Origin of the sequence: Streptomyces sp. CoH27, from assembly GCF_020181035.1 — a bacterium.
Lineage (GTDB): Bacteria > Actinomycetota > Actinomycetes > Streptomycetales > Streptomycetaceae > Streptomyces > Streptomyces camelliae.
On the sequence record NZ_JAIQYY010000011.1, the window covers coordinates 168,726 to 211,598 of the forward strand.

Below are 42,873 nucleotides of genomic sequence, written 5' to 3' on the forward strand. Positions count from 1 at the left end.
GCTCCTGCTTGTGTACGACACGAATCGCGGACAGTCTTTCATCTCCACAGGCGTCCCGCCCGCCTCGGGCACCGGGCGCTACATCGCCGCGAGGATGTCCACCGTGAACACGAGGGTGGAGCCCTTCTTGATGTCACCGCCGCTCGGCGGGGTGTTGCCGTAACCCAGCTCCGGCGGGACGACGATCAGCACCCGGCTGCCGATCTTCTTGCCGGTCAGACCCAGTGCCAGGCCCTTGACCGTCTGCTGCATCTGCTGCAGCGAGAACTGGGCGAGCCGGCCCGAGCCGTACGTCCGCTCGAAGGTCTTGCCGCTGTCCCAGACCAGGCCCTGGAACTGGCACAGGACCGCCTGGTCGGCCTTGAGCTCGGCTCCGTCGCCCTCCAGGACATACTCGGACACGAGCTTCTTCGGCGGGGCGGTCTTGGGAATGGTGACCTTCGGGACGTTGCCGTCGGTGTCGGTGGCCACCTTGGGCAGGGCCGCGTCGGTCTGCGCGACGGCCTTGCCGTGCGCGGAGCTCTTGGAGTTGAAGGACCCGATCAGGTCGATCACGAAGACCAGCGTGTCCGTGCCCTTGATGCCCGCCTGCGCGTTGCCCGACGTGCCGTAGCCCCAGGTGGGCGGCACGGCGATCTGGATGCGGCTGCCGGTCTTCTTGCCCGTGAGCGCGTACCGCCAGCCGTCGATGATGCTGCCCTGGGCCAGCTGCATCACCAGCGGGCTCTTGCGGTCGTAGGAGTTGTCGAAGACCTTGGCGGTGTCCCAGATCTGGCCCAGGTAGTTGGCCTGGATGAAGTCGTTCTCGGCGACCGTGCGGCCGCTGCCCGCGATCACGGTCTTGACCGCGAGGTTCTTCGACGGCTCCCCGGTGCCCTTCGCCACCGTCGGCTTCTCGCCGAACTTCGTGCCCGCCGTGATCGCCGGCAGCGGTCCCTCCACGATCTTCGGCGGGGGTGCCGTGGACACCGAGGGCGTCGGCGAGGCGCTCGCCTTGCTGGAGGCGGACTTGTTGTCACCGCACGCGGAGAGGGTGACCAGTCCCGCGGGTACGGCGGCGAGGAAGAGTGAGCGTCGGCGCACGGAAGGGCCTCGTAATCGGTCGATCTTGTGGATTGGCGTGCGCGCAACTCTACGACGCGAGAAGGGCGCCGTACGGGAAACGTACGACGCCCGTGTGGCGTTCCGGCAATTCGGTGCGGAAACGCTTGACTCGCTCGTCTTCGTCACATTCCGGCGATGAGCTTCTCCACCCGGTCGTCCACGGAACGGAACGGGTCCTTGCACAACACGGTGCGTTGTGCCTGGTCGTTGAGCTTGAGGTGGACCCAGTCGACCGTGAAGTCCCGGCGCTGTTCCTGGGCGCGGCGGATGAAGTCGCCGCGCAGCCTGGCCCGAGTGGTCTGCGGGGGAACCGACTTGCCCTCGAAGATCTTCAAGTCGTTGCAGACCCGCGCGGCTTGGCCCTTGCGCTCCAGCAGGTAGTACAGGCCGCGGCGGCGATGGATGTCGTGGTAGGCGAGGTCTATCTGCGCGACCCGCGGGTGCGACATGGTCATGTTGTGCTTGGCCCGGTACCGCTCGATGAGCTTGTACTTCATGACCCAGTCGATCTCGGTGGCGATGCGGTCCAGTTCCTCGGCCTCGATCGCGTCGAGGGTGCGGCCCCACAGCTCCAGGACCTGGGCGACGGTGCCGGTGCGGATGCCCCGGCGGTCGCAGAAGTCCACGGCCTTGTCGAAGTACTCGCGCTGCACCTCCAGCGCGGACGCCTCCCGGCCGCTGGCCAGGCGGACCTTGCGGCGGCCGGTGATGTCGTGGCTGACCTCGCGGATCGCCCGGATCGGGTTCTCCAGGGTCAGGTCGCGCATCACGGTGCCCGCCTCGATCATGCGCAGCACGAGGTCGGTCGCGCCGACCTTGAGCAGCATGGTCGTCTCGGACATGTTCGAGTCGCCCACGATGACGTGCAGCCGGCGGTAGCGCTCGGCGTCCGCGTGCGGTTCATCGCGCGTGTTGATGATGGGCCGCGAGCGGGTCGTGGCCGAGGAGACGCCCTCCCAGATGTGCTCGGCGCGCTGGCTGACGCAGTACACGGCGCCGCGCGGGGTCTGGAGCACCTTGCCGGCGCCGCACAGCAGCTGCCGGGTGACCAGGAAGGGGATGAGGATGTCCGCGAGCCGGGAGAACTCCCCGTGCCGGGCCACCAGATAGTTCTCGTGGCAGCCGTAGGAGTTGCCCGCCGAGTCGGTGTTGTTCTTGAACAGGTAGACGTCGCCTGCGATTCCCTCCTCGTGCAGGCGTCGTTCCGCGTCCACCAGGAGTCCTTCGAGAATGCGCTCGCCGGCCTTGTCGTGGGTGACCAGTTCGATCACGTTGTCACATTCGGGGGTCGCGTATTCCGGATGTGAGCCCACGTCGAGATAGAGCCGGGCGCCGTTTCGCAGAAAGACATTGCTGCTGCGGCCCCATGACACGACACGGCGGAAGAGGTACCGCGCCACCTCGTCAGGCGACAGGCGGCGCTGTCCCCTGAACGTGCACGTGACGCCGTACTCGTTCTCCAGCCCGAAAATGCGGCGGTCCATGACTGAACATTACGCCCGATCCCCTGAGCTGAAACGGGGTTCGACAGCACGATTTGGATCATTTTCCGATGAAGCCGCAACGACCTCGCCGCACGCGGGAGCTGCGAGGACCCGTGCGGTGGCGAGCAGGACCAGCAGGGACACGGCCCCCGCGACACCGGGCACGGCGAAGCCCCACACCGTGCCGCCGGCCTGGACGACGGGTCCCGCGAGGCCCGTGCCGACCGAGGCGCCCACGGTGAACGTCGTCACGAGCCAGGAGAACGCCTCGGTGACGGTCCCGCTGGGCGCATGCCGGTCGACGATGATGAACGCGCAGGCGATACAGGGTGCGAGGAACACTCCGGACAGGACCGTGAGCAGGACCATGGCCACCGCGCCCGGCACCAGCGTCAGCGGCAGGTAACACACCGCCAGAAGGGCCACCAGGAACCGCAGTCGCCGCTCGGGCGCACCGGCCCACCGGCGGGCGCCGTAGACCGTACCGCCGGCGAGCGCGCCGAGGCCGAGCCCGGCCATCATCCAGCCGTAGACCGCGTCGCCGCCGTGTCCGTCGGCGTACGACACCGACGCGACCGTGATGGAGCCCAGCGCGATGCCGATGAACAGGAAGGCGCCGAGCAGGGCGAGCAGGCCGGGCGAGCGCAGGGCGCCGAGCCAGTGCGCCTCGCGCGGGGCCGAGCGCCACGCGCGCGAGGGCGGCGAGACGACCACGGAGAGCGCGCCGAGGACGCCCAGGAGGTTCAGCACGAGCAGGGCGGCACGCTCGTCCCACAGGGACACGCACAGGGTCACCAGCAGCGGCCCCACGGTGAACATGACCTCCTGCGCGATCGCGTCCATGGCGTACGCGGTGTGCACCTGCTCCTCGCGGCGCAGCACCGACGGCCACAGGGCGCGCAGGCCGCCTTCCAGGGGCGGGGCGAACAGCCCGGCCACGGCGACGGACGCGTAGGCGAGCGGCAGCGGGTCGGTGCCGGACAGGGCGAAGACGGTCATGGAGAGGGCGGCGAGGAGGGCGGCGGGCAGCTGGACGCGCGGCTGGCCGTGCAGGTCCACGAGCCGGCCCAGCACCGGCTGGCCGACCGCGTTGGCGACGCCGTAGACGGCCGCGAGGGCGCCGGCGAGGCTGTACGTGCCGCCCTCGGCGCGGACGAACAGCACCAGGGCGATCGCGGCGGTGGCGTTGGGCAGCCGGCCCACCAGGGTGCCGGTGAGCAGCCGCAGCGCGTGCCGCGCCCGGAGTATCTCCAGGTATCCGGTGGCCATGTACCGCCTCCAACGGCTCCCCCCGGGACGCCTCGACGACCCGACGTGTTACGTATAACTTCCGTCTTCATACGTACCATGTGCGCTGTTCGGACGTCCAGACGACGGGAGTGAGCCGGAGGGCGCGCCGGTGTCGGGGGGCGCGAGCGCGCGGAGGCCCGAAGGGCTGAGCACGGTCGCGCTCTCGAACACCGGCTGAGAGCGCCCGGAGGCGAACGACCCAAAAAGAAGGGAGCGCACCCGCGGTGGCACGCAGCAGTACGCGCCCGACCAGCCGTGACGTCGCCCAGGCGGCCGGGGTCTCGCAGGCCGCCGTCTCCCTCGTGCTGGGCGACAAGTGGCGCGGCCGTGTCTCCGAGGCCACCGCCGAGCGGGTCCGCGAGGCCGCGCGCGACCTCGGCTACCGCCCCAACCTTGCCGCCCGCAACCTCCGGCTCGGCCGCACCCGCACGGTCCTGCTGGTCGTGCCCGCGCTGACGACGGAGTTCTTCGCGGGCGTCTACACGGGCGCCGCGCGCGTGGCGGCCGAGAACGGCTTCGGGGTCGTCCTGTACCCCTCCCCCGAGGGCGTCGGCCCGGCCCGCGACCCCTTCGCCTCCGCGCAGGCCGCGCTGGACGGTGTCATCGCCTCCTCCATGGCCGCCGACGCGCTCACCGCGATCCGCGGCGACCAGCTGCCGCTGGTCATGCTCGACAGCGACCCGGAGGGCAGCCTGGGCGCGGCCACCGTGAACCTGGACATCGCCGACGGCGTCCGCCAGGTCACCGACCATCTGCTGGGCCTCGGCCACCGCCGGGTGCTGCATCTCGCCGCGGACGTGCCCTCCTGGACCTTCGACATCCGCGCGCGCGAGCTCGCGGCACGCATGGCGGCCGTGCCGGGCACACAGGTCCGTACGGCCAGGGCCCCGATCTCCATCGAGGACGCCCTGGCCGCGACGGAGGCCGCGCTCCGGCTGCCCGGCCCCCGGCCGACGGCGGTGGTCTGCGACGACGACAAGCTCGCCGCCGGCGCCTACAAGGCCGCCCGCCGGCTCGGCCTGCGCATCCCGGACGACATCTCGGTCACCGGCCTCGACGACCTCGCCCTGGCCACCGCCATCGACCCCGAGCTGACGACGGTACGACTGGACGCCGAGCTCTTCGGCGAACGGGGCATGCGGGCCCTGCTGGCGGTCCTGGAGGGCGAGGAGCCCGACGGCGGGGACATCCCGGTCCAGCTGGTCGTCCGTGCCTCCACGGCCCCTCCACCGGGCGCCTAGGCCCGGCTTTCCAGCACCTCGGCGGACGGCTCGAAGCCGGAGCGGCGGCAGAGCGGGACGCTGCGTTCCGACGGCCGCACGATCAGGACCTCCAGACCCTGCTCGCGGGCGTGCGCGCGCAGGGCGGCCGGCAGACGGGCGCCCAGGCCGCGGCCGCGGTGGTCCGCGGTGACGTAGAGGTTCGTCACGTACCCGAAGGGTGTGTTGTCCTCGTACGGCTCGGGGACGCGCTCCACGAGGTGCAGGAAGACATGACCGTGCAGGGTGCCCGCGTGCTCCGCGACCCACGCCTGCCGGCGGCCGTCGGCCGGCCGCTCGGCGATCCACCGGTCGGCCTCGGCCACCGGACCCGGTTCCCACCGGACCCGGTTCCCGCCGCGGCCCCTCGTGGTCCTCCTGCTTGAAGGCCCAGCGCAGCCGGGCCGGTTCGGGTGCGCCCGAGGGGGACCGCACGGCGCGCCTGGAAGTCGGTCGTCATGCCGGGAGTCTCGCGGACGCGCCGGGCCGACGGCATCCGGGTCTTCCGTGCCCGGACACCGCTGTGCCCCGGCCGGGACTGCGGCCGGGGCACACCTGAGCGGCAGGGGGTGGCGGGCTACTCCTCCCCGGACTCCTCGGGCTCCTCGGCGGTCTCCGCCTCGGTGGCCCCGCCGTCCGCCTCCAGCAGACGGGCGAGCTGGCGGCCGACGATGCGCTTGAACTTGCGCTTCTGCGGACGTGTGCGGTCCAGCACCGCGACCTCCAGGCGATCGGCGGGGATCTCCCGCTGGGTGCCGTTGGGGTCGCGGGACAGGGCCTTCACAGCGAGCTGCAGCGCCTCGGCCAGGGTCATGCCGTCGCGGTGCTCGCGGTCCAGATAGGTGCTGATCTGCTCCGGGTTGCCACCGACCGCGACCGAGCCGTGCTCGTCCACGATGGAGCCGTCATGCGGCAGCCGGTAGATCTGGTCGCCCTCGGCGGTCTCCCCCACCTCGGCGACGATCAGCTCCACCTCGTACGGCTTCTCGGCGGCCGAGGAGAAGATCGTGCCCAGCGTCTGGGCGTAGACGTTGGCGAGGCCACGGGCGGTGACGTCGTCGCGGTCGTAGGTGTAGCCGCGCAGGTCGGCGTAGCGGACGCCGCCGATGCGCAGGTTCTCGTACTCGTTGTACTTGCCGGCGGCGGCGAAGCCGATCCGGTCGTAGATCTCGCTGAACTTGTGCAGCGCGCGGGACGGGTTCTCGCCGACGAACACGATGCCGTCGGCGTACTGCAGCACGACGAGGCTGCGGCCGCGGGCGATGCCCTTGCGGGCGTACTCGGCCCGGTCGGCCATGGCCTGCTGGGGTGAGACATAGAACGGCGTCGACACCGGTTATCCGTCCCTTTCTGTCATGGTCACTGGATCACCTTGATAAGAACCGGGGCCGCTGCCTCAGAGCAGGGCGGCCTTGGGGCCGTCGGGCTCCTCCAGGCGGCGCTGGAGCACCGCGCGGGAGAGCTCCGAGGACTCGTCCTCGGTGAGCCGGCGGAAGCCGTCCTCGGTGATCACGGTGATGATCGGGTAGATCCGGCGGGCGACATCGGGACCACCGGTCGCCGAGTCGTCGTCTGCCGCGTCGTAGAGGGCCTGGACCACCAGCGTGGTGGCCTGCTCCTCGGTCAGGTCGTCACGGAACAGCTTCTTCATCGCACCGCGCGCGAAGATCGAGCCGGAGCCCGTCGCCGCGAAGTTGTGCTCCTCGCTGCGGCCGCCCGTGACGTCGTAGGAGAAGATGCGCCCCTTCTCGCGGTCCAGGTCGTACCCCGCGAAGAGGGGGACCACGGCGAGGCCCTGCATGGCCATGCCGAGGTTGGAGCGGATCATCGTCGACAGCCGGTTCGCCTTGCCCTCCAGAGACAGCTGGGCGCCCTCGACCTTCTCGAAGTGCTCCAGCTCCAGCTGGAAGAGCTTGACCATCTCCACGGCGAGACCCGCGGTGCCGGCGATGCCGACCGCCGAGTACTCGTCCGCCGGGAACACCTTCTCGATGTCCCGCTGGGCGATGACGTTGCCCATCGTCGCCCGCCGGTCACCGGCGAGCACCACGCCTCCGGGGAACGTCACGCCCACGATGGTCGTGCCGTGCGGCGCCTCGATCACGCCCTGGGTGGGCGGCAGCTGCCGGTTGCCGGGCAGCAGCTCGGGCTGGTGCTCGGAGAGGAAGTCCATGAACGAAGAAGAGCCTGGCGTCAGGAAGGCAGCTGGTAGACGCCCGGTGCCACGAGTATTGGCTTCCACAAGTTTCCTTCCACGTAAGCGATATGCCACGGACCCTACCCGGGTCGGGGCGGTGATCCACATGCCCGGCGGACCCTGTGCCGGGAACGAAGACTGCTCGCGGACCGGACTCCTCCGGCCGCGAGCAGCGCTTCGTCGTCCGCTCATCGGCCACTCACGACTCCCCCACCCTCGAACCTTTGATTCGAAGGCAAGGACGGGCTACTGTCCGCCCTTTTGTACGAAGGAGCGCACGAAGTCCTCGGCGTTCTCCTCCAGGACGTCATCGATCTCGTCCAGGACGGAGTCCACGTCGTCGGACAGCTTCTCGTGGCGCTCCTTGAGGTCTCCCTGGGCCTGCGCGTCCTGCGCCTGCTCCTCGACCTCTTCGGTGGAGCGTGTGGCCTTCTGCTGGCCGCCGCCGGTGTCCTTGGTTGACATAACCCTCACCCCGCTCAGTTCGCCTGCCGATCGGTGATGATCAGACCCTACAAGCCGGGTCCGACATCGTCCCCGCAGTTTCCACAACGTGCGGGGACCACCTCGATGATTCCCGGGCGGTGGGATTTCCACCCTGTCCGCCCGGGCTGGAACGGGTACCCCGCCGGCCGCTCTCAGCCGCCCGACAGCACCCTGACCAGGTCTTCCGCCGTGCGGCAGCGGTCCAGCAGCTCCTTGACGTGATTTCGCGTTCCGCGTAGCGGTTCCAGGGTTGGGACGCGCTGGAGGGAGTCGCGGCCGGGGAGGTCGAAGATGACCGAGTCCCAGCTCGCGGCGGCCACGTCGTCCGCGTACTGCTCCAAGCAGCGGCCGCGGAAGTACGCGCGCGTGTCCTCCGGCGGCCTCGTACGGGCCCGGTCGACCTCGGACTCGTCCAGCAGCCGCTTCATGCGTCCGCGGGCCGCCAGACGGTTGTAGAGGCCCTTCTCGGCCCGTACGTCGGCGTACTGGAGGTCGAGGAGGTGGAGCTTGGCGGCGTCCCAGTCGAGGCCGTCGCGGCGCCGGTAGCCCTCCATCAGCTCCCGCTTGGCGACCCAGTCCAGCTCGCCGGCCAGACTCATCGGGTCGTTCTCCAGCCGGTTGAGCGTGTCCTCCCAGCGGCTCAGAACGTCCTTGGTCTGCTCGTCCGCGTCCGCGCCGTAGCGCTCCTCGACGTACTTGCGGGACAGCTCGAAGTACTCCATCTGCAACTGGACCGCGGTGAGTGTGCGGCCGCTGCGGAGCGTGACCAGGCGCTTGAGGCCGGGGTCGTGGGAGACCTGGTGGAGGGTGCGCACGGGCTGGTCGACCGCCAGGTCCACCGCGATGAAACCGTCCTCGATCATGGAGAGCACCAGGGCGGTCGTGCCCAGCTTCAGGTACGTCGAGATCTCGGACAGGTTCGCGTCGCCGATGATCACGTGCAGCCGGCGGTACTTCTCGGCGTCGGCGTGCGGCTCGTCGCGGGTGTTGATGATCGGGCGCTTCAGCGTCGTCTCCAGGCCGACCTCGACCTCGAAGTAGTCCGCGCGCTGGCTGAGCTGGAAGCCGTGCTCGTGCCCGTCCTGGCCGATGCCGACGCGGCCCGCTCCGGCGAAGACCTGACGGGAGACGAAGAACGGCGTCAGGTGGCGCACGATGTCCGAGAAGGGGGTCTCCCGCTTCATCAGGTAGTTCTCGTGCGTCCCGTAGGAGGCGCCCTTGTTGTCGGTGTTGTTCTTGTAAAGGTGGATCGGCTGGGCGCCGGGGAGCTGCGCAGCCCGCTCGGCGGCCTCGGCCATGATGCGCTCGCCGGCCTTGTCCCACAGCACGGCGTCGCGCGGGTTGGTCACCTCGGGGGCGCTGTACTCGGGGTGGGCGTGGTCGACGTACAGCCGCGCGCCGTTGGTGAGGATCACATTGGCGAGGCCGATGTCCTCGTCGGTGAGCTGGCTGGCGTCGGCGGCCTCCCTGGCGAGGTCGAAGCCCCGCGCGTCCCGGAGCGGATTCTCCTCCTCGAAGTCCCAGCGGGCCCGGCGGGCCCGGTGCATCGCCGCCGCGTAGGCGTTGACGATCTGGGACGAGGTGAGCATGGCATTGGCGTTGGGGTGGCCGGGGACGGAGATCCCGTACTCCGTCTCGATGCCCATTACTCGCCGTACGGTCATGCGGCCCTCCTTGCCCGGCGGCACCCTCGGTCGTGGGCGCCGCTCACGTACCGCTGGCGCTCCGGTGCGTGTGCGGTGCCCGTCCCCGCACTGCGCGACTCGGCGGTAGGAACGAGCCTAGAACGCCTTTGCGCTGGTGGGGAGATCATTTGCGTCATTGCCTGCTCCGGTCGTGGCCCGTGTCGGCCAGAAAAACAGAGGGCTGCGGGTACCCGGTGAGGGCACCCGCAGCCGCCCTGCTTCTACAGGTACTGACCGGTGTTCGCCACCGTGTCGATGGAGCGTCCGGTGTCCGCGCCCTGCTTTCCGGTGATGAGCGTACGGATGTACACGATCCGTTCGCCCTTCTTTCCGGAGATCCGGGCCCAGTCGTCCGGGTTGGTGGTGTTGGGCAGGTCCTCGTTCTCCTTGAACTCGTCCACGCAGGCCTGGAGCAGGTGGGAGACGCGGAGACCCTTCTGGCTCTTTTCGAGGAAGTCCTTGATCGCCATCTTCTTGGCGCGTCCGACGATGTTCTCGATCATGGCGCCGGAGTTGAAGTCCTTGAAGTAGAGGACTTCCTTGTCGCCGTTGGCGTAGGTGACCTCCAGGAAGCGGTTCTCCTCGGACTCGGCGTACATGTGCTCGACCGCCGTCTGGATCATGCTCTGGACGGTGGTGGCCTTGTCGCCGCCGTGCTCGCCGAGGTCATCGGAGTGCAGCGGGAGGCGCTCGGTGAGGTACTTGCCGAAGATGTCCTTGGCCGCCTCGGCGTCCGGCCGCTCGATCTTGATCTTCACGTCGAGCCGGCCGGGGCGCAGGATGGCCGGGTCGATCATGTCCTCGCGGTTGGAGGCGCCGATCACGACCACGTTCTGCAGGCCCTCGACACCGTCGATCTCGGCGAGCAGCTGCGGGACGATGGTGTTCTCCACGTCCGAGCTGACGCCGGAGCCACGGGTGCGGAAGAGGGACTCCATCTCGTCGAAGAAGACGATGACGGGGGTGCCCTCGCTGGCCTTCTCCCGTGCCCGCTGGAAGACGAGACGGATCTGCCGCTCGGTCTCGCCGACGTACTTGTTGAGCAGCTCGGGACCCTTGATGTTCAGGAAGAAGCTCTTGCCCGCGGCCTGGCCGGTGACCTCGGCGACCTTCTTGGCCAGCGAGTTCGCGACAGCCTTGGCGATGAGCGTCTTGCCGCAGCCGGGCGGCCCGTAGAGCAGCACGCCCTTGGGCGGCCGCAGCTCGTGCTCCTTGAACAGGTCGGGGTAGAGGTACGGCAGCTCGACCGCGTCGCGGATGGCCTCGATCTGGTTGCCGAGACCGCCGATCTGCTCGTAGCCGATGTCCGGGACCTCTTCGAGGACGAGCTCCTCGACCTCGCTCTTGGGCACGACCTCGTAGACGTAGCCGGAGCGGGGTTCGAGCAGCAGGGCGTCGCCGGCGCGGATGGTGGTGCCGAGCAGCGGCTCGGCGAGCCGCACCACCCGTTCCTCGTCGGTGTGCCCCAGCACGAGGGCGCGCTCGCCGTCCTCCAGGATCTCCTTGAGGGTGACGATGTCGCCGACGCTCTCGAACTCCATGGCCTCGACCACGTTGAGCGCCTCGTTGAGCATGACCTCCTGGCCGCGCCGCAGATCGTCCAGGTCGACACTCGGGCTGACGTTCACCCGGAGCTTGCGGCCGCCGGTGAAGATGTCGGCGGTGCCGTCCTCGTTCGCCTGCAGGAAGACTCCGAAGCCGGCCGGCGGCTGGGCGAGCCGGTCGACCTCCTCCTTGAGGGCCACGATCTGGTCGCGGGCCTCGCGGAGGGTGTTGGCCAGTCGTTCGTTCTGGGCGGACACGCCGGCCAGGTTGGTCTGCAGCTCGACGATCCGCTCTTCGAGAATCCTCGTGTGTCGCGGAGAGTCGGCGAGCTTGCGTCGCAGGACGGCGATCTCCTGCTCAAGGTAGGCGATCTGCCCGGCCGGGTCGTCGGACCCTCGTCCCGGGCGGATGCCGCGGTTCATGTCGTCGTCGTGGGCTGCCACGGTCCTCACCTCCTCCAAGGGGAGCTGGACGCTTCCAGACCCTACCTGGGTGGGTGTCGATTGAAACCCCTAGATCACCAAGACTGTCAAGGTGTGTCGTCGGTCACCCGGTGCGCTCTCCCTCGCACGGAGGGGATACCCACTCAACGTGATGTGGAAGCGGTTTGTTCCAGGCATCGCGTGGTCGAAACCCTTCAAGGATGGCCGGAGTTGACCGGTCCGGGCCGGTCGGCCCGCACGCGGGCAGCCCGCGGCACGCTCTTACGATCATCACGCAGAGCGACGGTCCGGGCGGACGGTGTCACCGCCGGTCCGGCCTGAAGTGGTCGTTCCTGTGGCCGGGACTCCCCCGTCCTGGCCGGGACTCCCCGATCCCGGTCGGGCGGTCGTACCCGAGCGGGATCGGGCGGAAACCCGGTCACCGGCGGAACAAGGCCCAAATGCGGCGGAGGTAGGGTCGAGGGACGTTCGACAGCCGCTGGAGCGGACCCGGCCGGCGCCAGGCCCCGGCCGCCCGGCGAACCGGAAGGGCAGGAGAAGTGACCGTGCAGCAGGAGGCCCCGGGCGGCGAGGCGCTGGAGGTCTGGATCGACCAGGACCTGTGTACCGGCGACGGGATCTGCGCCCAGTACGCCCCCGAGGTGTTCGAGCTGGACATCGACGGGCTGGCCTATGTGAAGGGCGCGGACGACGAGCTGCTCCAGTCCGCGGGGGCGACGACTCCCGTACCGCTGCCGCTGCTCACGGACGTGGTGGACTCGGCGAAGGAGTGTCCCGGCGAGTGCATCCATGTGCGCCGCGTTTCGGACAAGGTCGAGGTGTACGGGCCCGACGCGGAGTGAGTCCGGCCGGGCCCGGTGCCGGGCGTCCGGGTCAGACGCCGCGGGCCGCTCCGGGCGAGGAGCGTATGAACGCGCTGCCGTTCCACTGCCACTTGGCCGGGGTCTTCAGGTCCGGGCAGCAGTTGGGCACGGCGTCCGAGGAGTAGCCGAGCAGGGTCGCGCCGACCGCACGCGCGCGCAGCGAGAAGTCCGTGACGGTCAGCCGGTCCTGCGGCTTCACGAGCGTGGCGACCACGCGGGGCGTGCCGCCGTCGGACGGGCGGGTGATGACGTAGACCCCGTCCGGCGGGGTGCCCATGGAGGAGTCGCAGTGCACCACCGCGACCGTCTCCGGTCTGCCGTCGCCGTCCAGGTCCCCGCTGGCCTGCTTCGCCACCACCGCCTTCACCGGGCCGCAGTTCAGCGGGAACTCCACGCCGTTGGTGCCGGGCGGTGCGACGGCCACATGGACGGTCTTGGGCTGTGCGCCGGTGGCGGCCGTGGCCGAGCCGGGCTGCACGACGGAGGACAGGGCCACGACGCCGGCGACGGCCGTGGCGGTGGCGACCCAGTGGATGGGCCTGGTGTGGGTGTGGGCGAGCTCCGGAACGGCGGATTGCTGCACGAGGAGTGTCTCCTGTGAGGGCTGTGCCGGTGGGGGGGTGGCCAGCATGGTGCCACACGTCACAACCCGGGGGAACGGCGGGGTCCGAGGTTACGAACACGGGCCGCCGGGATTGCTCGGTTTGTGGCACCCCTGCCAACAGAAAGGCGCTGTGGCCGAGTTCCGGAGGCTTTCCGGGAACTCGGCCGCAGCGCCCGTACGTTGGCTGCGGTACGCGGCCGCGTCAGCGGCCGCCTCCGTCGGCGTTGGGACCGGCGTAGTCCTCGCCGTAGGCGCCCTTGGCGGGGCGGCGGCGGCGCATGGGCGGCTCGACGCCGTCCGCGAGGCGGCGGGCGGTGAGCAGGAAGCCGGTGTGGCCGATCATCCGGTGGTCCGGGCGGACGGCCAGGCCCTCGATGTGCCAGTTGCGGATCATGGTCTCCCAGGCGGTCGGCTCGTTGAAGCAGCCGATCTCCCGGATGGACTCCACGGTCCGGGCGAGCTGGGTGGTGGTGGCCACGTAGCAGCACAGGATGCCGCCGGGGACCAGCGCCTTGGAGACGGCCTCCAGGCACTCCCAGGGGGCGAGCATGTCGAGGATGACGCGGTCGACGTCGGTGTCGGACAGGTTGTCCTGGAGGTCGCCGACGGTGAGCTGCCAGGCGGGGTGCGGGCCGCCGAAGTAGCGCTCCACGTTCGCTTGCGCGATCTCCGCGAAGTCCTCGCGGCGCTCGTAGGAGTGCAGCATGCCCTGGTCGCCGATGGCGCGCAGCAGGAAACTGCTGAGCGAGCCGGAGCCGACGCCGGCCTCCACGACGCGCGCGCCGGGGAAGATGTCGGCGAAGGCGAGGATCTGCCCCGCGTCCTTCGGGTACACGACGGCTGCCCCGCGGGGCATGGACAGGACGTAGTCGGGGAGCAGGGGGCGCAGCGCGAGATAGGCCACGTTGCCGGTGGTGCGGACAACGCTGCCCTCGGGAGCACCGATCAGTTCGTCGTGCGGGAAGGAGCCCTTGTGGGTGTGGAAGTTCTTCCCGGCTTCGAGCGTGAACGTGTAGTGGCGGCCCTTGGGGTCGGTCAGCTGAACCTGGTCCCCGACCTTGAAGGGCCCGCGCCTGCGGGCGGCACCGGTCGGTTCGGACATGTGAACAGACTACCGGGGTTTGTGGGGGCCGCCGACCACTACGACGGCCTGGCCATGGCCTTCACGAAGGCGCGCTCCACGTCCGCCGCCGACAGCACGCCGTAGATCTCGCCGGTCTCCTCCACGACCAGGTACTCGGTCGCCGGGGTGGCCCGCAGGACGTCCAGGAGGTCCTCGCCGGCCAGCTCGGCGGAGACGCGCATGCCCTCGGTGAGGTCCTGGGCGAGGCCGCTGACCGCGACCCAGGGGCGGCGGTGTTCGGGTACGCCGACGATGGCGGCCTCGCGGACCAGGGAGATCGGGTTGCCGTGGGCGTCGACCACGACCAGGGCCCGGGCGCCGGCGGCGTTGGCCCGGCGCAGGGCCTCGGACAGCGGGGTGTCGGTCTGCACGGGTACGGCCCGCCGGGTGAGGGTGCGGGCGCGCAGCTCGGGGAGGTGCTCGCGGAGCCGGGCCATGCGCAGGCTGTTGCCGGCGCCGGTCCAGATGATCGCGGCGAGGATGGCGGCGAGCAGGGCGTCGGTGACGGTGTCCATGCCGCTGACCTGGGTGCCGTCGCCGCCGAGCGCGCCGGACCGGTTCATCAGCGGCAGGCCGATCAGGACCGCGACGGCGAGGGCGCGGCCGACCCAGGCGGCGGCGATGGTGCCGCTCATCGGCCTGCCGGTGATCTTCCAGACGACGGCGCGGAGCATACGGCCGCCGTCCAGAGGCAGGCCGGGCAGGAGGTTGAAGGCCGCCACGATCAGGTTGGAGATCATCAGCCCGGCGAGCAGGACACCGGGCACGGAGCGGGGCTCGACGGGCTTCAGGGCGAGGTAGAACAGGCCGGCGAGGACGAGGGAGAGCAGCGGCCCGACGAAGGCCAGCACGAACTCCCGGCCCGGGGTCTCGGCCTCCTTCTCGATCTCGGAGACACCGCCGAAGAACTGGAGCTGGATGCGGCGCACCGGGAGCTTGAAGCGGATCGCGGCGACCGTGTGGGCCAGCTCGTGGACCAGCACAGAGGCGTAGAACGCGACGGCGAAGAACAGGGAGACCAGATAGCGGGCGGCGCCCAGCTCGGGCAGCACGCGGTCGAGCTGGCCGCCGAACACCCAGGTGATCAGCACGGCGACGAGGAACCAGCTGGGCGCCACGTACACCGGCACCCCGAAGGGCCGCCCCATGAGAATGCCCCCGCCCGGCTCCTTGGGCCGCGGCTGCGGCGGCTCGCCCTTGGCGATACCGGAGTGAGCGAGGGAGCGGTGCTCGGAGGGGGACGCGTCCCGGTGCTTGTCGGCAGGGGTGGCCGTGTCGTCGGCGAGGGTGGTGTTCCGGCCGGGGGAATCCCCGTCCTTGGCGTCCTTGCCGGGGGAATCCCCGTCCCTCGCGTCCCCGCCCTGGGTGCTCCCGGCCTCGGTACTCCCGGCCTCGGTGTTCCCGCCCCGGGCAGCCTCGCCGCGGGCGTCCCCCTCGTCGTCCGGGGAGCGGCCCGTGCCGGGGGTGTCGGGCTGGTCGGCGGGGGCGGTCGTCGGGGCCGTAGGAACTGCGGGGTGCTCGGCCGGCTCGTCGTTGCCGGACCGCGGCTGCCCGCTCCCGCCGCTCACGTCCACGGTGTCCCCTCGTTCGAAGCGTCTTCCGCGCCTGCCGGGCGGAAGGGTCTGAGGTCGATGGTATGCGGCCGTCGCGGCACGTTTCGCCCCGGCACCCCCGGTGTTCGCCCCGCAGTTGCGCGGGCGGCGCGGGCGGGGAGTGGGTCACTGTCAGTGGTGGGCCGTAAGGTCTGTGGGCATGGACAGCAGCTTCGAGGACGCGGCGGCCGAACGCGTCGCCATGGCGCCCACCTCCCTGTCGCCCTCCCGGGCCGGCGACTTCATGCAGTGTCCGCTGCTGTACCGGTTCCGGGTGATCGACCGGCTGCCGGAGAAGCCGAGCGAGGCGGCGACCAGAGGCACGCTGGTGCACGCCGTGCTGGAGCGGCTGTTCGACGCGCCCGCCGCGGAGCGGACCGCGCCGAAAGCCAAGGCGCTGATCCCGGGGCAGTGGGACCGGCTGCGGGAGAGCCGGCCGGAGGTGACCGAGCTGTTCGCCGACGATCCGGAGGGCGAGCGGCTGGCGCGCTGGCTGGCCGAGGCCGAGCAGCTGGTGGAGCGCTGGTTCACGCTGGAGGACCCGACGCGGCTGGAGCCCGCCGAGCGGGAGCTGTTCGTCGAGACCGAGCTGGAGTCGGGGCTGCGACTGCGCGGGATCATCGACCGGGTCGATGTGGCGCCGACGGGTGAGGTGCGGATCGTCGACTACAAGACGGGCAAGGCACCCCGGCCCGAGTACGCCGAGGGCGCGCTGTTCCAGATGAAGTTCTACGCACTCGTGGTGTGGCGGCTGAAGCAGGTCGTGCCGCGCCGCCTCCAGCTCGTCTATCTGGGCAGCGGGGACGTGCTGACGTACGACCCGGTCCGCGCCGATCTGGAGCGGGTCGAGCGCAAGCTGCACGCGCTGTGGGACGCCATCCGGCAGGCCACGGAGACCGGCGAGTGGCGCCCCCGCCCGACCAAGCTGTGCGGCTGGTGCGACCACCAGGCGCACTGCCCGGAGTTCGGCGGCACTCCCCCGCCCTATCCGCTCCCGGTGAGGGCGCCCGAGTCCGAGGCGGGGTCGCAGGGCAGAATGGGCCCGGACTAGCGAAGGAGTGTCACGTGGCCATCCGCGTCCTACTGGTCGACGACCAGCCCCTGCTGCGTACGGGTTTCCGGATGATCCTGGAGGCCGAGCAGGACATCGCGGTCGTGGGCGAGGCCGGTGACGGCCTGCAGGCCCTCGATCAGGTACGGGCCCTGCAGCCGGACGTCGTCCTGATGGACATCCGTATGCCGCGGATGGACGGGGTGGAGGCGACCCGGCAGATCACCGGGCCCGACCGGTCCGGCCCGGCGAAGGTGCTCGTACTGACCACGTTCGATCTCGACGAGTACGTGGTGGAGGCGCTGCGCGCCGGGGCCAGCGGCTTCCTGTTGAAGGACGCCCCCGCCAACGAGCTGGTGCAGGCGATCCGCGTGGTCGCGGCCGGGGAGGCGATGCTGGCGCCGAGCATCACGCGCCGGCTGCTGGACAAGTACGCCACGCATCTGCCGTCCGGCGAGGAGCCGGTGCCGGACACCCTGCACACCCTCACCGACCGTGAGGTGGAGGTGCTGAAGCTGGTGGCGCGCGGCCTGTCCAACGCGGAGATCGCCGCCGACCTGTTCGTCAGCGAGACCACCGTGAAGACGCATGTGGGGCATGTGCTGACCAAGCTGGGCCTGCGGGACCGGGTGCAGGCGGCGGTGTACGCGTACGAGAGCGGGCTCGTCCGCCCCGGCGCACAGTAGGCACCAGGAGCGTACGACGGCGAAGGGCGCCCCTCTCCCGTGGAGAAGGGCGCCCGTGCCGTAGCCGGCGTCAGGTCAGCCGCTCACACCACGGCCGAGCTCCCACAGCTGAAGCGTCGAGGAGGAGTTGAGGGCGTACGCCACACCCGTGATGTCGTCCCGTGCGGCGACGTACTGCTTGCCCTGCCACAGCGGCAGGATCGGGACGTCGTCGGCGACGGTGTCCTGGATCGAGGTCAGGCTCTTGGTGGCGGCGGCCCGGTCGGCCTCGCGACGGGACGCCGGGATCAGCGTGTGCTCGATGGTGGGGTTGGAGTACGGCGAGCCGAGGGTGTTGTCCGCGTCGAGGAACGGCGCGAGGAAGTTGTCGGCGTCGGGGAAGTCGGGGAACCAGCCCATGCCGTAGACGTCGTACTGGCCCTTCTTCTCGGCGGGCCGGAACTGGTCCCAGGGGTGGCCCTGGATGGAGGCGTCGAACAGGCCGCTGTCGTTGAGCTGCTTCTGCAGGACCTCGAACTCCTGCTTGGTGGCCGAGCCGTAGTGGTCGGTGGTGTAGTGCAGCGTCAGCTTCACCGGGGTGGTGATGCCGGCCTTCGTCAGCAGGTCCTTCGCCTTGGCGACGCTGGGGTTGCCGTACTTGTTGAAGAACGAGTTGGAGTGACCGGTGATGGTCGCCGGGACCAGCGAGTACAGCGGCTCGGCCTGGGTGCCGTAGACCTTGGAGACCAGTTCGCCGCGGTTGATCAGCTGCGCCATGGCCTGGCGGACGGCCTTGGACTTCACGCTGGTCGCGTCGGTGTTGAAGGCCAGGTAGCGGATCTCCAGGCCCGGCATCTCCACCAGGTCGACCTTGTTGCCGGTGCCGGCGTCCAGCTTCTGGATCTGCGCGGGGTCCATGGTGCGGGTCATGACGTCGATGTCGCCCTTGTCGATCGCCGCGCCCATGGCGCCGGCGGAGTCGTAGGAGCGCATCACGACCTTGTTGTTGTTCACCGTCACCGCGCCCTTGTACGAAGGGTTCTTGGTGAAGGTGGCGCTGACGATCGCGTTGTCCTTGACGTCGGCCTGGAACGTGTAGGGACCGGAGCCGTCCAGCGAGAAGCCGTCGCGCAGCTTGCCCTGCTGGTAGTCCTTCGGGTTGACGATGCCCGCGACCGGGGTGGACAGCTTGTACGGGAAGGTGGCGTCGGCCGCGTTGAGGTGGAAGATGACCTCTTTGTCGCCCTGCGTCTCGATCGTGTCGATGGTGTTCAGCAGCGAGGAGACGCCGCTGTCGGCCTTGAGGTGCAGGGCACGCTCGATGGAGAACTTCACGTCCTGGGCGGTCACCGGGTCGCCGTTGGCGAACTTCAGTCCGTCGCGCAGCTTGCAGGCGTAGCGCTCGCTGCCGCTGTCGGTGAAGCCGCAGCTCTCGGCGGCGTCCGGGACCAGGTCGCCCTCGCCCTTGGGCAGGGTCATCAGCGTCTGCACGGTCTGCCGCAGGATGTTCCAGGTGCCGACGTCGTAGGCGTAGGCCGGGTCGAGGGGCGCAGGGGCATCGCTGGTGGCGGTGAACCGGTCCGTGGTGCCGACGACGATCGCGTCGCCGTTCTTGCCCCCGCTGCCGGATCCGCCGCACGCGGCGAGAACCGGGGTGAGCAGGCCGGCCACCGCCGGCAGCACCAAAGTCTTACGGTTCATGCGGGAGTTTCTCCAGAGCTGTTCGGGTCCGTGTATCCGGCACGCAGGGGGTGGAGGCGGCGGAAACGCGGGGGGTTACGGCGATGTTCTCGCGATGAGATTAGTCCGCGCCCGCAGGAGGGTTCACGGCCCCGCGAGTTGACCGGCCATCACGCAGTGAAACCGGCTGTGGACACACCGAAAACCCGACAGCGGCAGGATTAGTGCAGCTTCCCCCCAATCGGGACACAAGGACCGGCCCTCGCCCCCCGAACAGGGCCGACCAGCACACTCGCGCAGGGTTGTCGAGGCCCGCCGGGGTGGGGAACGTCACACTCCCAACTGTGCGGGCACTCAGTGGAATTCGGCCGCGCGCCCGGCCACGAATTCCACTCCGGTGTACTTCCCCGGAAATATGTCCAGCGCGATCATTGGGATACCCCCCGTGAACAGCTGACGCATTTCCGTCATCAGGGCGCCATCAGGCCCCGCAGAAATGCCAGGTCGACCTCTTCCAGAGAGGTCACCACGGTGCGTCCCGCGGCCGGGGCGATGGGGGCGACGGAGGGTACGGCGACCACCCGGCAGCCCGCGGCCTCGGCGGCGGCGACCCCGGTCGTGGTGTCCTCGACGACGGCGCAGCGGGCCGGGTCGGCGCCGAGCCCCGCCGCGGCGAGCAGATACGGGTCCGGGTAGGGCTTGGTGCGCGAGACCTCGTCGCCCGCGATCGACAGGGCGAAGTACTGGGGGCCGAGCATGCCCAGCACACGGTCGATGATGCGCCGGTGGGAGGCCGAGACCAGGGCCGTGGGAACGGCCTGCTCGTGCAGCTCGGCGAGCAGCCGGGCGGCGCCGGGCATGAGTGGCAGGGCGCGGCCGATGCGGTCCTCGAAGCCCTCGTTGAGCAGCGTCGTGAGCTCGGCGAGGGTGACGTCGGCACCCGTGGCCTCGATGAGGAACCCGGCGCTGCGGGTCATGGGCCCGCCGACGACGACATGCCGCCAGGACTCGTCCAGGGTGTGGCCGAGGGCGGCGAAGACCTCGACCTCGACGTCCCACCAGAAGCCCTCGGTGTCCACCAGGGTGCCGTCCATGTCCAGGAGCACCGCCTGCAGCGTCGAGCCTTCGGCCGTACGGGTTCCGAGCGCGGGGACCGTGGCTGTCATCCACGCACCTCCTTGGGGGACGAGCAGGCCGGTTCCCGTGCGGGAACCGGCCTGCGGTGGGCCGACAAGTGTACGTCGCGCGCGCCCGAAGCGCCTCGTTTATCACTGGAGCCAGGGGGTACCCCGTGAAACACGCGGGCGCAGGCCAGGGGGCTCTTCGGCATGCGCGCGGAGATCCCCCGGCGCCCCCTGCCGAGCCCCGGAGGGCTCAGCGGGCGTTGAAGTACTTCGCCTCCGGGTGGTGGATGACGATCGCGTCCGTGGACTGCTCGGGGTGCAGCTGGAACTCCTCGGACAGGTGGACCCCGATCCGCTCCGGCTGGAGCAGCTCGGCGATCTTCGCGCGGTCCTCCAGGTTCGGGCAGGCGCCGTAGCCGAGCGAGAAGCGGGCGCCCCGGTACTTCAGGGCGAACATGTCCTCGATCTCGGCCGGGTCCTCGCCGGCGAAGCCCAGCTCGCCGCGGACGCGGGCGTGCCAGTACTCGGCGAGCGCCTCCGCCAACTGCACGGACAGGCCGTGCAGTTCGAGGTAGTCACGGTAGGAGTTGGCCTCGAACAGCTTGGCCGTCTCCTCGCCGATGCGGGAGCCGACGGTGACGACCTGGAGGCCGACGACGTCCGTCTCCCCCGACTCCTCCGGGCGGAAGAAGTCGGCCAGGCACAGCCGGCGGCCCCGGCGCTGGCGCGGGAAGGTGAACCGGGTGCGTTCGTTGCCCCGCTCGTCCAGGATGATCAGGTCGTCGTCCTTGGAGACACAGGGGAAGTAGCCGTAGACGACGGCCGCTTCGAGGAGGTTCTCCGTCTGGAGCCGGTCCAGCAGACCGCGCAGCCGCGGGCGCCCCTCGCTCTCCACCAGGTCCTCGTACGACGGTCCCTCGCCGGTGCGGGCCTGCTTGAGCCCCCACTGGCCCTTGAACAGGGCGCCCTCGTCCAGCCAGCTCGCGTACTCCTTGAGCTGGATGCCCTTGACGATCCGGGTGTCCCAGAACGGCGGGGTCGGCACGGGGTTGTCGGTGGCGACGTCGGAGCGGACGTGGCCCTCCTCGGGCCGCTCCTCGACCTCGACTGCGGCCGCGGCCCGCACCCGGCGCTGCTTGAGCTCGGGCAGCTTGGCTCCGGGGACCCCGCGCTTGACGCCGATCAGGGCGTCCATCAGCCGCAGGCCCTCGAAGGCGTCACGGGCGTAGCGGACCTCGCCCTCGTAGAGCTCGTGCAGGTCCTGCTCGACATAGGCGCGGGTCAGGGCGGCGCCGCCGAGGATGACCGGGAAGCGTGCGGCCAGGCCGCGCTGGTTCAGCTCCTCCAGGTTCTCCTTCATGATCACCGTGGACTTCACCAGCAGACCGGACATGCCGATCACGTCGGCCCGGTGCTCCTCGGCCGCCTCCAGGATCGCGGAGACGGGCTGCTTGATGCCCAGGTTGACGACGTTGTAGCCGTTGTTGGACAGGATGATGTCGACCAGGTTCTTGCCGATGTCGTGCACGTCGCCGCGCACGGTCGCCAGCACGATGGTGCCCTTGCCGTCGGCGTCCGATTTCTCCATGTGCGGTTCGAGGTAGGCCACGGCAGCCTTCATCACCTCGGCGGACTGCAGCACGAACGGCAGCTGCATCTGGCCGGAGCCGAAGAGTTCGCCGACGACCTTCATGCCGTCCAGGAGGGTCTCGTTGACGATGTCCAGGGCCGGACGCTCGACGAGGGCCTCGTCCAGGTCGGCTTCCAGGCCGTTGCGTTCACCGTCGATGATCCTGCGCTTGAGGCGCTCCTCCAGCGGGAGGGCGGCCAGTTCCTCGGCCTTGCCGGCCTTCAGCGACTTGGCGGTGGCGCCCTCGAAGAGCTGCATGAGCTTCTGCAGGGGGTCGTAGCCCTCGCTGCGGCGGTCGTGGATCAGGTCGAGGGCCGTCTGCACCTCTTCCTCGCTGAACCTGGCGATCGGCAGGATCTTCGACGCGTGGACGATCGCCGAGTCCAGGCCCGCCTTGACGCACTCGTCCAGGAAGACGGAGTTGAGCAGGATGCGGGCGGCCGGGTTCAGGCCGAAGGAGATGTTCGACAGGCCGAGGGTGGTCTGGACCTCGGGGTGGCGGCGCTTGAGTTCCCGGATGGCCTCGATGGTGGCGATGCCGTCCTTGCGGGACTCCTCCTGACCGGTACAGATGGTGAAGGTCAGGGTGTCGATGAGGATGTCCGACTCATGGATGCCCCAGTTCCCGGTCAGGTCGGCGATCAGCCGCTCGGCGATCTCCACCTTCTTCTCGGGGGTGCGCGCCTGGCCCTCCTCGTCGATCGTGAGCGCGATCAGCGCGGCACCGTGCTCCTGCGCCAGCTTGGTCACGCGTGCGAAGCGGGACTCCGGGCCGTCGCCGTCCTCGTAGTTCACCGAGTTGATCACGGCGCGGCCGCCGAGCTTCTCCAGGCCGGCCTGGATGACGTCGACCTCGGTGGAGTCCAGCACGATCGGCAGCGTGGACGCGGTCGCGAAGCGCCCGGCCAGCTCCTCCATGTCGGCCACGCCGTCCCGGCCGACGTAGTCCACGCACAGGTCCAGCATGTGCGCGCCCTCGCGGATCTGCTCGCGCGCCATCTCCACGCAGTCGTCCCAGCGGGCCTCCAGCATGGCCTCACGGAACTTCTTCGACCCGTTCGCGTTCGTCCGCTCGCCGATCGCCAGGTAGGAGGTGTCCTGACGGAACGGGACGGTCTGGTAGAGCGAGGCCGCGCCCGGCTCGGGGCGCGGGTCGCGCGCGGGCGGGGTCACGCCCTGGACGCGCTCGACCACCTGACGCAGGTGCTCGGGGGTGGTGCCGCAGCAGCCGCCGATCAGGGAGAGCCCGTAGTCCCGTACGAAGTTCTCCTGGGCCTCGGCCAGCCCCTCGGGGCCGAGCGGGAAGTGGGCGCCGTCCTTGGTCAGCACCGGCAGGCCCGCGTTCGGCATGCACAGCAGGGGGATGCGGGAGTGCCGGGTGAGGTAGCGCAGGTGCTCGCTCATCTCGGCCGGGCCCGTCGAGCAGTTCAGGCCGATCATGTCGATACCCAGCGGCTCCAGCGCCGTCAGGGCCGCGCCGATCTCCGAGCCCAGCAGCATGGTGCCGGTGGTCTCGAAGGCCATGGACACCAGCAGCGGGACGTCCACGCCGAGGCGCTCCATCGCGCGCCGGGCGCCCAGCACGGAGGCCTTGGTCTGCAGGAGGTCCTGGGTGGTCTCCACGATCAGGGCGTCGGCGCCGCCCGTCAGCAGGCCCTCGGCGTTCGCCTGGAAGCCGTCCCGGAGGACGGTGTAGCCGATGTGGCCGAGGGTGGGCAGTTTGGTGCCGGGGCCGATGGAGCCGAGGACCCAGCGCCGGCGGCCGTCCCCGGCGAAGAACTCGTCGGCCACCTCGCGGGCGATGCGGGCGCCGGCCTCGGACAGTTCGTGGACGCGGTCGGCGATCTCGTACTCCGCCATCGCCGCGTGGTTGGCGCCGAAGGTGTTGGTCTCGACGCAGTCGACGCCCACCGAGAAGTACGCCTCGTGCACCGAGCGCACGATGTCGGGGCGGGTCAGGTTGAGAATCTCGTTGCAGCCCTCAAGCTGCTGGAAGTCGTCGAGCGTGGGTTCCTGGGCCTGGAGCATGGTGCCCATGGCTCCGTCGGCGACCACCACACGGGTGGCGAGTGCCTCTCGGAGCGCGGACACCCGGGTCCGGCTGTCGGCGGAAGGGGACGGCGGCAACGAGGCCATGAAGGGGCTCCCTAAGTGCGACGGCTGTCGGCTATGCGGTGTCCCGATGTACCGGCGGGATGCCGCACGGCGTCAGAGTAACCGGCAGTCGGCTTGGATGGGCAGCGCCGTCCACGAGGCGGACTCGGGTGGCGCTCGCGTCACACTCGGGCCACGTGTGATGTAACAGGTGTCGACCGACCATTAGCGGGAGGTCGGCATGGACCGGTAGTGTTCGACATTGCCGAACGCTGGGTAGCAGGACATGCAGACGGTGCCGACGCGGTCGGCACCGGCCGACGGCACGGCGGCGTTCGCCGGAGGTTCGTCGGCAGTCGAAGGGGACGGAGGCAGGACGGCGATGGCACGGAACATCCAGTCGCTCGAACGGGCGGCCGCGATGCTACGGCTGCTCGCGGGCGGCGAGCGCAGGCTGGGCCTGTCGGACATCGCCTCGTCGCTGGGCCTCGCCAAGGGCACGGCCCACGGCATCCTGCGCACCCTCCAGCAGGAGGGCTTCGTCGAGCAGGACGACACCTCCGGGCGCTATCAGCTGGGCGCGGAGCTGCTGCGCCTCGGCACGACCTATCTGGACGTGCACGAACTGCGGGCGCGGGCCCTGGTGTGGACCGACGACCTGGCCCGCTCCAGCGGGGAGAGCGTCTATCTGGGCGTCCTGCACCAGCAGGGCGTGCTGATCGTGCACCACGTCTTCCGGCCCGACGACAGCCGGCAGGTGCTGGAGATCGGCGCCATGCAGCCGCTGCACTCCACGGCGCTGGGCAAGGTGCTCTCGGCGTACGACCCGGTGGCGCACAGCGAGGCGCTGGAGACCGAGCGGAAGGCCTTCACGGACCGCACGGTGTCCGACTGGGACGACTTCGAGCATCTCCTCGACCTCACGCGCGCGCGTGGCTACGCGGCCGACGTGGAGGAGACCTGGGAGGGCGTGGCGTCCATCGCCGCGCCCATCCACGACCGGCGCCGGATGCCCGTGGGTGCGGTCGGTATCACCGGCGCCGTGGAGCGGCTGCGCCCGGACGGCGAGCTGCGGCCCGAGCTGATCGCGGCGGTGCGCGACTGCGCCCGCGCGGTCTCCAGGGACTTGGGCGCGGGACGGTTCTGAGCGCCCGTTCTCCCTACTGGGGGTTGACCGGAACGCCGGGCGGCGTTCCGGTTCTCGCCCTACCCTGAAGTGGACATATCGGACAAGAGCTCACGACTGCACTCGAAGAGTGATAGCTGGATGCGATCAATAACGATCCTGTTTTCGATAACAGAACCCTTGACGCATGCGTAAGGCCGAAGCAAGACTCCCGTCCATCGGTCGGCATTGTCGAACACCTACCGGCAATACGCGCTAGAGTGTGACAACGCCAAGGGCCGGCATCGCTCTCACCCCCGAGGGCGCCTGAACCCCCGGTGGGACCCGGGGTTCGGCCAACCCTGGACGAAGGACAAAGGAGTCGCGGGTGTCCAGCTCCGACATCTTCATCGGCGAGACCATCGGTACCGCCATACTCATCCTGCTCGGCGGCGGCGTCTGCGCGGCCGTCACGCTCAAGGCCTCCAAGGCCCGTAACGCCGGTTGGCTCGCCATCACCTTCGGGTGGGGCTTCGCCGTTCTGACGGCCGTGTACATCTCCGGACCCCTCTCCGGTGCGCACCTGAACCCCGCCGTCACCGTCGCCCTGGCCATCAAGAACAGCGACTGGAGCAACGTCCCGGTCTATCTCGCCGGCCAGCTGCTCGGCGCGATGATCGGTGCGGCCCTGGTGTGGGTCGCCTACTACGGCCAGTTCCACGCCCACCTGACCGACAAGGAGATCGTCGGCGGTCCGGGCGCGCAGGACACGGCGGCCAAGGCCGTCGAGGCCCAGGAGACGGGCGCCGGCCCGGTCCTCGGCATCTTCTCCACCGGCCCGGAGATCCGGAACGTGGCGCAGAACCTCGCCACGGAGATCATCGGCACCGTGGTGCTGGTCCTCGCGGTCCTCACGCAGGGCCTGAACGACAAGGGCAACGGCCTCGGTGTCCTCGGCGGTCTGGTCACCGCGCTCGTGGTGGTGTCGATCGGTCTGTCGCTCGGCGGTCCGACGGGCTACGCGATCAACCCGGCCCGTGACCTCGGCCCGCGCATCGTGCACGCCCTGCTGCCGCTGCCCAACAAGGGCGGTTCCGACTGGAGCTACGCCTGGATCCCGGTGGTCGGCCCGCTGATCGGCGCCGCTATCGCCGCAGGCATCTACAACGTCGCCTTCGCCTAGCACACGCCTCGCAGCACGCGCCGTACGTACCGCCCCTCACCACGGATCTTTCAGGAGCACACAGTGACCGACGCCCACACCGCAGGCCCCTTCATCGCCGCGATCGACCAGGGCACCACCTCCTCGCGCTGCATCGTCTTCGACCGGGACGGCCGGATCGTCTCCGTCGACCAGAAGGAGCACGAGCAGATCTTCCCCAAGCCGGGCTGGGTCGAGCACGACGCCAACGAGATCTGGACCAACGTCCAGGAAGTCGTCGCCGGGGCCATCCAGAAGGCCGGCATCACCCGTGACGACATCAAGGCCATCGGTATCACCAACCAGCGCGAGACGACCGTGCTGTGGGACAAGAACACCGGTGAGCCCGTCCACAACGCCCTTGTCTGGCAGGACACCCGCACCGACGCGCTCTGCCGGGAGCTGGGCCGCAACGTCGGCCAGGACCGCTTCCGCCGCGAGACCGGTCTGCCGCTCGCGTCGTACTTCTCCGGTCCGAAGGCCCGCTGGCTGCTCGACAACGTCGAGGGGCTGCGGGAGCGCGCCGAGGCGGGCGACATCCTCTTCGGCACCATGGACACCTGGGTCATCTGGAACCTGACCGGCGGCGTCAACGGCGGCAAGCACGTCACCGACGTCACCAACGCCTCCCGCACCCTTCTCATGAACCTGCACACGATGCAGTGGGACGAGAAGATCGCCGAGTCGATCGGCGTGCCGCTGCAGATCCTGCCCGAGATCCGCTCCTCCGCCGAGGTCTACGGCGAGATCAAGGGCGGCAAGCTCGGCGAGCTGCTCGGCGGCATCCCGGTCGCCTCCGCGCTCGGCGACCAGCAGGCGGCCCTGTTCGGCCAGTGCTGCTTCGCCGAGGGCGAGACCAAGTCGACCTACGGCACCGGCACCTTCATGGTGATGAACACCGGCGACAAGATCATCAACTCCTACGCCGGTCTGCTGACCACGGTCGGCTACAAGATCGGCGAGCAGCCGACGGTCTACGCCCTGGAGGGCTCGATCGCCGTCACCGGCTCGCTGGTGCAGTGGATGCGCGACCAGATGGGCCTCATCTCCACCGCCGCCGAGATCGAGACGCTCGCGCTCTCGGTCGAGGACAACGGCGGTGCCTACTTCGTGCCGGCCTTCTCGGGCCTGTTCGCCCCGCACTGGCGTTCCGACGCCCGCGGTGTGATCGCCGGTCTCACCCGGTACGTCACCAAGGCGCACCTCGCGCGCGCCGTCCTGGAGGCCACCGCGTGGCAGACCCGGGAGATCGCCGACGCCATGGTCAAGGACTCCGGCGATGAACTGGTGGCGCTCAAGGTGGACGGTGGCATGACCGCCAACAATCTGCTGATGCAGACGCTCGCCGACGTCCTGGACGCGCCCGTGGTGCGCCCGATGGTCGCGGAGACCACCTGCCTCGGCGCCGCCTACGCCGCCGGCCTGGCCGTCGGCTTCTGGTCCAGCACCGACGAACTGCGCGCCAACTGGCGCCGGGCCGCCGAATGGACCCCCCGCATGGACGCGGAGACCCGCGACCGTGAGTACAAGAACTGGCTCAAGGCCGTCGACCGGACCATGGGCTGGATCGAGGACGAGGACTGAGCTGCCCCCACGACAGCTCTGACGAGGAGTAAGTACCCGACATGACCAGTCAGTCCACCCTGAGTTCCGTGCCTGCCCTGGGGACGCACCCGGCCTCCGGTTCCAACCCGAGCCGGGCCGAGACCAGGGAGCAGCTCTCCAAGGCGTCGTACGACCTTCTGGTGATCGGCGGCGGCATCCTGGGCATCTCCACCGCCTGGCACGCCGCGCAGTCCGGCCTGAGGGTGGCGCTGGTCGACTCCGGCGACTTCGCCGGTGCCACCTCCTCCGCCTCCTCCAAGCTGCTCCACGGCGGCCTGCGCTACCTGCAGACCGGCGCGGTGAAGCTGGTGGCGGAGAACCACTTCGAGCGCCGTGCGGTCTCCCGTCAGGTGGCCCCCCACCTGGCGAACCCGCTCACCTTCTACCTCCCCGTGTACAAGGGCGGGCCGCACGGCGCGGCGAAGCTCGGCGCGGGCGTCTTCGCCTACTCCGCGCTCTCCGCGTTCGGCGACGGCGTGGGCCACCTGCTCTCCCCCGCCAAGGCGGCGCAGGACGTGCCCGAGCTGCGTACCGAGAACCTCAAGGCCGTGGCCGTGTACGGCGACGACCAGATGAACGACGCCCGCATGGCGCTGATGACGGTCCGCGCAGCCGTCGAGGCGGGGGCGGTCGTCCTCAACCACGCCGAGGTCACCGGGCTGCGCTTCACCCAGGGCCGGGTGACGGGCGCCGACCTGAAGGACCGCCTGTCCGGCGAGGAGTTCGGCGTGGGCGCCCGCCTGGTGCTGAACGCGACCGGCCCGTGGGTCGACCACCTGCGCAGGATGGAGGACCCGAACGCGGCGCCGTCCATCCGTCTGTCCAAGGGCGCGCACCTGGTCCTCAAGCGCACCTCCCCGTGGAAGGCCGCGCTCGCGACCCCGATCGACAAGTACCGGATCACCTTCGCCCTCCCCTGGGAGGACATGCTGCTGCTCGGCACCACCGACGAGGAGTACGAGGGCGACCCGGCGGACGTGTCCGTCAACGACAAGGACATAGCCCAGATCCTGGACGAGGCCGCGTTCTCCGTCCGGGACCAGCAGCTCCAGCGCGACCTGATCACCTACGCCTTCGCCGGCCTGCGGGTGCTGCCGGGCGGCCCCGGTGACACCGCCAAGGCCAAGCGCGAGACCGTGGTGACCGAGGGCAAGGGCGGCATGCTGTCCGTCGCCGGCGGCAAGTGGACCACCTTCCGGCACATCGGCCGTACGGTCATGCAGAAGCTGGAGGCGCTGCCGGGTCACCCGCTCGGCGACGACTTCGAGCCGATCTCGTCGCTGCCGAAGAAGCTCCCGCTGCCCGGCGTCGCCAACCCCCGCGCGGTCGCGCACCGGCTGCTGGTGGACCACCCGGCCCCGGGCCCGCGCATGGCGGCGGACACCGCGAAGCACCTGGCCACCCACTACGGCTCCCTGGCCTTCGACATCGCCCGCCTGGCGAACGAGAACCCGGAGCTCGCCGAGCGCGTCCACCCGGACGCCCCGGAGATCTGGGCGCAGGTCGTCTGGGCCCGCGACCACGAGTGGGCCGAGACGGCGGACGACGTGCTGCGCCGCCGTACGACGCTGACGATCCGGGGCCTGGCCACGGACGAGGTCCGCGCGAAGGTGCAGGACGTGCTCGACAAGAAGTGACCCCGGCAGGGCAGAGGGGCGGTGCCACTCCGGTGGGGCCGCCCCTGTCGCGTACTGTGCTGAGACATCCGATGTCCGGGGCAGGGCGCGGGCGACAGGAGGCCGGTCATGGCAGTCACCGACGAGGCGATCGAGAAGATCAAGGACATGATCGTCTCCGGTGCGCTGCGGCCCGGCGACCGGCTGCCCAAGGAGAGCGAACTCGCCGCCGCGCTGGGGCTGTCGCGCAACTCGCTGCGGGAGGCCGTACGGGCCCTGTCGCTGATCCGGATCCTGGACGTGCGCCAGGGCGACGGCACCTATGTCACCAGCCTGGACCCGCAGTTGCTGCTGGAGGCGATGAGCTTCGTCGTCGACTTCCACCGCGACGACACCGTGCTGGAGTTCCTCGCGGTGCGCCGCATCCTGGAGCCGGCCGCGACGGCGATGGCCGCGTCCCGGATCAGCGAGCAGCAACTCGACGCCCTGTCGGCCCGGTTGGACGCGCTGGGCGCCGAGCCCTCGGTGGAGGAACTGGTCGCCGCCGACCTGGAGTTCCACCGCGGCATCGCACGCGCCGCCGGCAACTCGGTGCTGTGCTCGCTGCTGGACAGCCTGTCCGGCCCGACCACCCGGGCCCGGATCTGGCGGGGTCTGACCCAGGAGGACGCCGTCGGCCGCACCCTGCGCGAGCACCGGGCGATCCTGGCCGCCCTGCGCGACCGCGACGCGGAGACGGCCCGCTCCTGGGCGACCGTGCACATCGCGAGTGTGGAGCAGTGGCTGCGCAGCACGCTGTGAGGTCCCGGCGAACCAGGGGTGTTCCGCACTGACGATCGGGGCAGTGATCCGTTCACTCCCCCGTGCAAGGGGGCTGCGGGCGCCCCCGCCGGACGCCGTAAGGTTGGTGAGTCAAGCGAGGGCACGTCGGAAGGAGGCACTGGGTGATCGAGCTGGAGGGGGTTCCCGAGCTGATCGACCCAGTCATGGTGGCCGCGTTCGAGGGCTGGAACGATGCCGGTGACGCCGCCTCCACGGCGGTCGCGCATCTGGAACGCGAGTTCAAGGGCGAGGTGTTCGCGGCGCTGGACGCCGAGGACTACTACGACTTCCAGGTGAACCGTCCCACGGTGTTCATGGACGGCGGCGTGCGCAAGATCACATGGCCGACGACCCGGCTGTCGGTGGTCCGCGTCGGCGGCGAGAAGCCGCGCGACCTGGTGCTGGTCCGCGGCATCGAACCGTCCATGCGCTGGCGCTCGTTCTGCAACGAACTGCTGGGCTTCGCGCACGAACTGGGCGTGGAGCTGGTGGTCATCCTGGGCGCCCTGCTCGGTGACACCCCACACACGCGTCCGGTGCCGGTCAGCGGGGTCACGTCCGACCCGGACCTGGCCCAGCGGATGGACCTGGAGGAGACCAAGTACGAGGGCCCGACGGGCATCGTCGGCGTCCTGCAGGAGGCGTGCACGCACGCGGGCGTCCCGGCGGTGTCGCTGTGGGCGGCCGTACCGCACTACGTCTCCCAGCCGCCCAACCCCAAGGCCACGCTGGCGCTGCTCAACCGGCTGGAGGACCTGCTGGACCTGCGCATCCCGCAGGGCGAGCTGCCCGAGGACGCGCGCGCCTGGCAGGTGGGCGTGGACCAGCTGGCCGCCGAGGACAGCGAGGTCGCCGAGTACGTGCAGACGCTGGAGGAGGCCCGCGACACCGCGGAGCTGCCGGAGGCGTCGGGTGAGGCGATCGCCCGCGAGTTCGAGCGGTACCTACGGCGCCGGGACGTGAACCCGCCGGGCGGCCACGCCACGGCGGACGGCACGGACACGGGCTCGTGGCTGCGGGACAGCCCCAGCGGGAAGAGCCGGCCGCCGAAGCCGCCGAAGCCGGATGCCGATGCCTCCGGCGGAGAGGCCGACGACGAGGGCGACTCGGAGGACTGAGCAGCACAAGGGGCGGTACGCGCGATGCGTACCGCCCCTTCGGCGTCCACCGGAGCCGAAGCTACAGCGCCACGCCCAGCAGCGCGTCCACCGCCCGCGTCACCAGGCCGGGGGCACCCGTGTCCGTGCCGCCCTCCCGCTCCTGCCGCTCCGCCCAACGGTCCACGGCGGCCAGTGCGGCCGGCGCGTCGAGGTCGTTCGCGAGGGCCTCGCGGATCTCCTCCACCAGGGCGTCGGCGGACGGGCCGTCGGGACGGGAGACCGCGGCGCGCCAGCGGCCGAGGCGGGCCACGGCGTCCTGGAGGACCTGGTCGGTCCACTCCCAGTCGGCGCGGTAGTGGTGGGACAGGAGGGCCAGCCGGATGGCGGCGGGGTCGACGCCGTCGCGGCGCAGCTGCGAGACGAAGACCAGGTTGCCCTTGGACTTGGACATCTTCTCGCCGTGCAGAGCGACCATGCCGGCGTGGACGTACGCCTTGGCCATGGGGAACTCGCCGGTGAGCACCTGGGCGTGCGAGGCGCCCATCTCGTGGTGCGGGAAGGCCAGGTCGGAGCCGCCGCCCTGGATGTCGAAGCCCATCCCCAGGTGGTCGAGGGCGATGGCCACGCACTCGATGTGCCAGCCGGGCCGGCCCCGGCCGAGGGAGCCGCCGTCCCAGCTGGGCTCGCCCTCGCGGGCCGCCATCCACAGCATCGGGTCGACCGGGTTCTTCTTGCCCGGACGGTCCGGGTCGCCGCCGCGCTCGGCGGACAGCAGCCGCATCGCGGCCGCGTCGAGGTTCGAGACCTTGCCGAAGTCCGGGTCGGACTCGACGGAGAAGTAGATGTCGCCGTCCAGCTCGTAGGCCGCGCCGAGTTCGCGCAGCCGCTCCACGAGCGGGACGATGCCGGGTATCGCCTCGACGGCGCCTATGTAGTGCCGGGGCGGGAGCAGCCGCAGGGCGGTCATGTCCTCGCGGAAGAGGGCCGTCTCCTTCTCGGCGAGGGCGACCCAGTCGATGCCGTCCCGCTCGGCCCGCTCCAGCAGCGGATCGTCGACGTCGGTGACGTTCTGGACGTAGTGGACCTGCCGCTTGGTGTCGAGCCACACGCGCTGGACGAGGTCGAACGCGTTGTAGGTCGCCGCGTGCCCCATGTGGGTCGCGTCGTACGGGGTGATGCCGCAGACGTAGATACGGGCGACGGGACCGGGGTCGAGGGTGACCAGACCGCCGGTCGCGGTGTCGTGGATCCTCAGGTCGCGGCCCTGACCAGGCAGGGCGGGGACCTCGGAAGCGGGCCAGGCATGCATGTACATGAGCCTAACCGGCCACGAGCTGCGTATACGAATGGGATCGCGTCAGATGGCCGGTTGGGCGGTCTTGTACATCGTCGCCGGATGTGCTTGCCGGAGCCCGGGGTGCCCGTCGTCGTCACACGGGCGGCCAGGGGATCGCGGGCCACTCCCCGCTCGGCTCCGGATGCACCCCCGTGGTGAGCAGATCCTCCACACGCGCGCGTGTGGCGTCGATCTCGGCCTCGGTGATCAGTCCGGTCAGCCGCTCGCCCAGCGGGCCCGCGAGGCCCTCCCGCAGGCCGCCCAGGACGTCGACGGCCTCGGGGGTCAGCGGTTCCCCGGCCCAGCCCCACAGCAGGGTGCGCAGCTTGTTCTCGACGTTGAAGGTGACGCCGTGGTCGATGCCGTAGAGCCGGCCGCCGGTGGTGGGCAGCAGATGGCCGCCCTTGCGGTCGGCGTTGTTGATCACCGCGTCGATGACGGCGAGCCGGCGCAGCCGCTCGTCGTCGGCGTGCACGAGCAGCGCCGTGCGCCCCTCGCCGACGTCGGCGAGGCCGATCGCCTTCCAGCCCGGCTCCGGCTCCTCGGCGTCGACCAGGGCCAGCAGCTCCGTCTCGGCCTGGACGTCGATCCACAGCTGGCACATGCCCTCGCCGTACGGCCCGTCGCGCAGCACGGTCGGCGGGACGAGCCCCCAGCCGGTGGCCTCGGAGACCTCGTAGGCGGCCACCTCGCGGCCCGCCAGGGTGCCGTCGGGGAAGTCCCACAGCGGGCGCTCGCCGGCCACCGGCTTGTACACGCAGGAGGCTTCCCGGCCGTCGAGGGCGACCGTGCAGAACAGCGCGGCGTTCGACGCCTCGCGGATCCGGCCGCGCACGGTCAGCTCACCGCTCGCGAGCAGCTCCGCGTCGGCCGTGCCGGAGGCCGTGCCGGGGGCCGTCACGCTCCCCGGCGGTATCCGTTCTGGCGCGGACATACGTGTCCTTCCGGGTCGAGCGGGAGGCTGCACAGCGGGCACGGCGGCCGCCCGGCGTTGACGACGTCGAGAGCGCGCTTGGCGAAGGCCCTGGCCTGCGCGCCGGTCAGCCGGACCCGCAGCATCGGGGGCCCGTTCTCCTCGTCCTGGAGCAGTCGCTCCTCGGCCTCGGCGAGGTCCTCCTCGGTGTCGGCGTCCAGCTCCACGAGAGCCTGCGCCTCGACGATCATGCGCTGTTCCTCGCCGTCCCAGGCCAGCGCCATGGTGCCGACGCGGAACTCCTCCTCGACGGGGGTGTCCAGCGGGCCGGTGTCGGCGATCTCGGCGGGCGCGACGGCGGGGACGGCCGCGCTGCCGCCGCTGCGTCGCACGACCTCGTCGAGCAGTTCGTCCATGCGCTCGGCGAGGGCGGCGACCTGGGTCTTCTCCAGTGCCACGCTGGTCACCCGGGAGCCTGCCGTGGCCTGGAGGAAGAACGTACGGCGCCCGGGCAGCCCGACCGTGCCGGCCACGAAGCGGTCCGGCGGGTCGTAGAGGAACACCTGACGGGACACGTCCTGTCTCCATTGGATTCGAGAGCTTCAGCGGTGCCGGCCACGCGGGTACGCGACTGCGGTGGATCCGACTGCGGTGGATCGCTTCACCCTACTGCGGCCGACGATCACGGTGCGCCCGCACCGCCCCCGACCGGTGCGTCGCCCTCGCCGGTGTCCCCGGCCGGTTCCTCGCGCGGGACGAGGGAGGCGAAGTCCCCGGTGTCGCCGAGCCGGATCAGGAAGGGCCTGAGACGGGTGTAGCGGATCGCGGTGACGGAACAGGGCTCCACGGAGATCCGCTGGAAGAGGTCGAGATGAAGTCCGAGGGCGTCGGCGACCAGCGACTTGATGATGTCACCGTGCGAGCACATCAGGTAGACGGCGTCGGCGCCGTGCTCGCGCTCCACGCGCGCGTTCCACTCGCGTACGGCCTCGGCGGCGCGGGTCTGCATGGCCCGCAGGGACTCGCCGCCGGGGAAGGCGGCGGCCGACGGGTGGGCCTGGACGACCTCCATCAGCGGCTCGTCCTTCAGCTCGGCGAGCTTGCGGCCGGACCAGTCGCCGTAGTGGCACTCCCCGATCCGCTCGTCGGTGTGGAGGCGCAGCTCAGGGCGGGCCTCCAGCAGCGGCCGCAGGGTCTCCTGGCAGCGTTGCAGGGGACTCGCGACGACCTCGGAGAGGGGCAGGCCCGCGAGCCGTGCGGGCAGTGCGGCGGCCTGCGCGGCACCCCGCTCGTCCAGGGCGACGCCCGGTGTCCAGCCGGCGAGCACGCCGGAGGTGTTGGCGGTGGACCGTCCGTGCCTTACGAGGATCAGCGTGGGCATGCGGCCCAGGGTAGGCGTAACCGCAGGTGCCCCGCTGAGCGGGCGGAGGTCACGCGAACTCGTGGGCCGGGGTGGCGGGCCCACCGAGGGCGTCACGGCGCTCGGGCGTGCGCAGATCGGCCATGCGGCGCCAGCCGGCGAGGCGTTCGTAGGCGTACACCGCGTGGATGCCTGCCGCGAGCAGCCCGGATTTGGCCCGGGACCAGCCCAGGATGCGGCCCATGTGGGCCATCACGGCGAGGCTGACGTCCCGGTGGACGGCGATCTCGGCGAGCGCGTACGCGCGCAGCGTCCGCTGGATCAGCCGGCCGTGCCCGGCGGCGGCGAACCGCAGCAGTTCCTCGTGGGTGTAGGCGAGGTGGTTGTCCTCGTCGTCGGAGATCATCCGGACGGCCCGGCCGACCTCCGGGTGGCTGGCGAAGTAGCGGAGGAGCAGCTCCATCTGTTCGGAGGCGCGCTGTTCGGTGACCCGGCTGTGCGCGAGGTACACGATGAGGTCCCGCTCACCGAGCGGCTCGTCGCGCCGGAGCCGGTCATGGGCGAGACCGATGCCGCGCCGCTCCAGGAGCATCGTGTAGTCGGTCTCGGGCGGTACGGCGACGGGGGTGAGCCCCCGCCTTCTCAGCAGGGCGTGGAAGATGCGTCCGTGCTTGTCCTCGTCAGCACCGTGGCGAGCGATCTTCGGGGCGAGCGCGTGTTCCCCCGGCGGTACGAGTGCGGCGATCCGGCCGTTCTCCCAGCCGCCCTGGGACTCGCCGCCGGCGGCGATGGAGCAGAAGAGCCGGAAGGACTCGTCGTGGTCGAGGATCTCCTGGAACAGACTCCTGGCCGAAAGCATCGACGCCACCTCTCCGCAAGATGCAAGATTCCGCAGCATTCGCGACATTCCGTAAAGGACGAGTCAAATACGGGCGGAGAGGGGGCGCAACACGGGCGCCCGACGACTCGGCCGAAAGAAGGAACGTCGGGGTCGTAACCGTGTGGCGCCTGGCGCGTTGTTCCCCGTGACGGCCGTGGCGGGGAAGACCCCCGAGCCCCCACCACGGCCGCAGAATCCTCTGCGAGAGCCTACGCCAGCCCGGCGCGCTCCAGGGCCTCGCTGCCGGCCCGCAGGGAGGCGAGCCGTTCCTCCAGGGTGAAGCCGGCCGGGGCGAGGCTGAGGGTGGTGACCCCGGCGTCCGCGTAGGCCTTCATCCGGTCGGCGATCCGGTCGACGGAGCCCAGCAGCGTCGTCTTGTCGATGAGGTCCTGCGGAACCGCCGCGGCGGCACCCGCCTTGTCCCCGGACAGGTACTTCTCCTGGATCTCGGCGGCCTCCTTCTCGTACCCCATGCGCCGCGCGAGCTGGTTGTAGAAGTTCTGCTTGGCGCTGCCCATGCCGCCCACGTACAGCGCGGTGTACGGCCGGAAGGTGTCGGCGAGCCGGGCCACGTCCTTGTCTTCGCCCACGGCCAGCGGCAGCGTCGGGCAGACGTCGAACCCCTCAAGGCTCTTGCCGGCCTTCTCACGCCCCGCGCGCAGGTGCGTGATCGTGGTCTCCTCCAGGTGCTCGGCGGAGGGGAAGATCAGCAGGGCGCCGTCGGCGATCTCGCCCGTCTGCTCCAGGTTCTTCGGGCCGATCGCGGCGATGTACAGCGGGATGTGCTCGCGCTGCGGGTGCACGGTCAGCTTGATCGGCTTGCCCGGGCCGCCCGGCAGCGGCAGCGTCCAGTGCTCGCCCTCGTACGTCAGCCGTTCCCGCGTCATCGCCCTGCGCACGATCTCCACGTACTCACGCGTGCGTGCCAGCGGCTTGTCGAACCTGACGCCGTACCAGCCCTCGGAGACCTGCGGGCCGGAGACGCCGAGCCCGAGCCGGAAGCGCCCGCCGGAGAGCGAGTCGAGCGTCGCGGCGGTCATCGCGGTCATCGCGGGCTGCCGGGCCGGGATCTGGAAGATGGCCGAGCCGACGTCGATGCGCTCGGTCTGGGCGGCGACCCAGCTGAGCACGGTGGCCGCGTCGGAGCCGTACGCCTCGGCGGCCCAGCACACGGAGAACCCCAGCCGGTCGGCCTCCTGGGCCACGGCCAGATTGTCCCCGTCCATTCCGGCACCCCAGTAGCCGAGGTTGATCCCGAGCTGCATGCCCGATCCCCTTACCCGTGAGTAACGTCCCTGTGGGGCGACCTTAGCGCGGGGGTGGGCCGCGTGTCCCCGAGCTGGTCCGTCGAGTTATCCACAGGCCACCCACGGCGCAGTTCTGGCCAGTAATCTCGCCCGCATGGAGCAGAGGCATCTCGGCCGTACGGGCCTGCGCGTGTCACGCATCGGTCTGGGCACCCTCACCTGGGGCAGGGACACCGACCAGCACGACGCCGCAGACATGCTGAAGGCGTTCTGGGAAGCCGGCGGATCGCTCGTCGACACCGCGGACGTGTACGGCGACGGGGAGGCCGAGTACCTGCTCGGACAGCTCATGGACGGGCTCGTCCCGCGCCGGGACCTCGTGATCTCGACCAAGGCCGGCAGCGTCCCCGACCCCGACCGCCGCTTCGACGGCTCCCGCGGCCATCTGCTCGCCGCGCTCGACGCCTCCCTCGCCCGCCTGGGCACGGACCACGTCGACGTGTGGCACGTGCACGCGTACGACCCCGACACCCCGTTGGAGGAGACCCTCCAGGCCCTCGACATCGCGGTGAGCAGCGGCCGCGCCCGCTACGCCGGAGTCTCCAACTTCTGCGGCTGGCAGCTCGCCAAGGCCGCCACCTGGCAGCTCGCGGCGCCCGGTACCCGGACCCGGCTGGCCAGCACGCAGCTGGAGTACTCGCTGCTCCAGCGCGGTGTCGAGCGCGAGGTGCTGCCCGCCGCGCTCGACCTCGGCGTCGGCCTGCTGCCTTCCTCCCCGCTCGGCCGGGGCGTGCTGACCGGCAAGTACCGGCACACCACTCCCCCGGACTCGCGCGGCGCCTCCGAGCATCTGGCGCCCTTCGTCGAGCCGTACTTGGACGACACCGCGACGCGCATCGTGGACGCGGTGACGACGGCCGCCGACGGGCTCGCCGTCACTCCGCTCCAGGTGGCCCTCGCCTGGGTCCGGGACCGGCCCGGCGTGGCCGCACCGATCGTCGGCGCACGCAACGCGCAGCAGCTCACGGCGGCATTGTCAGTGGAGGCCCTTAGTCTTCCTGACGAGATCTGCCGGGCGCTGGACGATGTGTCGGCGCCCGTGCACCGCTATCCCGATCACGACTGGAGCACGCTGTGAGCACGGAGCCGGAGACCACGGAGAAAGCCGGGCCGGGGACACCGGACACCCCCGAGGCCCCGGGTGAGGAAGCCGCGCCCGTGCCGGAGGGGAGCCGTGCGGGACGCACCGGTGCGGGCGGGGGCGAGGACGCCGGTGCGAGCGACGCCGAGGCCGGGGGCAGCGTGGGTGCGGGCGGAGCCCAGGGTGAGACCGGCTCGGGCGACGACGGGGGCGAGGACGCGGGCACGAGCGGGGCCGGGGGCGAGGCCGACGCGAACGGCAGCGCGGGGGCGAGCGGAGCCGAGGGCAGCACCGGCACGGACGCCGTCGAGGACGCCGGTGGCGACGGCGGGGCCGAAAACACGGGCACGAGCAGGGCCGAGGGCAACACCTCCACGGACGGCAGCGCCGGTGCGGCCGGCGACGACGCTGCTGGAGGCGCGAGCGCGGACGAAGGTGAGAGCGGCGCGGACGCCGGCGCAGGCGCGGACGGTGGCGGCGCCGAGGGCGACGGCGGCGGGGAGGGGACCCAGCTGTCCGAGGCGGAGGCCGAGTTGGCTGCGCAGCGGGTGGAGCGGGAGCGGATCGAGCGGCGCAAGGCCGAGAAGAGGGGTCCACTGGAGAGCGGCGCCAAGCTCAGCGGCAAGGCGGCCGACCTGCTCGCGGCGGTCCGGGCCGTGGAGAGTGGCGCGAAACCGACGGCAACGGCGTTCGCCGAGCCCGCGCCGGCTCCGCGCCGCCCGGCTCCGGAGCCGGTGCGCCGACCACAGCCCACCCCTGCCCCGGCCCTCGCATCCGTGGTGCCCGGCGCGCCCGCGCCGGAGACGGTCGATGCCGTCCGCCGGGTGCTGACGGAGGGCGGCGCGCCCGAGGCCCTCGCCCCCCGGGTGGCGGCGGCACTCGGCGAGGGCGCCGACCATGCCCTCCGGGAGGACCCCTGGCAGCTGCTGCGCATCGCGGGCGTACGGCCGGACCAGGCCGACGGCTTCGCGCGGGCGCTGCTCGGCTCCGGATGCCGGCCGGAAGACGAGCGGCGGGGCCGTGCGGTGACCGTCTGGCTGCTGGAGCAGGCCGCCCTGGCGGGGCACACCGCGCTGGAGCTGTCCACGCTCACCACGGCGCTGGGCCGGCAGGGCGTGCCCGACCCGGACACAGCGGTGCAGAACGCGCTCGCCGAGGGCGAGGCCCTGGCCTTCCAGGACGCCCTGGAGGACCCCGCGGGCGCTGCTCCCCGGGCGACGGAAGACGGCACCGAGGAAGACGACGAGGAGCGGCCGGTCCGCGTCCTCGTCGGCCTGGAGCGCTGGGCCCTGGCCGAGGAGAGCCTGGCCGACGGTCTGGCCCGGCTCGTCAACTCGCTGCCCACGGAGGCCGAGGAGGCGTGGCGGGCAGCCGCCGACGCGGTCTCCGGCGGTGCCGCCGAGCTGGCCCGCGCGGTCGCCGGGCACGGCCTGGTGCTGCACACCGGCGCGGAGGCGGCCCGCGCCGAACCGGCCGCGCTGCTCGACGCCGTCCGCGCCGCCGGCCTGCGGGCCTTCGCCGTCTGCCACACACCCGACGGCCGCCGTCGCCTGGCCACGCTGCAGGGCGCGAGCGTGGATGGGGAGGCGGCGGAGCGCGGCGTGGGTACCGTCGCCGGACTGCTGGTCGGTGCCGAAGGCCCCGGCCGGGATGCGGACGGGGCCCTGGCGCTGGATCTCCTGATCGTCATGGACGCGCCGCAGCTCGATGTGGAGAGCGCCGCGATGCTGGTGGAGTCGCTGCCGGACGGGGCCCGGCTGGTACTCAGCGGCGACCCCGCGGCGCTGTGGTCGGCCGGTCCGGGCCGGGTCTTCGCCGATCTGCTCGCCGCCCGCGCCTGCCCGCAGATCGCCTCCCGCATGCCCGACCCCGGCCCGATCGGCGAGCTGGTCTCGGGCATCGGCATCGGCGAGCTGAACCAGGTCCACGCCCCCGGCAAGGAGATCGTCATCGTCCCGGTGCGGGACGCGGGCGAGGCGGTGCACCGGACGGTCCAGCTGGTCGCGGACTCGGTGCCGCGCGCGATCGGGATCCCGGCCGACCAGACCGTGGTGATCACCCCGGGGCACGGCGGCGCCGCGGGCACCCGCGCGCTCAACGCCGTCCTGAAGGAGCGCCTCAACCCCGGCCCCGGCCGCTTCGGCGGCTTCGACCCCGGCGACCGGATCGCCTACGCCGCCGCTCCGGGTCGTACGGTGCCGGGCGTGGTGGTGAAGGCCGACGCCGACGGGCTGCACCTGTCCTGCGCCGGCGCCCCCGTGGTCGTACCCCGCGAGCGGGTGGAGGGGGCTGTACGGCACGGCTGGGCGCTGACCGCGCACCAGGCGGTGGGCACCCGCTGGCCGGCGGCGGTCGTGGTGCTGCCCGGCGACGCGGCGCAGGCGCTCAGCAGGCCGTGGGTGTACACGGCGTTCGGCCGGGCGGAGCGGCATCTGTCCGTGATCCACGGAGTGGAGCATGCCCTGCCGAAGGCAGTGGCGGAGACCCTGGCCAAGCCCCGCACGACCCGCTTGCAGACGCTGCTGCGGACGCAGGCGCCGAGCGAGTAGGTCTTTCTCTCCGCGTCAAGGAGAGAAAGCCACGACGGCGGATTCCGGCGGTGCCGTACCGGCCTCAGGCCCCTACGGCACCGCAGGCTCCGCTCACTTCCTGGTGTCCAGCGGCTCCAGATCCCCGTCCTCGTCCTCGACGAATTCGAGATCCTCGTCCTCGCCGTCTTCCTCGTCGTCGAACATCGCGCTGACGTCGAACCGGCACACCACCCCTTGCGGGTCGATGTGATCGAACGGTGTCTCCAGCCACTCCCCGGCCTCGGGGGGTTCCTCCGCGGCGGTGACCCAGAGCGTGGAGTCGCCCTCCTCCAGGCCGAACTCCTTGTGCCGGGAGGCGATCTCGTCCGGTTCGAACTCGCCGAAGAGGACGCCCAGCGCCCCGGGGACCGTAGCGGCGGCGCCCTCGGCCGAGCCGCCGGTCTCGTCGTACTCCGCCGCCTCGACCCGCTGGGCCTGCGCGAGCAGCCGCTGGGGTTCCGCGACGGCGTAGTCGCGGCGGATCAGCACGCTGATCGCGTTCGGTTCCTCGGGGCCCGCGTACGGCGGCAGCTCGTCCGCACCGGGGATCTCGAAGGGCGTGACCTCGTCGTAACGGTCGTAGAGCAACTCGTCGTACACCTCGGCGGCCGCGGCCAGCTGGTTGAACGCCTCGGAGACGGCCGGGTCGTCGTCCCCCGACCTGCGTTCGACCGCCGCCAGATGACGGTCGAGCGCGGTCTTGACCGCCTCGGCGGCCGCACGTACCTCGGCAGCGGTGGGCTGCGCAGCATCAGACATAGTGCAGACGCTATCCGTACCGGGCCCCAGCCCGCACAATAGATGCGATGCCGGAATACGAATTTGTCGACGTGTACGTACCTCGCGGGATCTCTCGCAAGGAGGCCACACGTCTGCTGACGGACCATGCCGAGTACGGACACTGGGAGTTGGACCGACTGAGCCTGATGCGCGATGGCAGCCGCAGGGTGCGGTTGCGCCGGCGGATCATCCGCCAGGTGCGAGCCACGTGGTGAGGCGGGAAAGATGAACGGAGCGGGCCCGGCCGGCATGGCAGGGCCCGCTCCGTTTACCAGGCCGTACGGCCTACAGTGCCGTACGGGCCGGTCCGTACCCGTCGTCGGCCCCTAGGCCGCGGCCCGCGCCTTGCGGTACAGCACCGCGCCCGCGATGAGCGCGCCCGCGCCGACCGGGAGCACGAGGCCGAGCGGCACATCGCTACCGGTGTGGGCGAGCTGGGCCGTGGTCGGCAGCTGGGCGTCATGGCCGCCCTGCGGGCCGACCTGCGTGGACCCGTGGGGCCCGTGGGTTCCCTGGGTCCCCTGCGGCCCGTGTCCGCCCTTGCCGGGCGGGGTGGTCGGACCTCCCGGGTGACCCGGCTGCCCGGGGTGACCCGGATGTCCGGGCTGCCCCGGCGGGTTGCCGTGGCCGCCACCGCCAGGCGGGTTTCCAGAGCCCCCACCGGGCGGGGTGCCCTGGCCGCCCCCGGGCGGGTTCCCGTTCCCGCCCCCCGGCGGCTGGGTCTGGTGCCCGCCCCCGCCGTTGGCGCAGTCGTTGCCCGTGGCGGTGTTGCCCACGCCGATGACGTTGACGCTGTTTCCGCAGACGTTCACCGGGGCGTCGATCGGCACCTGCACGGTGTTGCCGGAGCCGACGCCCGGCGAGCCGCCGGTGTGACCGCCCGCGTGTGAGCCACCAGAGCCACCGGAGCCCCCTGAACCGCCGGAGCCGCCGTAGCCGCCCTGGTCCCCGGACGCACCGCCGTGGTTGGCGCATTTGTTGCCCACCGCCGGGTTGAGCAGTCCGACGACGTTCACGGTGTTGCCGCAGATGTTCACCGGCGCGTGCACCGGCGCCTGCACCGTGTTGCCGGACAGTACGCCGGGTGAGCCGGCGGCGGTGCCGGTCGCGCCGGCGTCCGCGTGGGCGTAGCCGCTCGCGGCGGCGATCACCCCGGTCGCGGCGGCCATCGTCATCAGGCCTTTGCGTGTGCTCTGTCGCATGCTGATTCCCCCTGCCTTCGCTTCTCTTCGCTGCTTTTCGCTTCGTTTTCGGAACGAAAAGGCCGGTCGGGCCCCG

At 71.0% G+C, this 42,873-nt stretch carries 36 protein-coding genes; 13 read left to right on the forward strand and 23 right to left on the reverse strand.

Features of this window, described 5'->3' with window-relative positions:
• Positions 1 to 78: 78 nt before the first annotated feature.
• The 3 genes from LE548_RS20135 to LE548_RS20145 all read right to left on the reverse strand — a co-directional run bounded on the left by LE548_RS20135 (position 79) and on the right by LE548_RS20145 (position 3,857).
• Positions 79 to 1,083, reverse strand: coding sequence for an FKBP-type peptidyl-prolyl cis-trans isomerase (locus tag LE548_RS20135; protein WP_225098281.1), 1,005 nt, complete (start codon positions 1,081 to 1,083; stop codon positions 79 to 81).
• A 143-nt stretch (positions 1,084 to 1,226) separates the two neighbouring features.
• Positions 1,227 to 2,588: a Pup--protein ligase gene (pafA, locus tag LE548_RS20140; protein WP_225098282.1), complete on the reverse strand. Its 1,362-nt coding sequence runs from the start codon at positions 2,586 to 2,588 to the stop codon at positions 1,227 to 1,229.
• Between the two features lie 9 nt (positions 2,589 to 2,597).
• Entirely contained in the window at positions 2,598 to 3,857 is a 1,260-nt protein-coding gene (locus tag LE548_RS20145; protein WP_225098283.1) for an MFS transporter, read from the reverse strand.
• A gap of 245 nt (positions 3,858 to 4,102) precedes the next feature.
• Between LE548_RS20145 and LE548_RS20150 the strand changes: the two genes are divergently transcribed.
• Complete coding sequence (locus LE548_RS20150; RefSeq protein ID WP_225098284.1) at positions 4,103 to 5,119, forward strand: LacI family DNA-binding transcriptional regulator; 1,017 nt, start codon at positions 4,103 to 4,105, stop codon at positions 5,117 to 5,119.
• Here LE548_RS20150 and LE548_RS46075 read toward each other — a convergent pair.
• The 6 genes from LE548_RS46075 to arc all read right to left on the reverse strand — a co-directional run bounded on the left by LE548_RS46075 (position 5,116) and on the right by arc (position 11,493).
• Positions 5,116 to 5,463, reverse strand: coding sequence for a GNAT family N-acetyltransferase (locus LE548_RS46075; protein WP_225098285.1), 348 nt, complete (start codon positions 5,461 to 5,463; stop codon positions 5,116 to 5,118). The genes LE548_RS20150 and LE548_RS46075 overlap by 4 nt on opposite strands.
• A gap of 251 nt (positions 5,464 to 5,714) precedes the next feature.
• Positions 5,715 to 6,470, reverse strand: a complete 756-nt coding sequence (prcA, locus tag LE548_RS20160; protein ID WP_225098286.1) for a proteasome subunit alpha — start codon at positions 6,468 to 6,470, stop codon at positions 5,715 to 5,717.
• A gap of 63 nt (positions 6,471 to 6,533) precedes the next feature.
• Complete coding sequence (gene prcB, locus LE548_RS20165; RefSeq protein ID WP_225098287.1) at positions 6,534 to 7,379, reverse strand: proteasome subunit beta; 846 nt, start codon at positions 7,377 to 7,379, stop codon at positions 6,534 to 6,536.
• Between the two features lie 201 nt (positions 7,380 to 7,580).
• Entirely contained in the window at positions 7,581 to 7,799 is a 219-nt protein-coding gene (locus LE548_RS20170; protein WP_225098288.1) for a ubiquitin-like protein Pup, read from the reverse strand.
• 173 nt (positions 7,800 to 7,972) lie between these two features.
• Complete coding sequence (gene dop, locus LE548_RS20175) at positions 7,973 to 9,484, reverse strand: depupylase/deamidase Dop (protein WP_361191123.1); 1,512 nt, start codon at positions 9,482 to 9,484, stop codon at positions 7,973 to 7,975.
• Between the two features lie 242 nt (positions 9,485 to 9,726).
• A complete protein-coding gene (gene arc, locus LE548_RS20180) occupies positions 9,727 to 11,493 on the reverse strand; it encodes a proteasome ATPase (RefSeq protein ID WP_225098289.1) in 1,767 nt (588 codons plus the stop codon).
• Between the two features lie 539 nt (positions 11,494 to 12,032).
• Between arc and LE548_RS20185 the strand changes: the two genes are divergently transcribed.
• A complete protein-coding gene (locus LE548_RS20185) occupies positions 12,033 to 12,335 on the forward strand; it encodes a ferredoxin (protein WP_225098290.1) in 303 nt (100 codons plus the stop codon).
• Between the two features lie 31 nt (positions 12,336 to 12,366).
• On the opposite strand, the gene LE548_RS20190 is transcribed toward LE548_RS20185, so the two are convergent.
• The 3 genes from LE548_RS20190 to LE548_RS20200 all read right to left on the reverse strand — a co-directional run bounded on the left by LE548_RS20190 (position 12,367) and on the right by LE548_RS20200 (position 15,657).
• Positions 12,367 to 12,939, reverse strand: a complete 573-nt coding sequence (locus LE548_RS20190; protein WP_225098291.1) for a hypothetical protein — start codon at positions 12,937 to 12,939, stop codon at positions 12,367 to 12,369.
• 223 nt (positions 12,940 to 13,162) lie between these two features.
• Positions 13,163 to 14,062: a tRNA (adenine-N1)-methyltransferase gene (locus LE548_RS20195; RefSeq protein ID WP_225098292.1), complete on the reverse strand. Its 900-nt coding sequence runs from the start codon at positions 14,060 to 14,062 to the stop codon at positions 13,163 to 13,165.
• 38 nt (positions 14,063 to 14,100) lie between these two features.
• A complete protein-coding gene (locus LE548_RS20200) occupies positions 14,101 to 15,657 on the reverse strand; it encodes a site-2 protease family protein (RefSeq protein ID WP_225098293.1) in 1,557 nt (518 codons plus the stop codon).
• A 178-nt stretch (positions 15,658 to 15,835) separates the two neighbouring features.
• Here LE548_RS20200 and LE548_RS20205 point away from each other — a divergent pair, with 178 nt between their 5' ends.
• Both LE548_RS20205 and LE548_RS20210 read left to right on the forward strand, forming a co-directional pair.
• Complete coding sequence (locus LE548_RS20205) at positions 15,836 to 16,726, forward strand: RecB family exonuclease (protein WP_225098294.1); 891 nt, start codon at positions 15,836 to 15,838, stop codon at positions 16,724 to 16,726.
• Positions 16,727 to 16,740: 14 nt separating this feature from the next.
• The gene (locus LE548_RS20210) at positions 16,741 to 17,412 is read left to right on the forward strand and encodes a response regulator transcription factor (RefSeq protein ID WP_067050555.1); all 672 of its coding nucleotides are present in this window, start codon (positions 16,741 to 16,743) and stop codon (positions 17,410 to 17,412) included.
• Positions 17,413 to 17,487: 75 nt separating this feature from the next.
• Here the strand turns inward: LE548_RS20210 and LE548_RS20215 are convergent, their stop codons facing one another.
• The 3 genes from LE548_RS20215 to metH form a co-directional block, all read right to left on the reverse strand.
• Positions 17,488 to 19,092: an ABC transporter substrate-binding protein gene (locus LE548_RS20215; protein ID WP_225098295.1), complete on the reverse strand. Its 1,605-nt coding sequence runs from the start codon at positions 19,090 to 19,092 to the stop codon at positions 17,488 to 17,490.
• Positions 19,093 to 19,541: 449 nt separating this feature from the next.
• Positions 19,542 to 20,237, reverse strand: a complete 696-nt coding sequence (locus tag LE548_RS20220; protein ID WP_225098296.1) for an HAD family phosphatase — start codon at positions 20,235 to 20,237, stop codon at positions 19,542 to 19,544.
• Positions 20,238 to 20,445: 208 nt separating this feature from the next.
• Positions 20,446 to 23,961, reverse strand: a complete 3,516-nt coding sequence (gene metH, locus LE548_RS20225) for a methionine synthase (RefSeq protein ID WP_225098297.1) — start codon at positions 23,959 to 23,961, stop codon at positions 20,446 to 20,448.
• Between the two features lie 340 nt (positions 23,962 to 24,301).
• Between metH and LE548_RS20230 the strand changes: the two genes are divergently transcribed.
• The 6 genes from LE548_RS20230 to LE548_RS20255 all read left to right on the forward strand — a co-directional run bounded on the left by LE548_RS20230 (position 24,302) and on the right by LE548_RS20255 (position 31,386).
• Positions 24,302 to 25,066, forward strand: coding sequence for an IclR family transcriptional regulator (locus LE548_RS20230; RefSeq protein ID WP_225098298.1), 765 nt, complete (start codon positions 24,302 to 24,304; stop codon positions 25,064 to 25,066).
• A 346-nt stretch (positions 25,067 to 25,412) separates the two neighbouring features.
• The gene (locus tag LE548_RS20235; protein WP_225098299.1) at positions 25,413 to 26,207 is read left to right on the forward strand and encodes an MIP/aquaporin family protein; all 795 of its coding nucleotides are present in this window, start codon (positions 25,413 to 25,415) and stop codon (positions 26,205 to 26,207) included.
• Positions 26,208 to 26,270: 63 nt separating this feature from the next.
• Positions 26,271 to 27,809: a glycerol kinase GlpK gene (gene glpK, locus LE548_RS20240; protein ID WP_225098300.1), complete on the forward strand. Its 1,539-nt coding sequence runs from the start codon at positions 26,271 to 26,273 to the stop codon at positions 27,807 to 27,809.
• Between the two features lie 41 nt (positions 27,810 to 27,850).
• Positions 27,851 to 29,467 carry a glycerol-3-phosphate dehydrogenase/oxidase gene (locus LE548_RS20245; RefSeq protein ID WP_225098301.1) on the forward strand — a complete coding sequence of 539 codons (1,617 nt, stop codon included), beginning with the start codon at positions 27,851 to 27,853 and terminating at the stop codon, positions 29,465 to 29,467.
• A gap of 108 nt (positions 29,468 to 29,575) precedes the next feature.
• Positions 29,576 to 30,247, forward strand: a complete 672-nt coding sequence (locus LE548_RS20250; RefSeq protein WP_225098302.1) for a FadR/GntR family transcriptional regulator — start codon at positions 29,576 to 29,578, stop codon at positions 30,245 to 30,247.
• Positions 30,248 to 30,390: 143 nt separating this feature from the next.
• Positions 30,391 to 31,386 carry a PAC2 family protein gene (locus LE548_RS20255; RefSeq protein WP_225098303.1) on the forward strand — a complete coding sequence of 332 codons (996 nt, stop codon included), beginning with the start codon at positions 30,391 to 30,393 and terminating at the stop codon, positions 31,384 to 31,386.
• Positions 31,387 to 31,447: 61 nt separating this feature from the next.
• On the opposite strand, the gene mshC is transcribed toward LE548_RS20255, so the two are convergent.
• From mshC to LE548_RS20285, 6 genes are all read right to left on the reverse strand, one after another.
• Positions 31,448 to 32,677 carry a cysteine--1-D-myo-inosityl 2-amino-2-deoxy-alpha-D-glucopyranoside ligase gene (mshC, locus tag LE548_RS20260; protein WP_225098304.1) on the reverse strand — a complete coding sequence of 410 codons (1,230 nt, stop codon included), beginning with the start codon at positions 32,675 to 32,677 and terminating at the stop codon, positions 31,448 to 31,450.
• A gap of 121 nt (positions 32,678 to 32,798) precedes the next feature.
• Positions 32,799 to 33,638, reverse strand: a complete 840-nt coding sequence (locus LE548_RS20265; protein WP_225098305.1) for an SCO1664 family protein — start codon at positions 33,636 to 33,638, stop codon at positions 32,799 to 32,801.
• Positions 33,602 to 34,192, reverse strand: a complete 591-nt coding sequence (locus LE548_RS20270; RefSeq protein WP_225098306.1) for a DUF3090 domain-containing protein — start codon at positions 34,190 to 34,192, stop codon at positions 33,602 to 33,604. The genes LE548_RS20265 and LE548_RS20270 overlap by 37 nt, the downstream gene beginning before the upstream one ends.
• Before the next feature lie 107 nt (positions 34,193 to 34,299).
• Positions 34,300 to 34,998, reverse strand: coding sequence for a histidine phosphatase family protein (locus tag LE548_RS20275; protein ID WP_225098307.1), 699 nt, complete (start codon positions 34,996 to 34,998; stop codon positions 34,300 to 34,302).
• A gap of 49 nt (positions 34,999 to 35,047) precedes the next feature.
• Positions 35,048 to 35,836: a ferritin-like domain-containing protein gene (locus tag LE548_RS20280; protein ID WP_225098308.1), complete on the reverse strand. Its 789-nt coding sequence runs from the start codon at positions 35,834 to 35,836 to the stop codon at positions 35,048 to 35,050.
• 230 nt (positions 35,837 to 36,066) lie between these two features.
• Positions 36,067 to 37,122 (reverse strand): LLM class F420-dependent oxidoreductase, encoded by a 1,056-nt coding sequence (locus tag LE548_RS20285; RefSeq protein WP_225098309.1) that lies wholly within the window; start codon positions 37,120 to 37,122, stop codon positions 36,067 to 36,069.
• Between the two features lie 136 nt (positions 37,123 to 37,258).
• Between LE548_RS20285 and LE548_RS20290 the strand changes: the two genes are divergently transcribed.
• Complete coding sequence (locus tag LE548_RS20290; RefSeq protein WP_225098310.1) at positions 37,259 to 38,242, forward strand: aldo/keto reductase; 984 nt, start codon at positions 37,259 to 37,261, stop codon at positions 38,240 to 38,242.
• Positions 38,239 to 40,794, forward strand: coding sequence for a helix-hairpin-helix domain-containing protein (locus tag LE548_RS20295; RefSeq protein ID WP_225098311.1), 2,556 nt, complete (start codon positions 38,239 to 38,241; stop codon positions 40,792 to 40,794). Before LE548_RS20290 ends, LE548_RS20295 begins: the two co-directional genes overlap by 4 nt.
• A gap of 93 nt (positions 40,795 to 40,887) precedes the next feature.
• Here LE548_RS20295 and LE548_RS20300 read toward each other — a convergent pair whose 3' ends face one another.
• Positions 40,888 to 41,574 (reverse strand): hypothetical protein, encoded by a 687-nt coding sequence (locus LE548_RS20300; RefSeq protein WP_225098312.1) that lies wholly within the window; start codon positions 41,572 to 41,574, stop codon positions 40,888 to 40,890.
• Positions 41,575 to 41,621: 47 nt separating this feature from the next.
• Between LE548_RS20300 and LE548_RS20305 the strand changes: the two genes are divergently transcribed.
• Entirely contained in the window at positions 41,622 to 41,810 is a 189-nt protein-coding gene (locus tag LE548_RS20305; RefSeq protein ID WP_225098313.1) for a DUF5703 family protein, read from the forward strand.
• A gap of 111 nt (positions 41,811 to 41,921) precedes the next feature.
• Here the strand turns inward: LE548_RS20305 and LE548_RS46080 are convergent, their stop codons facing one another.
• Entirely contained in the window at positions 41,922 to 42,797 is an 876-nt protein-coding gene (locus LE548_RS46080; protein WP_225098314.1) for a chaplin, read from the reverse strand.
• Between the last annotated feature and the right edge of the window lie 76 nt (positions 42,798 to 42,873).

Bases quoted from the DNA above. Each gene is read 5' to 3' on its own strand.
- LE548_RS20290 (WP_225098310.1), top strand. From the start codon at position 37,259: ATGGAGCAGAGGCATCTCGGCCGTACGGGCCTGCGCGTGTCACGCATC.
- LE548_RS20220 (WP_225098296.1), bottom strand. From the start codon at position 20,237: ATGACAGCCACGGTCCCCGCGCTCGGAACCCGTACGGCCGAAGGCTCG.
- LE548_RS20250 (WP_225098302.1), top strand. From the start codon at position 29,576: ATGGCAGTCACCGACGAGGCGATCGAGAAGATCAAGGACATGATCGTC.
- LE548_RS20195 (WP_225098292.1), bottom strand. From the start codon at position 14,062: ATGTCCGAACCGACCGGTGCCGCCCGCAGGCGCGGGCCCTTCAAGGTC.
- LE548_RS20265 (WP_225098305.1), bottom strand. From the start codon at position 33,638: ATGTCCGCGCCAGAACGGATACCGCCGGGGAGCGTGACGGCCCCCGGC.
- LE548_RS20280 (WP_225098308.1), bottom strand. From the start codon at position 35,836: ATGCTTTCGGCCAGGAGTCTGTTCCAGGAGATCCTCGACCACGACGAG.
- metH (WP_225098297.1), bottom strand. From the start codon at position 23,961: ATGGCCTCGTTGCCGCCGTCCCCTTCCGCCGACAGCCGGACCCGGGTG.
- LE548_RS20285 (WP_225098309.1), bottom strand. From the start codon at position 37,122: ATGCAGCTCGGGATCAACCTCGGCTACTGGGGTGCCGGAATGGACGGG.
- pafA (WP_225098282.1), bottom strand. From the start codon at position 2,588: ATGGACCGCCGCATTTTCGGGCTGGAGAACGAGTACGGCGTCACGTGC.
- mshC (WP_225098304.1), bottom strand. From the start codon at position 32,677: ATGCATGCCTGGCCCGCTTCCGAGGTCCCCGCCCTGCCTGGTCAGGGC.
- dop (WP_361191123.1), bottom strand. From the start codon at position 9,484: ATGACCGTACGGCGAGTAATGGGCATCGAGACGGAGTACGGGATCTCC.
- LE548_RS20215 (WP_225098295.1), bottom strand. From the start codon at position 19,092: ATGAACCGTAAGACTTTGGTGCTGCCGGCGGTGGCCGGCCTGCTCACC.
- LE548_RS20305 (WP_225098313.1), top strand. From the start codon at position 41,622: ATGCCGGAATACGAATTTGTCGACGTGTACGTACCTCGCGGGATCTCT.
- LE548_RS20245 (WP_225098301.1), top strand. From the start codon at position 27,851: ATGACCAGTCAGTCCACCCTGAGTTCCGTGCCTGCCCTGGGGACGCAC.
- LE548_RS20205 (WP_225098294.1), top strand. From the start codon at position 15,836: ATGGACAGCAGCTTCGAGGACGCGGCGGCCGAACGCGTCGCCATGGCG.
- LE548_RS20145 (WP_225098283.1), bottom strand. From the start codon at position 3,857: ATGGCCACCGGATACCTGGAGATACTCCGGGCGCGGCACGCGCTGCGG.
- LE548_RS20170 (WP_225098288.1), bottom strand. From the start codon at position 7,799: ATGTCAACCAAGGACACCGGCGGCGGCCAGCAGAAGGCCACACGCTCC.
- LE548_RS20300 (WP_225098312.1), bottom strand. From the start codon at position 41,574: ATGTCTGATGCTGCGCAGCCCACCGCTGCCGAGGTACGTGCGGCCGCC.
- LE548_RS20230 (WP_225098298.1), top strand. From the start codon at position 24,302: ATGGCACGGAACATCCAGTCGCTCGAACGGGCGGCCGCGATGCTACGG.
- LE548_RS46080 (WP_225098314.1), bottom strand. From the start codon at position 42,797: ATGCGACAGAGCACACGCAAAGGCCTGATGACGATGGCCGCCGCGACC.
- LE548_RS20275 (WP_225098307.1), bottom strand. From the start codon at position 34,998: ATGCCCACGCTGATCCTCGTAAGGCACGGACGGTCCACCGCCAACACC.